The organism is Streptomyces sp. NPDC002619, assembly GCF_042889305.1.
Taxonomy (GTDB): domain Bacteria; phylum Actinomycetota; class Actinomycetes; order Streptomycetales; family Streptomycetaceae; genus Streptomyces.
In genome coordinates this window covers 220,740-275,923 of the sequence record NZ_JBIAQV010000004.1, presented here as the reverse complement: position 1 = coordinate 275,923, position 55,184 = coordinate 220,740, and the positions used below count along the sequence as shown (strand labels likewise).

Genomic DNA, 55,184 nt, shown 5'->3' with positions numbered 1-55,184 from the left:
CCCACAGCGCACCGAGGAGTCCCGCGATCAGGAAGATGAAGACGTGCAGGTTCGGCAGCAGCCAGTGGTGCACCGCGAGCATGAAGCCGAGTCCGCCGAGCCAGCCGTCGTACGCCGCCCGTCTGCCGGTCGCGGCGGAGCGGGCGAGCAGGATCCACGGGACCAGGGCGACGTACGCGAACCACCACAGCGAGGGTGCCGGGAAGGAGAACACCGGCAGGGCGCCCGCGAGGACGGCGACCAGGGAGCGCCGCCACGGTGAGGCGAGCCAGCGGTGGAACGTCTTCATGCATCGCCTCCCGGCTCAGCGGCTCCCTCCAGTGTGCGCGCCGGGCGGCCCTCCCCGACAGGGGGAATCGGGTCAGTCGATCACGGGTGCCGCGCGCCGTTCGGGCAGGCGGCGCCACTTCTCCTCGACGACCACCTCGCGCAGCCGCCAGCCGTCGGGCGTCCGCAGCAGCCCGAAGGCGTACCGGCCGCCGCACACGAAGTCGGGCGCCGTGGAGCCGCCGTCGCTTTCCGCCAGCCGCATCGGATTGACGTAGTCCGCCTGCACGCGCGCGGTGTCCCCGGCGTCCTGCTCCAGGATCCCGAACCGCACCCGGCGGTTGACGATCAGATGCTGTCGCATGGCGAACAGCGCCAGGCTCTCGGCGAGCCAGTCGGCGACCCGCCCCGCGTCGCCCTCGACGCCTCCGGCGCCGCGGTAGTCCGCCCGCCCGTCCGCCGTGAACAGCCTTCGGTACGTCCCCCAGTCCCCGTCGTCCACCGCCACCGCGTACTCGGTGACCAGTGCGTCCACGGCCAGTCGGTCCATCACGGTCGCGAGCTCCACACGCTGCGTCATCGCCACAGTGTTGGGCACGGGGCGCTTGGAGCCAAGAGGGAGTGCGGGACATTCAGTCCTGCGTGATGTTCGGCCCTGCGCCCACCCGCCGCTCGCCTCGCTGGCGATGAGGTACGCGTACTTGAGGGTGAACGGTCGCACTCGAAACCTCCACGGATGTACTTACTTTGCGTAGCGGGGTGAAGGGTCGTCACGATTTCCCCACTGGTCACACATCGGATCAGGCATCACAACTGTCACACGGGGTACACGACGTAGTTAGGCCCTCACTCCCGGACGGCGCTCCCGGCCTCTTCGGGCGCGGTACTAGGATCTTGCTGCAGCGAAGTCGGATGTGGAGGTCCCTCATGGCACGCCCGGTCACGGTGGTCACCGGCGGCAGCCGGGGTATCGGCGCCGCCACCTGTCTGCGGCTCGCTGCGGACGGGCACGACGTGGTCGTGGGGTACGTCCATGACGTGGGCGCGGCCGAGGCGGTCGCGCAAGGGGCGCGCGAGGCGGGGGCGCGGTGTGTGGCCGTGCGCGTGGACACGTCCCACGAGGCGGACGTGGAGCGGCTGTTCGACACGGCGGAGGAGCGGCTCGGGCCCGTCACAGGGCTTGTGAACAACGCCGGGGTGACAGGGCCGCTGGGACGGCTCGCCGATGCGGATACGGGCGATCTGCGCCGGGTCGTCGAGGTCAACCTGCTGGGCACGCTGCTGTGTTCGCGCCGCGCCGCGCGGCTGATGACGGCGCGGGGGAGCGGGGCGATCGTGAACGTCTCCTCTGCCGCCGCCACGCTCGGCAGCCCCGGTGAGTACGTCCACTACGCGGCGACCAAGGCCGCGATCGACGCCCTGACCCTGGGTCTCGCCAAGGAACTCGGGCCGGACGGAGTCCGGGTCAACGCGGTCGCGCCCGGCGTGATCGACACCGAGATGCACGCGACGATGGGCGCCCCGGACCGCGCCCGCCGTGCGGCGCCGACGATCCCCCTGCGCCGCCCGGGTCGCACGGAGGAGATCGCCGCGGCCGTTGCGTGGCTGCTGTCGCCGGACGCGTCCTACACGACGGGGGCGGTGCTGCGGGTTTCGGGCGGGCGGTGAGCGGGGCGCCACCGGTCAGCGGTGGGCACGCAGCCGCTCGAACGCCGTCGGTCTGGGCCGGCCGGGCAGAAAGTCCCTGATCAGCTGCGCGCACTCCACCGCATCGGCCCGGCTGGTGTCGCACTCGATGTCGTACACGCCGTGGGCATGGACCTGTTTCGACTGACGTGCGGCGAGCCCGCCGGGCCGGTCGCCGCGCTCCCGCTCCCGGCGCTCCAGCTCCGCCAACGGGCAGCGCACGCCCACCAGGACGACGTCCCGCGGGTCGAAGAGGGCGAGGCAGTCCGTCAACCGCCAGTCCGAGCTCAGCACATGGTCCACGATCACGTTGTTCCCGGCCGCGGCCATCCCGGCGACCGCGCGGTGGAAGCCCATCCAGGTGCGGTGGAGAATTTCGTCGAGCCGGTCCGCGGGGAACTCGCGGCGGCTGCGGATCGCGTGGAACATGTCGGCCGACATGTGGAAGTACGGCTCGTCCAGGACCCGCAGCAACTCGGCCGCGATGCTCGACTTGCCCGAACTCGACGTGCCGTTCAGGAAGATGATGAGGCCGCGACGCGGCGGCACACTGCTCAGGTGCTCCATGTCGCGGATCTCAGGCCGCCTGGATGATCTCGTCGCGGATCGCCTCGGCCCACTCGATCACCAACAGCTCGTACTCCGCGCGGTCCTGGGCCGACAGGTATCCGCCCGCACGCAGCCACAGTGCCCGGATCTGCTCGTTCACCTCGGCAGCAGACCGCACGGAACCAGGGAGCTCGGAATCGGGGGGCATGCGAACAAGCCTAGGGGCAAGTACTGACAGTCCGCTACCGCACCACTACGCGGACCGTATGGGGTTGGTCACCGCCGCCGACACGGTCGTATCGGGCCCCCGACGGACGGCGCTCTCAGTCGACCCAGGCCAGGACGCATATGCCCCGGCGAGTTGCGGAGTGGCGGTACGCACGCCTGGCCACGAAGTTCCGGGTTGGATGTCCGAAACCGCACCGACGTACGGCGGTGTTCCAGGTGCCCGGACCGTCAGTTCGCCGACTCCGCCGCATGGGGACTCAGTCCCCCCGCCGTGACCAGCGCGATGATGACGATGCCGAGGGCGATGCGGTACCAGACGAACGGCATGAAGCTCTTGTTGGAGATCCACTTCATGAACCAGGCGATGACCGCGTAGCCGGACACGAACGCGATCACCGTGGCGAAGAGCGTCGGTCCCCATGCGACGTGGTCGCTCTCCATCGCATCCTTCAACTCGAAGACCCCGGAGGCGAGTACGGCCGGAATGGCGAGCAGGAAGGAGTAGCGGGCGGCGGACTCGCGCCGGTAGCCCATGAACAGCCCGCCGCTGATGGTGGCTCCGGAACGGGAGACGCCCGGGATGAGGGCGCAGGCCTGGCAGAGGCCGAAGATCAGGCCGTCCTTCACGCCCAGATCCTCAAGGGCCTTGCGCTGCTTGGGCGCCCGGTGCCGGCCGCCCGTCTCGTCGCGCGCCGCCAGCCGGTCCGCGATGCCGATGACGATGCCGACGACGATCAGCATCGTCGCGGTGATCCGCAGATCCCGGAACGGCCCTTCGATCTGGTCCTTCAGCGTCACGCCGAGCACGCCGATCGGAATCGAGCCGACGATCACCAGCCAGCCCATCTGCGCGTCGTGGTTCTGACGCATCGCCTTGTCGAACAGCGACCGGAACCAGGCCGAGACGATCCGCCCGATGTCCTTGCGGAAGTAGATCAGCACCGCGGTCTCGGTGCCGATCTGCGTGATCGCGGTGAACGCGGCTCCCGGATCCTTCCAGCCCGAGAAGGCCGCGGTGAGCCGCAGATGGGCGCTGGAGGAGACGGGGAGGAATTCGGTCAGCCCCTGGACGAGTCCGAGGACGAGGGATTCAAACCAAGACATGAAGGTGAGAGGTCCAAGTGCTGATGGGGGGAACCGGGAAATGTGCTGATCATGTGTGTCGACGGGCAGCCTAGCGTCCCGATGTGACGGGCCGGACACAGGGGTTCGACGGGCGGAGGGCGGCAGAGGTGTTGACCGGTCATGAGCCGCCGCTTACGTTGCTGCAGAGGGGAAAGCGCTTGCCGCGTCGATGGATCTCCGGTTCACCGGACCCGCCCGCGCGCGCCCACCGACCGCGAGGAGTGCTGATCAAGCCCATGCCCCGCACCAGCCCCCCGCTCACCGGCCGGCGCATCCGGGCCGCCGTCATCGGCACCGGTGCCATCGCGCGTGGCTCCCATCTGCCGGCGTTCGCCCGGCTCGCCGAGGAGGGCGAGACGGAGGTCGTGGCCGCCGTCGACATCGATGCCGCCGCGGTCGAGTCCTTCTGTACGGAGGCCGGGATCCCGTACGCCTACACCGATCTGGACCGGATGCTGGCGGAGCAGCGGCCCGACCTCGTCTCTGTCTGCACGCCGCCGACGCTGCACCTCGCGCAGACCGTGGCCGCGCTGCGCGCCGGGGCCTGGGTGTGGTGCGAGAAGCCGCCCGTGCCGACGCTCGCCGACTTCGACGCCGTCGAGGCCGAGGAAAGCACCGACGGCGGGCCGTACGCCGCGATCGTCTTCCAGCACCGCTTCGGCTCCGGCGCCCGGCATGTACGCCGGCTGATCGCCGAACGCGCCCTGGGCCGCCCGCTGGTGGCGCACTGCCAGACCACCTGGTACCGGGACACCGCCTATTACGCCGTGCCCTGGCGAGGGCGTTGGCACACCGAGGGAGGGGGCCCGGCGATGGGCCACGGGATTCACCAGATGGACCTCCTCCTCGACCTGCTCGGGCCGTGGAGCGAGGTGCGCGCCATGGCCGGACGGCTGGTGCACGACGTGGAGACCGAGGATGTCTCGACCGCCCTGGTCCGCTTCGAGAACGGCGCCCTGGCGACCGTCGTCAACAGCGTCCTCAGCCCGGACGAGGTCAGCCGCATCCGCGTCGACTGCGAGCGTGCCACCGTCGAACTGACCCACCTCTACGGCCACAGCAACGCCGACTGGCGCATCACACCGGCCCCGGGCGTGCCCGGAGACCTAGCGGCGGCCTGGCAGGACTTCGGACCGGACGTGCCCAGTTCGCATCAGGCCCAGCTCAGGGAGCTGGTGGCCGGCATGCGGGCCGGGCGGCGGCCGCGCAGCAGCGGCGCGGACGGGCGGACGAGCCTGGAACTGGTCACCGCGCTCTACAAGTCCGCGTTCACGGACACCACGGTGAGACGGGGCGAGATCGGCCCCGGCGACCCCTTCCACACCGCCCTGCACGGAGGAGTGCCGGGCTGGGCGCCCGTCGCCGAGACCGCGGAGGTGCCCGCATGACCGGGCTGCGCCTCGTCCACGCCCACGGCGACCGGGTCACCGTGACCGCACCGGCCACCGGCGTCGAGCTGTTCGCCTACGTCCACCGGCCGGAGGCGGCCTGGGAGGCGCCGAAGCCGTACCTCCATCCGGTCCGAACGCTGGCGGGTGACGTCGTCACCGACTACCGGCCCAACGACCACCGCTGGCACAAGGGCCTGTCGCTCACGGCCTCGCATCTGTCCGGAGCGAACCTGTGGGGCGGCAACACCTACGTTCACGGCAAGGGGTATCTCGAACTCCCCGAGCGCGTGGGCTCGATGAGGCATGTCACGTTCGACGAGCTGACCGTGGACGGCGACCGTGCGGTCCTTGCCGAGCGGCTGACCTGGCACCCGTACGGCGGCGAGCTGTGGGCCGAGGAGCAGCGCCGGATCGAGGTGCACGACGTCGACCCGGAGTCCGGCTCCTGGGCACTGACCTGGACCACCGCCGTGACCAACCGCCGTGACGGGCCGCTGAGGTTCGGCAGCCCGACCACCTCCGGGCGTGAACTGGCCGGCTACACCGGCCTGTTCTGGCGCGGCCCGCGCGCCTTCCGGGGCGGGCGGATCATCGGCCCCGACGGCGAGGGGCCGGCGCTGATGGGCACCCAGGCGCCCTGGCTCGCCCTCTGCGGCGAACACGACGGCACCGACGGCCACGCGACCCTCGTCTTCGCCCACGCCCCCGAGAACGACCACTCCGGCGCCCAAGGGACGCACCCCGCACACTGGTTCGTCCGCAACGACCCCTTCGCCGCCGTCGCGCCTTCCTGGGCGTTCTACGACGAGCTCGAACTCGCCCCCGGCGACACGCTCCGCCGTCGCTACCGGGTCGTGGTCGCCGACGGGGCCTGGGAGCGGGAGGAGATCGGCAAATACCTGGAGGCGCACTCGTGGTGAGCGCCGCAGGGTTCGGCGGCCTGCCGGGCGGGGTCGCCGTCTCCGGACTGTGCGTCTACGACTGGCCCGCCGCCGACGGCAGCAGCGGCGGAACACCCCATCTGCACCTGGCCTGTTCGGAGGCGTACGTCGTCACCGGCGGGCGCGGCGCGGTGCAGACACTCACGACGTCCGGCTACGCCGTCACGCCCCTCACGCCCGGCACGGTGGCCTGGTTCACGCCGGGCACCATCCACCGGCTGGTCAACGAGGGCGACCTGCGCATCACCGTCCTCATGCAGAACAGCGGACTGCCCGAGGCGGGGGACGCGGTGCTCACACTGCCGCCCCGGTACCTGACCGATCCCCAGACGTACGCAGCCGCGACCAACGTTCCCGAACCGGCGCCGGAGGAGGAGCGGCAGCGGTTCGCCCGTGCCCGGCGCGACCTCGCGCTGGAGGGCTACCGGGCGCTGCGCAAGGCCCCCGGTCCCGAGGCGCTGGCCGCCTTCCACCGGGCCGCCGCCGCGCTGGTACGGCCTCGGCTCGCCGAGTGGCGTGAACGCTGGCGGCGCGGCGCCCGGGCGGCCGCCGAGGCGACGGGGGAACAGCTCGACCGGCTCGAACGGGGAGATGTATCCCACCTGGCCGAGGCCGTCGTACAGGCCGAACAGCCTTCGGCGTACGGCAGGTTCGGGATGTGCGGGCGGCTGGACGTGTACCGGCAGGGACGGTAGGGACCGGCTACGCCGCGGCCGGGCCCCGGAGCGTCCAGCCGGGGGCCTGCGGGTGGGAGGTCAGGTCCTCGTGGCGTACGGGGTCGCCGCAGGCCGCGCAGGTGAGCACCGGGAGCAGTTCGTTTCCGCAGGCGTGCTCGATCACCATGGGGCGCTCGTCGTCCCCGCGGAGATGGCGGTCGCCCCACGCCATCAGGGTGATCAGGACCGGCTCCAGCTCGAGACCTGCCGGTGTGGGCCGGTACTCGAAGCGCTGCGGGCGCTCGCTGTAGGCGCGCTTCGTCAGGATCCCGGCGTCGACGAGGCGGCGCAGCCGGGTGGCCAGGATGTCGCGCGGGGCGCCGATGTTGCGGACCAGTTGGTCGAAGCGGCCGTTGCCGAGGCACACCTCCCGCAGCACCAGCAGGGAGTACTTCTCGCCGACGAGCGCGAGGGCGTCGGCGATGGAGCAGGGGCGCGGATCTTTCGTGGCGGCCATGACGGCCAGTCTAGTGGAGGGTTTGATTTTCCAACTGAGCGAGTTATGGTGAGTTCGGATTTCCTACTCACCGGTAATCGCGTCGGCGGCCAGTGATCGCCCCGGCGGCCAAGGAGGCCCGCATCATGCGTGACGCAGTCATCGTCGAAGCCGTACGCACCCCCGTGGGCAAGGGCAAGCCGAACGGCTCCCTGGCGCACATCCACCCCGTGGAGCTCCTCGCCCACACCCTGCGCACCCTCGTGGAGCGCTCCGGCGTCGACCCGGCCCTGATCGACGACGTCATCGGCGGCACCGTCGACCAGGTCGGCGAGCAGGCCATGAACACCACCCGGTACGCCGTGCTCTCGGCAGGCTTCCCCGAGTCGGTCCCGGCGACCACGGTGGACCGCCAGTGCGGCTCGTCCCAGCAGGCCGTGCACTTCGCCGCCCAGGGCGTCATCTCGGGCGCGTACGACCTCGTCGTCGCCTGTGGCGTCGAGTCGATGAGCCGCGTGCCCATGGGGTCGAACGTGCCCGCCGGCAAGGACCCCTTCGGTCCGGGCGTCGCCGACCGCTACCCCGAGGGCCTCGTCCCGCAGGGCATCAGCGCCGAACTCATCGCCGCCAAGTGGTCCATCACCCGCGAGCAGATGGACGCCTTCGCCGTCTCCTCGCACCGGAAGGCGGCCGCCGCCTGGGACGCGGGCCTGTTCGACGCCGAGGTCGCGCCCCTGGACGGCGTCACCCGCGACGAGTGCGTACGGCCCGGCAGCACCCCGGAGATCCTCGGCGGCCTCAGGCCCGCCTACTTCGACCCCGGGTTCGCCGAGCGCTTCCCGCAGATCGAGTGGAACGTCACCGCGGGCAACGCCAGCCCGATCAACGACGGCGCCTCGGCCGTCCTGATCACCTCCAGCGAGACCGCGGCCCGCCTCGGCCTGCGCCCGCTCGCCCGCCTCCACAGCTTCGCCGTCACCGGCTCCGACCCGCTGCTGATGCTCACCGGCGTCATCCCCGCGACGGAGAAGGTGCTGCGCAGGGCGGACCTGCGCCTCGACGACATCGACCTGTTCGAGGTCAACGAGGCCTTCTCCAGCGTCGTCCTGGCCTGGCAGCAGGAGACCGGCGCCGACCTCGCCAGGGTCAACGTGCATGGCGGAGCGATCGCGATCGGCCACCCGCTCGGTGCCAGCGGCACCCGCCTGACCACCACCCTCGTGCACGCGATGCGCGAGCGCGGCGCCCGCTACGCCCTGCAGACGATGTGCGAGGCGGGCGGCCTGGCCAACGCGATGGTGCTCGAAGCCCTCTGACGCTTCGGCCTCAGCGCGCCCGCAGATGGTGGCGCTTGCGCCACGCGACCACCGCGCCCGCCACGGCCGGTACGGCGATGAAGGCCATCGCGATCAGGAAGGCGGGCGACGTCGGCGCCGAGGCACGGGCGCCCGCGACGACGTACGCGGCGGTGTTCGGTACCGAGCCGAGCGCCGTCGCCAGCAGGAACGGCAGCCAGCGCATGCGGGAGACTGCGGCGCAGTAGTTCGCCACCCAGAACGGCATGCCGGGGAACAGACGTGCCGCCATCATCGAGCGGAAGCCGTGCCGGCTGAGCAGTCCGTCGGCCGCCTTCAGCCAGCGGCCGCGCAGCAGCGGGCGCAGCGCGTCCTGGCCGAGGAACCGGCCCAGGCCGAAGGCGAGGGCGCCGCCGAGCACGGTGCCGGCCAGTGACGTACCGAGCCCCAGCGCGGAACCGAAGAGGGCGCCGGCGGCCAGGCTCAGCAGCGGCCGGGGCACGAACGCCACCGTGCACAGCGCGTACGCCACCGTGAACACCAGCGCCGCCGCGGCTCCGCCGAGCTGCGGTGGCCAGCCGTGGGTGAGCAGCCGTTGCGGTTCGAAGAGCAGCATGGCCGAGGCGGCCCCCGCGAGCAGGACCACCAGCAGCGAAAGACGCGACCAGGGCGACAGCAACACGCGCGTGCAGCGCGCCGCGAAGCCCGCGCGCGCGGGGGGCGGGACCGGTGCCGCCGTGGGCACGGCGGCGAGCTCCGTGGCGGCGGCCGGAGAAGAGGCCGTGGCGGTGCCAGAGCGGTTGGCATCGAGCATTCGGCGACCCTAACTGACAAACATGACCGAACGCCGTATGGAGCGTCTCACGCCCGTCACAGCCGGGAGTCCGGCACAAGTCCCGCGCGGGCCACCGAAAACCATTCGACGTGGGACAACGCGTCGGCGATGATCGGCGTCATGTTCCGGCACGCCTTCCTCCTCGCGGCATCCGCACTCGCGGATGCACCGAAGGCTGCCGTCCTGATCATCGTGGCCACCGTCGACGGCGCCCGAAGCTGACCCTTCCCGGAACGTCCGGCGGACCCCGCAGGGGGAGGGTCGGCGAGTCCCCGGGGTCCCCGTCACCACCCACGACGCTTCGAGGAACAGCCATGCCCAAGACGGCGTACGTGCGCACCAAGCCGCATCTCAACATCGGCACCATGGGCCACGTCGACCACGGCAAGACCACCCTGACCGCCGCCATCACCAAGGTGCTCGCCGAGCGCGGCACCGGCACGTTCGTGCCGTTCGACCGCATCGACCGCGCCCCGGAGGAGGCGGCGCGTGGCATCACCATCAACATCGCGCACGTCGAGTACGAGACCGACACCCGGCACTACGCGCACGTGGACATGCCGGGTCATGCCGACTACGTCAAGAACATGGTCACCGGCGCCGCGCAGCTCGACGGGGCGATCCTCGTCGTGTCCGCGCTCGACGGGATCATGCCCCAGACGGCCGAGCACGTCCTGCTCGCCCGGCAGGTGGGCGTCGACCACATCGTGGTCGCGCTCAACAAGGCCGACGCAGGCGACGAGGAGCTGACCGACCTCGTCGAACTGGAGGTCCGCGAACTGCTCACCGCGCAGGGGTACGGCGGCGACTCCGTACCCGTCGTACGGGTCTCCGGGCTCAAGGCCCTGGAGGGCGACCCGCGTTGGACGGCGTCCATCGAGGCGCTGCTCGACGCGGTGGACACGTACGTGCCCATGCCCGAGCGCTACCTGGACGCGCCGTTCCTGCTGCCCGTCGAGAACGTGCTCACCATCACCGGCCGGGGCACGGTCGTCACCGGTGCGGTCGAGCGCGGCACGATCCGGGTCGGCGACCGGGTCGAGGTGCTCGGGGCCGGCCTCGAGACCGTGGTCACCGGCCTGGAGACCTTCGGCAAGCCCATGACGGAGGCCCAGGCCGGGGACAACGTGGCGCTGCTGCTGCGCGGGGTGCCACGGGACGGCGTCCGGCGCGGGCACGTCGTGGCCGCGCCCGGCAGCGTCGCGCCGAGCCGTCGCTTCTCCGCGCGCGTGTACGTCCTGTCGACGCGGGAGGGCGGCCGGACGACCCCGGTCTCCACCGGCTACCGGCCGCAGTTCTACATCCGCACCGCGGACGTGGTCGGGGACGTCGACCTGGGCGAGACGGCTCTTGCGCGCCCCGGTGACACGGTCGCCATGACCGTGGAGCTGGGTCGCGAGGTGCCCTTGGAGCCCGGCCTCGGCTTCGCGATCCGCGAGGGCGGGCGAACGGTCGGCGCGGGCACGGTGACCTCGGTCGACTGAACGACACCGGTGTCCGCCCCACGGCGGGGCGGACACCGGCGTCGGCCGGTCGTCGGTGCCGTGCGCCGCCCACCTCGCCGACATGAGCGCTCGTCCTCGCAGCCCCCACGCCGCTCACCCCGGCACAATGGACCCGTGAACGAGCCCATACCCGTGACCCGGACCGTCGATCACGGGACCGCCAAGCTGATGCCCGACGTCGACCGTGAGCGGGCCTGGCTGCTGACCGTCGATGGGGCGCCGCAGTCGTACGTCGATCTGGACGCGCCCACGCATCTGGAGTTCGAGTACGCGCGACGGCTCGGGTACGTGCTGGACACCGTGGGCGAGCCGGGGCGGCCGCTGGACGTGCTGCACCTCGGCGGGGGCGCGCTCACGCTGCCGCGCTATGTGGCGGCGACCCGGCCGGGGTCGCGGCAGGACGTCGTGGAGGCCGACCGGGGGCTGCTGGCGCTGGTCACCGAGCACCTGCCGCTGCCGGACGGCGCCGGGATCGCGCTGCACACCGCCGACGCCCGCGCATGGCTGCAGGCCGCCCCGGACGCGAGCGCGGACGTGCTGATCGCCGACGTCTTCGGCGGCTCCCGTGTCCCGGCCCACCTCACCACGCTCGCCTACGCCCGTGAGGCCGAGCGCGTGCTGCGCGGTGACGGCGTCTATCTGGCGAACCTCGCGGACGCCGCGCCGTTCGCGTTCCTGCGCTCCCAACTCGCCACGTTCGCGGCCGTGTTCGCGGAGCTGGCGCTCATCGCCGAGCCGGGCGTGCTGCGCGGGCGTCGGTTCGGCAACGCGGTGCTCGTCGCCTCCCACCATCCGCTCCACGCCGCCGCCCTGGCCCGCCGCACCGCCTCGGACGCCTTCCCGGCCAGGGTCGAACACGGCGCCGCGCTACGGGACTTCACCGGCGCTGCCGTGCCGGTGCTGGACGAGGACGCCGTACCGTCGCCCGAACCCCCCGACGGGGCGTTCGGCATCGGCTGAGGCGCCCTCGGCCCGGAACACTCACTCCGTCGGCTCGCCGTGCAGCCGTACCGTGCTGAGGATCTTCATGATGGTCGCCGTGTCGACCTCTCCGTCCACGCCCTTGGCCGCGTATAGGTTCCAGGACACGATGTCGTCGGCGGAGTTCTTGAAGGCGAACGTGATGGCCTTGCCGTCGCTGGCGCACTTGCCCTTGCGGGGCGTGTTCGTCGAGCGCGCCCAGGCGTAGGCGCCCTTGACGCCCGACTTGGTCGTGAAGTCCGTGGCCTTCTTGTCGTAGGTGAGGCTCTTCTTGTCCGGCTGGGTGTAGCCGCCGTAGACCCACCACGGCACTTCCCGGGCCGCCGCGTCGGCGGGAGTCTTCGCGCCGCTCTCGCCCTTGGTGCCGGCTGCGGCCAGCGCCGTGTCCTCGGTCTTGCCGTCCTTGTTGTCGTCGGTCGTGCACCACTTCGACTTGTACTCGGCCGGCGCCGACATGATGATCAGCGGTTTGCTGTCCGGGGACTTGCGATCCTCGAAGCCGATGGAGAGGCCGGGCGACTCGACCTCCCAGTCCGCCGGCACGTCGAAGGCGGTGCCCCGCTTCGGGTTGACCACGACCTTCCAGCCCGCGATGAGCGGCTTCTCGGTCTCGTTGCCGCGCGGGTTGTCGTCCGAGCCCGACGATGACGCGGTGGGGTCGGCGGAGGGCGACTGGCTCGCCTTCTTCTCCTTGCCGCCGCCGTCCGCCGTGTCGTCCTTGGCGCCCCCCAGAACGAGGAATCCGGTCACACCGGCCGCGACGAGGACCGCCGCGGCGGCGATGATCGCGACCAGCTTCGTGCGGTTCCCGCCGCCACCGCCCTGCGGCGGCTGCGGCCCGCCGGCCTGCCCGGGCGCGCCCCACTGCGGCTGCTGCGCGTACGGGTTCGGCTGCTGATAGCCGGGCTGCTGGTACGGATTCGGCTGCTGGTAACCCGCTTGCTGATACGGGTTGTTGTGCGGGTTCTGCTCGCCCCCGGGCGGCTGCTGTCCTGGCCACATGAGCGATAACCCTAGTGGCGCCACGGACACGATTTGGTCACCGCGCCTTGTCAGGGACGTACCGAAAAGGCGATCACGGACACTGCTCTGGCCAGGCGTGGCTACCCATGAGTAACATGACGGCCATGAGCGCAGACCAGATGTCGATCGGCGAGTTGCTCGCCGCCACGGTGCCGATGGTGCGAACCCTGAACCTGGAGTATCTGGAGACCACTCCGGAGCGGGCCGTGCTGTCCCTGCCGGACCAGAGCGAGTACCGCAACCACGTAGGCGGGCCGCACGCGGGGGCGATGTTCACCCTCGGCGAGTCCGCGAGCGGCGCGATCGTCCTGGCCGCTTTCGGTGACCAGCTCTCCCGTGCCGTGCCGCTTCCGGTCACCGCAGAGATCGCGTTCAAGAAGATCGCGCTCGGCCCCGTCAAGGCGACCGCCACGCTCGGCCGCCCCATCGCCGACGTCGTCGCCGAACTCGACGAGGGCAAGCGCCCCGAGTTCCCGGTCGCCGTCGCCATCCAGCGCGCGGACGGCGCGGTCACGGGCGAGATGACGGTGGTGTGGACCCTGCGCCCCAACAACTGACGCACGCCTCGACGCGAGGGACCCGGCCGTCGGACGCGGCCGGGTCCCTCGCGTCGAGGCGGCGGGAGGCGCGACCGTGGCCGCCGCACACCTCGACCTGACCGAGGGCACGGACCGCTTCTTCGACCCCCGCCCGCAGTACCTGCCCCTGGTGCGGCTCGGACGCGCCGACGACTCGCCTGCGTACAACCGGCCTCCTCCAGCGCGAGCTGGCCCTCTCCGACGTCGACCGGTGCGCGGACACCTGCCCCTGGCCCTCTCCGACGGAGCCCACTTCGACCACGGTCGGGCCGCCCGCCTCCGGACAAGACCGCCGATCGCGACAAGTGGCTGACCCCCGAGGAGAAGGCCAAGCTCTTGCGTCTGGAGCAGCGCGCCGCGCACCGCAAGAGTTTCCGCAAGCCCAAAGAGCGCAGCTCGAACCGTTTGCGGCACACCTACGACCAGATCAAGCAGCTCCGCGCAACAGCCACGCGCCGAGCCGTTGACTGGCAGCACAAGACCACCACCCGCATCGCTGAGCAGTACGGCACCGTGGTGGTTGAACAGCTCACCATCCCGAACATGGTCAAGTCCGCCCGGGGCACCATGGCGGCCCCAGGGACAGCACCGACCCGGACCACGAACTGCGCGCCGCGCACGAGGCCGTACGCCCCGGCGGCCATCTGGTCATCGAGGTGCCGGACCCCGAGAGCCGCTACGCCCGCCTCCTGGGCCGCTGGTGGCTGCCGTGGCTCCAGCCGCAGCACCTGCACTTCGTCCCGGTCGCCAATCTGCGCCGCCGACTCACTGACCTCGGCTTCACCGTGCTCGCCGAGCAGCACGCCGAACCGCACGACCCGGTGGACCTGCTCGCCGCCGTCTGGCTGGCCCTGGACCACACCGCCCCGCGCGAGGACGCACCGTGGCAGCCCCGCCGGCCGGGCGCGCTTCTGCGCGCATTGCGCACCACCGTCGTCCTCGCGGGCGTGCCCGCCCTGGCGCTGGCCCCCCTGCTCGACCGTTTCGCCGTACGGCCCCTGTCACACCGGTTGCGCCTCTCCAACGCCTACCGCATAGTGGCCCGCCGGGACTGAGATCACCCGCTCTCACAACACCTTGCTGCGGATGAGCGCCGACAGCACCAGCGCGCCCGGCAGCAGTGGCAGCCAGTCGGTCAGCACCCGGAACCCGATGACGGTCGCCGTGGCCAGGGCCAGTGGGGAGCCGAACGCCACCAGCGTGAACACCAGTGCCGCGTCCACCGCGATGCCGCCCGGCGCGGGCACGGCGCCCACGGCGGTACCCGCGGCCAGAAACGCGATGACCACCTCGGCCCACGACACCGGCAGCCCCATGGCGGACCCGACCGACGCGACCACGCACGCCTGCAGCAACGGCATCGCCGCCGCCCCGCCCCACAGCGCGAGCACCCGGCAGGGCCGCGTGTGAAGCTGCCGCGCGTCGGCCAGGGCGGTGCGCAGCAGTGCGGTCACGGGGCGGCGCAGCGACTGTACGACGGTCAGGAGGACGGCCGCCACGGCGGCAACGGTGACCACGGCCGCGAGCACCGTCAGGAGGGTGCGCCGGCCGGGGACGAGTTCACCGAGCTGGCGCCCGGCCGGGGAGGCGGCCACGAACACCACGAGGACCAAGGTCTTCGCGACGGGCTTCACCAGGGAGTACAGGGCCAGCGAGGCGGTGGCCCGGTCGAGCGGAATGCCGCGTCCGCGTAGGAAGCGCAGGGTGACGGCGTGCGCGCCGATGCCCGCGGGCAGCGCATGGTTGGCGGCACCGGCGGCGAACTGCGACGCCAGCAGCAGCCCGGGAGGCAGCCGTTCCGGGAGGGCGCCCTGCCGTACGCAGGAGGCCGCGACCCAGCCCAGGCAGGTGAAGCCGAGCGCGGCCAGCAGCCACCCCGGGTCGGCCGAGGTCAGCCGGGCGGCACCCTCGTACATGAGCGGCCGGTTGGTCAGGCCCCAGACGACGACCAGCAGGAGTGGGGCCAGACACAGGGCGAGGCGGACGGGGCGGGCCGCCATGGTGGGCACGGTGGGCACGGGGGGAGCCGGGGCCACTGGTGCGTCGGAGCGGAGCGAGGACAGTGAGGACACGGGGCACGTCGTCCTTCCACATCGGGCCGCGCAGGGACGACCTGGGGAAGCGAGGCGGGGGAAACCGGGGGGAGCCTTCCCGTTCCGTGTGACCGGCGGATGTCCGAGAACCGGCCGTCGGCGGAACGGTGCCGGGCGGCAGGCTGGGGGACACCGTGCTCAACGTCGACCAGGTAGCCTTCCCATGGGAACACCCGCTTCATGCGGCGTCCCGCACCGAAACGCACGAAAAGCGACGCGACAGGGGAGGAAACGGCCTTGCACGTCCAGGAATGGCTCGACACCGTGCCCGCGGTCGCCGTCTACGCTCTGGTGGCTCTGGTCATCGGCCTGGAGAGCCTGGGCATCCCGCTGCCGGGTGAGATCGTCCTGGTCTCGGCGGCGCTGCTGTCCTCCCAGCACTCGGGTATCAACCCGGTCGTCCTGGGCGCGTGCGCGACCGCGGGCGCCGTCATCGGCGACTCCATCGGGTACGCCATCGGCCGCAAGGGCGGACGCCCCATGCTGGCCTGGCTGGGCAAGAAGTTCCCCAGACATTTCAGCGAGGGCCATGTCGCCACCGCCGAGCGGTCCTTCGAGAAGTGGGGCATGTGGGCGGTCTTCTTCGGCCGCTTCATCGCCCTGCTCCGCATCTTCGCGGGCCCGCTCGCGGGCGTGCTCCACATGCCGTACTGGAAGTTCCTGACCGCCAACCTGCTCGGTGGCATCTGCTGGGCGGGCGGCACGACGGCGGTCGTCTACTACGTGGGAATCGTGGCCGAGGACTGGCTGAAGAGGTTCTCCTACCTGGGCCTGGCGGCGGCGGTCCTGGTCGGCCTGACGTCGATGCTGATCATCAGGCGCAAGGCGAAGAAGGCGCAAACGGAACAGCGAGAACCGGAACCTGTAGGCACCGGGGACTGAAATCCCCGCCCGACAACCTACTCGTGCACCCCGCGATGCGCCTTCGCCAACTCGGCATACAAGGTGCCGTTGAGGGTGACCCCCTCCTTCTCCTCCGCACTCAACTCTCGTCGAACCTTCGCCGGCACCCCGGCCACCAGCGACCCCGGCGGCACCACCATCCCCTGCGGCACCAATGCCTGCGCGGCCACCAACGACCCCGCCCCGATCACGGCCCCGTTCAGCACGGTCGCCCCCATGCCTATGAGGCAGTCGTCCTCCACCGTCGCCCCGTGCACCACGGCGTTGTGCCCGATGGACACCCGCTCCCCGACCGTCACCGGAAACCCGGGGTCCGCATGCAGCGTGACGTTGTCCTGCACGTTCGCGTCAACCCCCACGGTGATCGTCTCGACATCACCCCGCACCACCGCCCCGTACCAGACGCTGGCCCCGGCCCGCAGCGTGACATCCCCGATGACAGAGGCCGTGGGCGCCACGAACGCCTCCGCATCCACCTGCGGTTTCTTGCCGCCTATCCCCACGATCAGCGCCTTCCGCGTCATCACCGTCTCCTCGTGTCCGTAGTACGACGCACCGTACGACACCGGGTGGGGCAAAGATCACAGCGGCCTGCCCTCTCGCCGCAGGCGACTGCTGAGTAACGTGAGCGCGTGCCGAAGCGCAAGAACGCGTTCTCATCCTGGCGGAGCCGACTGGCCCAGCGTGCCGTCCACAAGGCGTGGGCCTGGGCGCAGCGCACCGGCTCCGTCACGGCCGAGCACCCCGCGAGGTTCCGCTTCGGCGCGATGGGGACAGCGACGAGACTCGCCTTCCCGCTCGGCACGGTCTTCGGCGAACCGTGGATCCACCTCGGCTCGTACTGCATCATCGGCGAGCAGGTCACGCTCACCGCGGGCCTGATGCCCGACCTCGACCTCGGGCCCGACCCGATCCTGCGCATCGGCGACGGAGTCGTCCTCGGCCGCGGCAGCCACATCATCGCGGACACGACGGTCACCATCGGCCGCGACTGCTACTTCGGGCCGTACGTCTACGTCACGTCCACCAATCACTCGTACGACGACCCGCATGAGCCCATCGGCAGGCAGTGGCCGCGGATGGAGCCGGTGGAGATCGGCCCCGGGTGCTGGATCGGCACCGGCGCAGTGATCCTGCCGGGCGCACGGATCGGCCGGAACGTGGTCGTGGCCGCCGGCGCCGTGGTCCGCGGGACTGTGCCCGACCACGCCGTGGTCGCGGGAGCGCCCGCACGGGTCGTACGACGCTGGACCCCCGACGACGGCTGGCAGCCACCGCTGCGCACGCCCCAGCCGGTGCCGATTCCGGACGGGGTCAGCCCGGAGCAGTTGCTGGCACTGGCCGAGCTGGACGAGGAGGCCGTGGCGCGACTCGCCGAACTCGACGCGGAGAGCTGAGGCCCGGCACTCACCCCGTCGCCAGCAGCAGCGTGCCCACCAGGGCCAGTGCCGCGCCCGCCGCCTGGACGGCGCGCAGCCGCTCGCTGAGGAAACCGCGTGCCGCCAGGGCCGTCACCACCGGGTAGAGGGAGGCGAGCACGGCGGCGACGGTGACAGGACCGTGCTGGGCGGCCACCGCATAGGTGCCGTTGGCGGCGACGTCCGCGAGTCCGACGAAGGCGAGCGCCGGGAGCGATGTCCATGGGAAGCCGCTGTCCGGCAGGGCTGCCGAGGTCCGTCGTACCGTCACCAGCAGCACGGCCCCGCTCACGGCGACACTGGTCACGCGCTGCACGAACAGCGCGAGGAACAGGCCGGTGACCGTGGTCGACGCCTCGGTGATGAGCGCGAACACGGTGCCGAAGCCGAGCGCGGCGACGAGCGTGAGCAGGATCGTCCGCCGCTGCACGGGAGCTCCCCTGAGCTGCGGCCCGCCCGCGAGGACGACACCGGTCACCGCGACGGCGATGCCCACCACCTGGAGCAGCCCCGGCCGCTCGCCGAGGAACAGACCCACACCGATGGGGACGGCGACGCTCAGTGTGGCCAGCGGGGAGACCACCCCCATCGGGCCCAGGGCCAGCGCCTTGTAGAACGAGAGCAGGGCGACCGGTCCCGCCAGGCCCGCCGCGAACGCGAACCACAGCCGGGGCCCGGCCTCGCTCCAGCCGCCCGTCGCCACGACGACCGCGCCGAGGACGGCCGCCGCGATCGCCTGCGACACGATCACTACCGTCAGGGCCGGGGTACGCCGTGTCAGCAGCCCGCCGCCGAAGTCGGCCAGACCCCACAGGAGGCTGGTGGCCAGGGCGAAGAATGCTGTCACGGGCTGCCTCGCAGTACAGTTTGATGAACGGTCGGGTACACCCCACCGTAGTTCATTCGATTGAACTATATCATTCAAAATATTCGACGAGAATCGTGGACGGAACGTGTCGGACCTCGACCTGCTGACCCAGTCCCTGGCGCGCAACGTCAAGCACTGGCGCTCGGTGCGCGGCTTCACCCTGGACGTGCTCGCCGCCCGGGCCGGTGTCAGCCGGGGCATGCTGATCCAGATCGAGCAGGCCCGGACGAATCCGAGCATCGGCACGGTCGTCAAGATCGGCGACGCGCTCGGCATCAGCATCACCACCCTCCTCGACTACGAGCAGGGCCCGAAGGTTCGCATCATCCCCGCCGATCAGGCCGTACGTCTGTGGCACACGGACGCCGGCAGCTACAACGTCCTCCTCGCCGGCACCGAGGCCCCCGGTCCGCTGGAGATGTGGGAGTGGCGGCTGATGCCGGGCGAGAGCAGCGCCTCGGACCCGCACCCCGCCGAAACGGTCGAGCTGCTGCACGTCGTCGCGGGCGAGCTGACGCTCACCGTGGACACGGTGGAGTACCGGGTTCCGGCCGGAACGAGTGTCTCCTTCGAGGCCGACGCCCCGCACACGTACGGCAACACCGGCGACGTACCGATGGAGATGGTCATGGCCGTCTCGGTCCCGCCCGTCCGCTGAGCGCTGCTCCCGAGGCTGTTAGCGTGCGGTCATGCGTGCACCGATCGGAGACTTCGACACCGCCGTCCCCGCCCCCGACTGCCTCGACGAGCTGATCCGCCCGGTCGCCTACGCCGTACGCGCCTGGCGTGGCAGCGTCCCCGCCGACCAGATCGTCTACGTCGACACCGACCCCGAGTGGGCCGACACCGCCGTGTTCGTCGAACACTACGGCCGGGACCTGCTCGAACAGTCCGCGAACTGTGTGGTCGTGGCGGGCAGACGGGGCGGCGAGTCCACACTCGCGGCGTGCGTCGTACTGTCCACCACCCGCGTCGACGTCAACGGCGTTGTACGCCGCCAACTCGGCGCCCGCAAGGCATCGTTCGCCTCGATGGACACGGCGACCGGCGAGACCGGCATGGAGTACGGCGGCATCACCCCGGTCGGACTGCCCGACGGCTGGCCCCTGTTGGTGGACTCGGCCGTGGTCGACCTGCCCTACGTCCTGGTCGGCAGCGGCCGCCGCCGCGGCAAACTCCTGGTACCGGGCAAGGCGTTCGCGGAACTGCCGGGAGCGGTGGTGCTGGAGGGACTGGGGGTCGCCTGACGCGGCGCCGGCCTGCTCAGGCCGTCGAGTGGTGCGCCAGTGCCAGATGCGGGTCCGCCTCGCCCGGCACCGGCGCCGGGTCGGCGTGCACCAGGGCCGCGGTGAGTCGGGGTACGGCGTGCAGCAGTGCGTGCTCGGCCTCGACGGCGATCGCGTGTGCCTGCCGTACCGTCGCCTCGCCGTCCACCACCAGCGCCACTTCCGCCCGCAGCCGGTGCCCGATCCAGCGCAGCCGCAGCTCACCCACCCCGCGCACCCCCGGCACCGCCCCCACCGCCCGCTCGGCCCGGTCCACCAGCGCCGGGTCCACAGCGTCCATGACCCGCCGGAACACCTCGCGCGCCGCGTCCCGCAGGACCAGCATGATCGCGGCCGTGATCGCCAATCCCACGAGCGGGTCGGCGAGTTGCAGCCCCAGCGCGGAACCGCCCGCGCCGAGCAGCACGGCCAGCGACGTGAAACCGTCCGTGCGTGCATGCAGCCCGTCGGCGACGAGCGCGGCCGAACCGATCTCCCGGCCGACCCTGATCCGGTAGCGCGCCACCCACTCGTTGCCCACGAAGCCGACGAGAGCTGCGACCGCCACGGCCGCAACGTGCGACACCGGTCGGGGGTCGAGCAGCCGGTTCACGGCCGCCCACGCCGCGAAGGCCGCCGACGCGGCGATGGTCAGCACGATCGCGATGCCCGCGAGGTCCTCGGCACGGCCGTAGCCGTAGGTGAAGCGGCGGGTCGCCGCGCGTCGGCCGAGCAGGAAGGCGATGCCCAGCGGTACGGCGGTCAGCGCGTCCGCGGCGTTGTGCACCGTGTCACCGAGCAGCGCCACCGACCCGGACACGACCACCACGACCGCCTGCGCCAGCGCGGTCACGCCGAGCACGGCCAGTGAGACCCACAGCGCCCGCATACCGCGAGCCGAGGCCTCCAGGGCCGGGTCGAGCTTGTCGGCGCTCTCGTGGGAGTGCGGGGTGAGCAGGTGCCGTAGGCGGTGCCGGAGACCGGACGAGGAGGAATGGCCGTGGTCGTGCCCGTGGTCACGGTGGTGGTGATGCCGGTCGCTCACGAGGGTCCCCTTCCGGTGCGGTGGTGGACGCGCGACGCCCATGGAGCCATTATGTGCGTATGAGCGCACGCATGCACCTGTCACCTGCACATCATGCGCACCCGCGCACCCCCGGCGAGGAACAGTTCGCGCTGGCCGCCGAGCTCCTCGCCCTGCTCGGCGACCGCACCCGCCTCACCCTCCTGCACGCCCTCGCAGAGGGGGAGGCGGACGTCACGACGCTCACCGAGGTCTGCGGCGCGGCCCGGCCCGCCGTCAGCCAGCACCTGGCCCGGCTGCGCCTCGCCGGGCTCGTGAACACACGCAAGGAGGGCCGCCGGGTGGTCTACTCGCTGCGCCACGGCCATCTGCGCCGCCTCGTGGACGAGGCACTGAAGGTGGCCGACCACCGCCTGAGCGAGACGGAGAAGTGACCGTCCTGCGCGTCAGTACGCGTCCGCCGCGCCCAGGTACTGCTCCGCGAAGGACCGCGCCGCCGCCGGTGAGGTGAACAGACGGCGCAGCCGGGCCAGCGTGGTGCCCGTGACGAACGGATCGTCCGACGCGGGGCCGTGATAGATGTCCGACAGCCACTGCGAGAACTCCTGGTAGTCCCACACCCGCCGCAGACACGCCCGGGCATAGCCGTCCAGGCCGGCGCCGTCGCCCTTCGTGAGGTGGGCGACGAGAGCATCTCCGAGGAGGAAGGCGTCGTACAGGGCCAGGTTCATGCCCTTGGCAGCGATGGGCGCGACGAGGTGGGCCGCGTCGCCCGCGAGGAACAGGCGCCCGGAGACCAGGGGTTCGACCACGTAGTCGTGCATGTCGAGGACGCGCTTCTCGATCAGCCGTCCCTCGGTCAGCGGCGGGGCGCCGCTCGCTCCGAGCCGTGCGCGCAGTTCGGTCCAGACGCGGTCGTGCGTCCAGTTCTCCGGGTCGTCGCCCGGCGGGCACTGGAGGTAGTAGCGGGTGACCTCGGGACTGCGGGCCATGTGCCCGGCGAACCCGCGCGGATGGATGCCGAAGACCACGCAGTCGGCGGACGGCGGCGCCTCGGCGAGCAGCGCCAGCCAGCCGATGCCGTAGTCGTGCCGGGCGATCCGAGCCTGCTGCGCGGGAAGGGCGTCCCGCGTCATGCCGCGCGCGCCGTCGCACCCGGCGACGAAGTCGCAGTGGATCACCTGCCGTTGGCCCGTCTCCGGGCAGAGGTACGACGCCGAAGGCCGGTCCGAGTCGAGGTCGTGCAGCCGTACGTCCCGGACGCCGAAGCGGATGTCTCCGCCGCGGACGTCGGCGTACTCGCGGACCAGGTCGGTCACCAGCAACGGCTGCGGATAGACATAGTGATGATGGTCCGTCAGATCGCTGTAGGCGAACCGGTAGCGCTCGCCGCCGAAGCGGAACTCGCACTCGGTGTGCACCTGCGCCCGCGCAAGCAGGTTACCCGCCAGGCCGCGCTGTTGAAGGCCGCGTACGGCCCACTCCTCGATGACGCCGGCGCGCGGCCGTGTCTCGATGAACTGTCTGCTCTCGGTCTCCAGGACCACGCAGTCGACGTCGGCCGCCCGCAGGACGTTGCCGATGGTGAGCCCGGCGGGCCCGGCGCCCACGACGACGACCGGACTGCGGTGCGCGGAAGGGGAGTTGGGGTGGGGGGAGGGGAGCGTCACGCGAGCATTATGACGGTGTCCCGTCAGCCGCGGCGGGCAGCCGTGGCCGACGGGACACCGTCGCGGGCCGGGGTCAGTGCGCCGGGGCTTCGGTGACCACGACCTCCTCGATGCTGCGCTCGATCTCCTCGGGCCGGGACGCAGAAGCCTTGGCCCAGTAGTAGATCGCGAGGGAGAAGACGGTGACCACCGCGATGTCCCACCACAGCGCGATATGGCCCTGGCCGCCGAAGCCGCCCTGCCAGGAGATCACGCCCAGGCCCAGCAGATACCCGGGCAGCCACTGCGCGGCGCGGAAGTCCAGCCGCGGCGCGTCGGGCAGGCGCTTCGCCGTGGCGTACCAGGCGTAGCCGCCGAGCAGGAGATAGCCGAACACGATCGCGAGACCGAGCCGCCACAGGGTGTCCCAGCCGGCCCAGTAGATGATGAGGTTGGCCACTACGAACGACAGCGGGGAGATCACCTTGCCGCCGGGCAGCCGGTACGGACGCTCGTGGTGCGGCAGCCGGTCCGTGAAGACGCCGTACGCCAGCGGCGCGCCCGCATACATCAGGACGCTCGCCGAGGTGATGAACCCGACCAGCTCCTGCCAGCTCGGGAACGGCAGGAAGCAGATCACGCCGGTCACGAAGGACATGATGAGGCCGAACCAGGGCACGCCCCGCGCGTCGGTCTTCGCGAACAGCTTCGGCGCGTAGCCGTTCTTGGCCAGGCCGTAGGAGACGCGGGAGGTGGCGGTCGTGTAGATGAGGCCGGTGCCGCCGGGGGAGATTACCGCGTCGAGGTAGAGCACGACGCTCAGCCAGCCCAGGCCCACCACGGTCGCCAGACCCGCCCAGGGGCCGCTGATGCCGGGGAAGTCGAGCTTGGCCCAGCCGTGCGCGAAGGCGGTGTGCGGCAGGGCGGCGATGAACACGACCTGGAGGAGGACGTAGATCACGGCGCCGATCGCGACCGAACCGAGGGTGGCCCGCGGCAGGTCCCGCTTGGGGTCGCGGCTCTCGCCGGCCAGCTGGATCGCCTGCTCGAAGCCCAGCAGCGCGAAGATGATGCCACTGGAGCTGATGGCGCCGAGGACACCCTTGGCGCCGAACGGCGCGAAGCCCTCCGAAGTGAAGTTCCCCGGGTGGAAGTTGCCGACGGCGATGATGAAGATCGCGGCCAGCGGGACGGCGATCTTCCACCAGGTGGCCGCGCTGTTGGTGTGCGCCAGGGCGCGGACGCCGAAGAAGTTGACGCCGACGAACAGGGCCATCAACACCACGGCGGCGACGAAACCGCCGGTCGTGAGCGTGCCGTCCGCGTGCTGGAGGCCCTGGGCCCAGTGCCAGTGACCGGCGTAGCCGATCATCGCCTCGACCTCGATCGGGGCCACAGTCGCCGCCTGCAGCCAGGAGAACCAGCCGAAGGACATGCCGGCAAGGCCGCCGAAGGCGTAATGCGGATAACGAGCCGTACCGCCCGTGACCGGGAACATGCCGCCCAACTCGGCGTGCACCAGCGCAAGCAGCACGATCGCGACCGCGCCGATCATCCACGAGATGATCGCCGCGGGACCGGCCACCACGACCGCCTTCTCGGCGCCGTACAGCCAGCCGGAGCCGATGATGGAACCCACCGAGGCCCACGTCAGGCCGATCAGCCCGACGTCGCGCCGCAAGGCGCCCGGTGCGCTCGTGGCGTCCCGGACGGCATGGTCGAGTTTCGCCATGTCAAGTGGCCTCTCAGAAGATGAACACGGTTTTAACGGGGGAGGAGGCCACAGGCTAGGGACGCGCTCCGTGCTCACAAAAGACCGTTCCCCGAGATTTGACTGACAGCTAGGGGTGCTGTTTACGCGATCTTTGCCCAGGTCATCGGCGTGTAACGAATGTGTGTATTCACTTGTCGAATTTGAGAAGAAGCTCAGACAGCTAGCGCAGAGCGGGGATTTCGATCGCCGGGCAGCGGTCCATGACCATGTCGAGACCGGCTTCCCGGGTCCGTTCGTACGCGGCCTCGTCGATCACATCGAGCTGGAACCACACGGCCTTCGCGCCCTTGGCGACCGCCTCGTCGGCGACCTGTCCGGCGAGGTCGCTGTTCACGAACACGTCGACGACGTCCACCTCGAAGGGGATGTCCGCGAGGGACGCGTAGCCGCGCTCGCCGTGGACCGTCTCCGCCTTGGGGTGTACCGGCACGATCCGCTTCCCGAACCGCTGCAGCACTTCGGCCACCCGGTAGGCCGCGCGCCCCCGGTTCGAGGACAGGCCGACCACGGCCCAGGTGTCACCGGTCTCGGTCAGGATCTTCCGGATCGTCGCTTCGTCGCCGTACACGGTCGGCCTCCTCGGGCGTCGGGGATCGTCCTCCCCCCAACAGCGCCCGACGGAGGCTGATTCCCCGGCCGACGGCGCTCAGCCCCGGGGCGGCGGTGGGGGCTCCAGCGCGCCGGAGAGCGCCACGGCGTGCGCATTCGCTGCCAAGTGCCTGCGTACGGCCCTTCGCCCGCCTACGCTCACGCTGTGCTGCGTATCGTCGACACCCGAACCGGTGACTCCGTCCAGGCCGCTCCCGCCCGCCGGGGCCTGACCCGAGTGGAGGCGCACGCGCCGTCCTTCACCGCTGCCTCCGTACGCGTGCTCCTGACGGCCGACCTCCTCGTCCGCGCCCTGGAACTCGGCGGCACCCCCGTCTGGTCCATGCTCGCGGGCGGACGCGGGGAGGCCGAGCTGCGTGCGGCCGCCGCGACCCTGGGCATCCGCCCCTTCGAGGACGGCCATGATCTCGCCGCCGGGCTCGGCGAGGCGCAGATCGTGCACGTGCTGGAGGAGGGCGGTCAGCTGCCCTGGAGCGGGGTCGTCCTCCAGGTCGCGGGCGTGTGGGACGAGACCGGGGTGGCCGGGGACGACATCGGCGGCGTACGGGACGAGGCCGGGGACGACGACGGTCCGCGCAGTGACCCCGCCGTGCTGCGCCTGGCCCTGCTCTCCACCGACCGTGGCTCGCCGGTGCGGCTGGACGAAGCCACCCTCGACGAGGCCCGCCGGACGCTCGCGCGGTGGCGGCGGGCCGTCGCCGGCTGGGCGCGGCAGCCGTCGCGGGCGGTCCCCGACGAGGTGCGCGGGCGGTTGCGTGCCGCGTGGGAGGACAATCTGGACGTGCCCGAGGTACTGCGTGTCCTGACGTGGGTGGAGACCGCCGCCGACCTGCCCGACGGCGCCCGTTTCGAGACGTACGCCTACGCCGACCGGCTGCTCGGCCTCGACCTGGTCCGTGACCTGGGGAGCCCCGAGTGATCGCCCGCGCGGGAACGGGCCCGCTGCGCCGCCTGATCGTCCTGCGGCACGCCAAGTCGGCCTGGCCGGACGGCGTCGCCGACCACCAGCGCCCGCTCGCACCGCGTGGCCTGCGTGACGCCCCCGCCGCGGGCCGCGTCCTCGCCGAGTCCGATTGCCTGCCCGACCTCGCCCTGTGCTCCACTGCCGTACGCGCCCGCCAGACCTGGGACCTGGCCTCCGCCCAGTGGGGCACACCGCCTCCGGTACGGCACGACCGGCGGCTGTACGGGGCCGACGCCGACGAACTCCTCGACGTCGTGCACGAGGTGCCGCCCCAGGTGGAGACGCTGCTCCTGATCGGGCACAACCCCGGCCTGGAGGAACTGGTGCTGGACCTCGCCGGGGACGCGCTGGACGACGCGCTCGACGAGGTGCGCACCAAGTTCCCCACGTCCGCGATCGCCGTCCTCGCCTGGCACGGCACAGGCTGGGCGGCCCTGGCCCCGGGCACCGCGCTGCTCACCTCGGTCACCGTGCCACGCGGCAAGAAGTACTAGCCCCTGGTCGCACGCTCACCCCACGTGCACCCACGGCCGCCGCTCCCGGTCCGGCTCCGCCCGCCGCAGTACCTCCTGAGTGACCGGCGCCACCTCGCCCACGCCGAACACCAGGAACTTGACCAGGTGGCTGACGGGGTTGCCCTCCGTCCAGTTGAAGTACGCGTGCGGCACCTCGCCGGTGCGGTCGCGCAGCGCCAGCAGCACCGCCGCGATGGTGTTGGGCACGGTCGGCCCCGCCGCCCGCAGCCGCCGCACCCCGTGCGCCTTGTCGCCGTGCACGGTGACGTCGGCCGTGAAGTCCGAGGAGTCCCGCACGAACACCTCCAGGAACAGCACCGGCCCGCCGTGCCCCGGGATATAGGTGTGGCGTCGCTGCTCGCTCTCCCTCGCCCGGTACGCGCGCGTGCTGCGCTCCTGCGGCGGGTTGGCGATCAGCCGCAGCGGACCCGCACGGGCGGCCTCGTCGACGACCCGCTGCGCGCTGTCGTCCAGGACGACCTCGGCGACGCGCAGCTCGAAGGCCCGGTGCACCCGCGAGCTCAGGGACGTGACAAGGATGGACACGATGAAGATCGACGCGATCTTGATGCCGTCGGGCCGCTCCACGACATTCGTGACCAGCGTGTACGCGAACACGGCGGTGATCGCCCCGAACCCGGCCGTGGCCCGCCGTCGGCGCCGCCGGTGCACGGCGACCGTGGAGGCGAACGACCCCGACAGCATCAGCACCAGCACACCGGTCGCGTACGCCCCGCTCTGCGCGTCCACGCTCGCGTGGAACCACAGGGTGATCAGCACGGCGGTCACCAGGAAGACGAGGACCAGTGGCCGCACCGCCCGGGTCCACTCGGGGGCCATGCCGTAGCGGGGGAGGTAGCGCGGCACGAGGTTCAGCAGACCGGCGAGCGCGGAGGCGCCGGCGAACCACAGGATCGCGATCGTCGACAGGTCGTACAGCGTGCCGAAGACCTGCCCCAGGTATTCGTGCGCCAGATAGGCCAGCGCCCGCCCGTTCGCCGGGCCGCCGCTCTTGAAGTCCTCCTGCGGGATGAGGATCGTCGTCGCCAGGCTGGACAGCAGCAGGAAGCAGCTCATGATCAGCGCGGCCGTGGTGAGCAGCTTGCGAGTGTCCCGGATACGGCCCGCCGGCTTCTCGTAGGTGTCCGTCGGATCGCCTTTGACCTGGGGCATCACGGCCACGCCCGTCTCGAATCCGGACATGCCGAGCGCCAGCTTCGGGAACACCAGCAGTGCCACGCCGACCATCGCCAGGGGCGAGGCATGCTCCGCGCTCAGCGCGTTCGTCCAGTCCTCGACACGCACCGGACGGGAGAACACCTCCCAGGCGCAGGCGCCCAGCACCACGAGGTTGAGCGTGAGATAGGTCGCCACCAGCACCACGGCGATGCCGATGGCCTCACGGAAGCCCTTCAGGAAGACCCCGCCCAGCAGCCCCACGAGCAGCAGCGTGATCCATGTGTTCTCGCCCTGGGTCCAGTGCGGGGCGAACGGGTTCTCCACGACGTGCGCGGCGGCGTCCGCGGCCGACAGCGTGATGGTGATCATGAAGTCGGTCGCCGCGAAACCCAGCAGCACCAGGACGAGGATCTTCCCCGACCACCAGGACAGCAGCCGCTCCAGCATGGCGATCGAGCCCTCGCCGTGCGGACTCTCGTGCGCCACCCGGCGGTACACCGGCAGCGCCCCCAGCAGGGTGAGAGCGATCAGCACGAGCGTGGCCAGCGGCGAGAGCAGACCGGCCGCGAGAGCCGCGATGCCCGGCTGGTACCCCAGCGTGGAGAAGTAGTCCACACCGGTCAGGCACATCACCCGCCACCACCGTTGGCCCTTCTGCTCGGGTGGGGGCACGCCGTGCGGGCCCGGATGGCGGGCCGTCTGCTCGCTCAGGCCCTCGAGCAGCCACGCGCGCCAGCGGGACGGCGAGGTCTTGCGCCCCGCCGCGATGCCGGTCATGCGGTCCTGCCTTCTCGAGTCACGACGGTCCTTCGGACGACGGCCGGTGCGCGTTCCCCACATCGTGACCCGCACCTCGGCGCCGGGCGACCCCAGTAGTCCGCATAGGCTGGCCGGATGCAGGACGAGTACCGCACCGTCGCCCACGCGGGCGTGCACGAGACCGAGGTCAACCGCTCCCGCTTCCTGTGCACGCTCGCCCCGGCGGCCACCGAGCAGGAGGCCCAGGACTTCATCGCCGCGATCCGCAAGGAGCACGCCGACGCCACGCACAACTGCTGGGCGTACGTCATCGGCGCCGACGCGGCCGTACAGAAGGCGAGCGACGACGGCGAACCGGGCGGCACGGCAGGTGTTCCGATGCTCCAGATGCTGCTGCGTCGCGACATGCGGTACGTCGTCGCGGTCGTCACCCGCTACTTCGGCGGGGTCAAGCTCGGCGCGGGCGGACTCATCAGGGCATACGGCGGGGCGGTCGGCGAGGCCCTGGACGCGCTCGGCACGCTCACCCGCCGCCGCTTCCGGCTGGCCACGGTGACCGTCGACCACCTGCGCGCGGGCAAGGTGCAGAACGACCTGCGCGCGACCGGCCGCGAGGTCAGGGACGTCCGGTACGGCGAGGCGGTCACGATCGAGATCGGCCTGCCGGACGCCGACGTGGACGCCTTCCGCGCCTGGCTGGCCGACGTCACCGCCGGGACGGCCTCCTTCGAACTGGGCGGGGAGGCCTACGGAGACGCCTGACGATCGGGGCGATACGGGCATAACGGTCAACTGCCGTACGGTCCATGCCGGGCCGATACGGGAGTAACCGCCCGTGATGTCAGACCCGGGCGTTAGTCTCGGGGATCATGAGACTCCTGCACACTTCCGACTGGCATCTCGGCCGGGCGTTCCACCGGGTGAACATGCTCGGTGCCCAGGCCGAGTTCATCGGTCACCTCGTCACGACCGCGCGTGAGCGCGAAGTGGACGCGGTGGTCGTGTCGGGAGACGTGTACGACCGCGCGGTGCCTCCGCTGGCCGCGGTCGAGCTGTTCGACGACGCCCTGCACCGGCTCGCGGAGCTGGGCGTGCCCACGGTGATGATCTCCGGCAACCACGACTCCGCCCGCCGTCTCGGCGTCGGCGCGGGCCTCATCGACCGCGCCGGTATCCACCTGCGCACGGAGCCGTCCGCGTCCGGCACCCCGGTCGTGCTGGCCGACGCCCACGGGGATGTCGCCTTCTACGGCCTGCCGTATCTCGAACCCGCCCTGGTGAAGGACGAGTTCGAGGTCGAGAAGGCCGGCCACGAGAGCGTGCTCGCCGCCGCCATGGACCGCGTCCGCGCCGACCTCGCCGCCCGCGCGCCCGGCACCCGCTCCGTCGTCCTCGCCCACGCCTTCGTCACCGGCGGCGAGGCCAGCGACAGCGAGCGCGACATCACCGTCGGCGGGGTGGCCGCGGTCCCGGCCGGCGTCTTCGACGGCGTCGACTACGTGGCGCTGGGGCATCTGCACGGCAGCCAGACCATCACCGCGCGCGTGCGCTACTCCGGCTCCCCGCTGCCGTACTCCTTCTCCGAGGCCGACCACCGCAAGAGCATGTGGCTCGTCGACCTGGCCGCCGACGGCTCCGTCACCGCCGAGCGCGTCGACTGCCCGGTGCCCCACCCACTGGCCCGGATCCGGGGCACGCTGGAGGACCTCCTCGCCGACCCGGAGCTGGCCCGCCACGAGGACGCCTGGGTCGAGGCGACCCTCACCGACCAGATCCGCCCCGCCGACCCCATGGCCCGCCTCACCGAGCGCTTCCCGCACGCGCTCAGCCTCGTCTTCGCCCCCGAACGGGCCCCGGACGACCCCGACGAGACGTACGCCCGGCGGCTCGCCGGCCGCAGCGACCAGCAGATCGCACAGGACTTCGTGGCCCACGTGCGCGGCGCCGGACCCGACGAGCGTGAACTGGCCGTGCTGCGAGAGGCGTTCGACACCGCGCGCGCCGGCGACGCGGTGCGGGAGGTGGCCCGTTGAGGCTGCACCGCCTTGACCTCACCGCCTTCGGGCCCTTCGGCGGCTCGCAGAGCGTCGACTTCGACGAGCTGTCCGCCGCCGGGCTGTTCCTGCTGCACGGACCCACGGGCGCCGGCAAGACCTCGGTCCTCGACGCCGTGTGCTACGCGCTGTACGGCGCGGTGCCGGGCGCCCGGCAGAGCGGCCAGGGTCTCTCCCTGCGCAGCGACCACGCCGACGCGGACACCCGCACCGAGGTTCGCCTCGAACTGACCGTCGCCGGACGCCGGTTGGAGCTGACCCGGCAGCCCCCGTGGGAGCGGCCCAAGAAGCGCGGCTCCGGTACGACGCTGGACAAGGCCCAGACCTGGCTGCGGGAGTACGACACGGCGGCCGGCGCCTGGAAGGACCTCAGCCGCTCGCACCAGGAGATCGGCGAGGAGATCACCCAGCTGCTCGGCATGAGCCGGGAGCAGTTCTGCCAGGTCGTGCTGCTGCCCCAGGGCGACTTCGCGCGCTTCCTGCGGGCCGACGCGGAGGCCCGCGGCAGACTCCTGGGCCGCCTCTTCGACACCCAGCGCTTCGCCGACGTCGAGAAGCGCCTCGCCGAACGCCGGCGCACGACCGAAGCCCGGGTGCGCGAGGGGGATGCCGCCCTGCTGGCCGACGCCCACCGCATGCAGCAGGAGGCGGGCGACGTGATGGAGCTGCCGGAACTGGCCCCGGGTGAGCCGGGCCTGGCCGAGGCCGTCCTCGCAGCCGCCGCCGTCGCCCGCAGCACCGCCCGCGAACGCCTCACCCTCGCCCACTGCCGCCTCACCGCCGCCGAGTCCGCCCAGGCCGCCGCCTACGGCACCCTGGCCGACGTACGTGAACTGGCGCGGCTGCAACAGCGGTTCACCCAGGCCCGGGAGCGGGCCGTACGGCTACAGGAGCGGGCCGGCGCCCATCAGGAGGCGCAGACGCGGATGGAGCGGGCCCGCAAGGCGGAAGCGGTCGCGCCGGCGCTGGAGCTCCGCGAGGCCGCCGAGGGCGAGCACCGCGCGGCGGGTGCCGCCGAGGCACGCGCGCGGGGGCTGCTGCCGGACAGCTTCGCGGATGCCGGTCCCGCCGGGCTCGCGGCCGCCGCCCGCCGGGCCGCGGAGGAGCTGGGCGGCCTGGAGTCCGCCCGCCGCGCCGAGCGACGGCTCACCGAACTTGTCGATGAACACGCCGGCCTGGACCGGCAGGAGCGCGCCGACGAGGACGCCCTGCGCGAGGCCGAGGGCTGGCTCGCCGACTGGGACGCCACGCGCGCGGGGCTGCAATCCCGCATCGAGTCGGCGCAGGAGGCAGCCACCCGGGCCGAGCAGCTCGCCGTACAGCGGGACCCCGCGCGCCGACGGCTCGAAGCGGCCCGGCTGCGCGACCAGTTGGCCTCGGACACGGAGGCGGCCAAGAAGCGGGCACTCGACTTGGAGGAGCGCGCCCTTACGGCCCGTACCCACTGGCTCGACCTCAAGGAACAGCGCCTTAACGGCATCGCGGCCGAACTCGCCGCGAACCTCACCGACGGCGCACCCTGCGCCGTCTGCGGCGCCACAGAACACCCCGCCCCCGCCCGCAGGATCGCCGGGCACGTCGACCGCGAGGCCGAGGAGCGGGCCCTCGCCGCCCACCAGCGCGCCGACGAACAGCGCGCCGAGGGCGAGCGGCGGCTCGGCGTCGTCCGGGAGGCCCTGGCCGCCGCCACCGCCGAGGCGGGCGACACCCCGACGGACCGACTCGCCGCCGAGGCCGACGAGTTGGAGCAGCGGTACACGCAGGCCCGCCGTGACGCCTCCGGGCTGCACGCCGCCCATGAGGAGCTGCGCCGCGCCGAGCACGAGCGCGAGCGGCGCCTCGCCGACCGGCAGCAGGCCGCCGTGCGCGCCGCCGCACGCCTGACCCGGCGCGAGAGCCTGGAACACGAACGGACCGCGCTGGAGGAGGAGTTGGCGCAGGCCCGGGGCAGCGCCACCAGCGTGGCCGTACGGGCCGCGCAGCTGGAAGGACAGGTCGCCCTCCTCACCGACGCCGCCGACACCGCGCGCATCGCCGAGGACACCGCCCAGCGGCTCAAGGACGCCGACGCGCGCCTCGCCGACGCCGCCTACCGCGCAGGGTTCGACACCCCGCAGGCCGCGGCCGCCGCCCTCCTCGACGGCAGTGCCCACCGCGAACTCCAACGGCGCCTGGACGCCTGGCAGTCGGAGGAGGCCGCCGTACGCGGGGTCCTCGCCGAGGCCGACACCGCCGCGGCCGCGCAGCAGCCGCCCGCCGACCTCGACGCGGCGGAACGCGACGCCGCCGAGGCCGCCCAGCGGCTGCGCGACGCCGCCTCCACGCGCGACTGGGCCGCCCGCTGCTGCGGCGAACTGGACCGGCTCTCCGCGCGCGCGGCCGATGGCGTACGACGGCTGGCGCCCCTGCGCGAGGAGTACGACCGCGTGGCCCGCCTGGCCGGCCTCACCGCGGGCACCTCGGCGGACAACGAGCGCAAGATGCGCCTGGAGTCGTACGTCCTCGCGGCCCGTCTGGAACAGGTCGCCGCCGCCGCGACCGTACGCCTGCGGCGCATGTCCGCCGGGCGCTACACCCTCGTCCACTCCGACGACCGCACCGGACGCGGGCGCAGCGGACTCGGACTGCACGTCGTCGACGCCTGGACCGGCCGCGAACGGGACACGGCGACGCTGTCGGGCGGCGAGACGTTCTTCGCCTCTCTCGCCCTCGCCCTGGGCCTCGCGGACGTCGTCACGGACGAGGCCGGCGGGGTCCGCCTCGACACCCTCTTCATCGACGAGGGCTTCGGCAGCCTCGACGACCAGACCCTCGACGAGGTCCTCGACGTCCTCGACTCCCTGCGCGAACGCGACCGCAGCGTCGGCATCGTCAGCCACGTCGCCGACCTGCGCCGCCGGATCCACGCCCAACTCGAGGTGGTGAAGGGCAGATCGGGGTCGGCCGTTCGTCAGCGGGGTGTCGGCTGAGGCGGGGCGAGGCGGACGAAAACCGCGCGGACGCAGGTACGTTGCGGCCGATGAGGACGGATTTGCTACCCGGTCGCGTCTGCGGGCGTGTCCGCCGTTGCAGGTAGCGAGCAGCGAAGGTTCGGTTGACCACCGCCCCGGGTGCGCCGTGCACGGGCCTGCGTGGCCGCTTCCGTATGCCCGGGTGCGTCCACGCCGAGCAGCCGGTCCCCGGCCGCACGCGGGGCCGGGGAGACGACATCCTTACTCCCCGAGAACCAGCCGCTCCAGTGCAACCCGTGCCCGCGCGTCGGACTGTGCACGGGCCGCGACCGCGCTCGCGAGTTCCCGCACCCACTCGTCGAGGGCCACCGGGCGCCGCGAGAGCACCACGCCGCGGACCTCCGTGCACACCTCGGCCTTGGGATGCCCACCCGCGAGGTTGAGCACGAGACGCTGCTCGCCGAGGAAGACCTCGACCCGCTCGACACGACCGTCGCGCCCCGCGAGCCGATCGGCGATGCCCCGCTTGCGCTCGACCCCGGCCGCCCGGGCCATCGCGCGGACCATGGGAGTGAGAGTGGGCAAGCGGCGCGTATAGGGCCGAGGTGAGGACAAGAGCAACAACGGGGCAGCCGTGGTGCTCTGAGCCTGCGGAGGCCGCAGCGACCGGTCCTCACCGGCCCGCGGGTTCGTCAACGCGCTTCCAGCGGAGCGCCTAGTGGCCCAGCGGGCGCCTGGGCAGCGGGGAGGAGTACACCACGCTCGTCGTCACCGATCCGAGTGTGCTGATCCGGCCCGAGATCTCCTCCAGGTGCCGCATCGACCGCGCGGCGACCTTGATGACGAAGCAGTCGTCGCCCGTCACATGGTGGGCCTCCAGGATCTCCGGCATCGCGGCCACCAGGTCGTGGAACGGCTTGTAGTTGGCGTTCGGATAGCGCAGCCGCACGAACGCCAGGATCGGCAGCCCCAGCCGCTCCGGGTCCACGACCGCCGCGTACCCCTGGATCACGCCGGCCTCCTCCAGACGGCGTACCCGCTCGGTGACCGCGCTCGCCGACATCGAGACGGCGCGCGCGAGTTCGGCGAAACTGGCGCGGCCCTCGCGCTGGAGGACGTCGAGGATGCGCCAGTCGGTGGCGTCCGGGGAATACGCGGTCATGAGCGAGGGATAACAGGGAATCCACGGCCGTTCAAGGGCCGCGCCGTGGAAGGTCCCTTCAGGAAGGCGACCACCGGCCGTAGTTTTCTGGTCATGACCAACACCACGACCGTCCCCGTCAACCCCGTCCTGCGGATCGCCCCGACCGCCCCCGCCGAGGCCGCCGCCCACTTCCGGGCGAGCCTGGCCTTCCACACCGACGTCTCAGACGTGGCCGCCGCGCACGCGGCCGGCGGCGACCCGGGCTTCGTCGTCCTCGACTGCCGTTCCACCGAGTCCTGGGACCAGGGACATGTCCCCGGCGCGGTCCATCTGCCGACCGACCTCATCCCCGAGCAGGCCGAGCGGCTCCTCGACAGGTCCGTGCCCGTGGTGGCGTACTGCTGGGGCCCCGGCTGCAACGGCGCCACCCGCGCCGCACTGGCCCTGGCCGAACTCGGCTACCAGGTCAAGGAGATGCTCGGCGGCTTCGAGTACTGGGTGCGCGAGGGCTTCGCCTACGAGACCTGGCAGGGCCGCGAGAGCCGGCCGGCCGACCCCCTGACCGTGCCGGTGGGGGGAGACTGCGGCTGTTGATCCGGGCACTCGGGGGCGTACCGGACGGGTCGGGGAACCGTGAATCCGGCACGGTCGCCGCCCGTGTAGGTTCTGCCCCATGGCGCGATACGCGGATCCAGGCGCGGTGGACTGGGTGGAGTCGGGCGGTGGCCCGCTGGTGGTGGTCCCCGAGACGGTGCTCTCCTTCTGGGCGGGGGCGGACGGCGAGGACATGGCCACGGACTACGACCGGGCGTGCGAGGTCGACGGGTACGTCGGACTGCTCCCTGTCGGCGACAGCGTGGCCCTGGTCCTCGGCGACGAACCGGCCTCCACCGCCTACCTTCCCGACCACGGCACCTTCGTGCGGTGGAGTGCCGCGAACTCCGAGGACGAACTCCTGGCCGAAGTGCCCGCCGCCCTCGACGCGGCCGTGTGGGAGAACGAGGTGCGCTGGAACGTGCCCGGCCCGGTCGTCCTGTTCGACTCCGCCTGGCCCGGCGACGAGGCCGACCGCGCCGAGCATCTGCGCGTCCCGCTGGAACCGGGCCGGTACGCGGTGCGCGCCGCCTACGCCAGGCCGAGGCCGGAGACCTGGCTCGGCCTCGTCCAGCTGCGACGCCTCACGGACTGAACCGGCCGGTGCCGCGCACCTCGTCCCGCGCGCGGCACCGGTCCCGTCTCAGAGCGCCGACAGTTCGTCGACCAGGTCGTCCAATCCCAGCGAACCCTGGGACAGCGCCGCCATGTGCCAGGCCTTGAGGTCGAACGCGTCGCCGTGCCGCTCGCGGGCGTTGGCACGGCCCATCAGCCAGGCGCGCTCGCCGAGCTTGTAGCCGATCGCCTGGCCCGGAATGGTCAGATACCGGGTCAGCTCGCTCTCCACGAAGTCCGCCGGCCGGCTGCTGTGCGCGGCGAAGAACTCCTGGGCCAGGTCCGGCGTCCAGCGTTCACCCGGGTGGAACAGCGAGTCCGCCGGGATCTCCAGTTCCAGGTGCATACCGATGTCGACGATCACCCGGGCCGCCCGCATCATCTGCGCGTCGAGATATCCCAGCCGGTGTTCCGGGTCCGTGAGGTAGCCGAGTTCGTCCATCAGCCGCTCGGCGTACAGCGCCCAGCCCTCCGCGTTCGCGCTGACCCCGCCGATGGTGGCCTGGTAGCGCGAGAGGTTCTCGGCGACGTGCGCCCACTGCGCGAGCTGGAGGTGGTGGCCCGGCACGCCCTCGTGGTACCAGGTCGACACCAGGTCGTACACCGGGAACCGGGTCTGGCCCATCGTCGGCAGCCAGGTGCGGCCGGGGCGGGAGAAGTCCTCCGACGGGGCCGTGTAGTAGGGGGCCGCCGCACTGCCAGGCGGGGCGATCATGGCCTCCACCTTCCGCACCCGCTCGGCGAGTTCGAAGTGCGTGCCGTCCAGCTCCTGGATCACCCGGTCCATCAGGTCCTGCAGCCACTCCCGGACCTCTTCGACGCCCTCGATGTGCGTGCCGTGCTCGTCGAGATGGGCGAGCGCCACCCATGGCGTCGCGGCGCCGGGCAGGATCTTCTCGGCCTCCCGCCGCATCTCGCCGAGGAGGCGGTGGTACTCGGACCAGCCGTACGCGTACGCCTCGTCCAGGTCCAGGTCGGTGCCGTTGAAGTAGCGGGCCCAGCGCACGTACCGCTCCCGGCCCACCGCGTTGGGAGCGCCCTCGACGGCCGGGGCGTACACGTCCCGCATCCAGTCCCGCAGCTCCACGACGGCCGCGGTCGCCGACCGGGCGGCGCCGTCCAGTTCGGCGCGCAGCGCCTCGGGCCCGGCCGAGACGAAGTCCTCGAACCACCCGCGGCCCTCGCCGTCGGTGTCCGACCACTCCGTGAGCTGTTCGACGAGGGTGGCGGTCGGGCGCGGACCGGCGTACAGCTTCCGGTCCAGGCCGAGCGCCAGGGACTCGCGGTAGCCCTCCAGCGCGGCCGGGACGGCGCGCAGCCGCTCGGCAATGGCCGCCCAGTCCTCGTCGGTCCGCGTCGGCGTCACGGTGAAGACGTCGCGCACCGCGTGCGCGGGCGTGTGCATGTTGCCGACCGCGCGCAGGTCCTCGTCGGCGTCGTGCACGGCGAGCTGGGCGGTCAGCCGCTCCCGCAGCAGACGGGCGCAGCGGCGCTCGACCTCGCTGTTCGCACCGGGCTGCCGCTCGGCCGCGTCGAGCCTGGCGAGCGTGGCCCGGGCCAGTTCCGCCGTGGCCTCCTGGCCCGCGGGCGAGAAATCGGGCAGTCTGCTCGCGCTCTCCTTCACACCGAGGTACGTGCCGATGACCGGATCGAGGGCGATGAGCTCGTCGACGTAGGCGTCGGCGACCTCGCGGGGCAGCAGGCTCTTGGTCTCAGACATGCGGTCCATCCTCGTACGTCGACCGGGTCGACGTCACTTGGGTGTCCCCGACTCCGTGGTGGGCGCGGCCGGGGGCAGCAGGGGGCCGCAGTCCCACTGCTGGAAGATCAACCGGGTCTCCACGCGGGCCACTTCGCGCCGAGCCGTGAACTCGTCGAGGACCAGGCGTTGCAGATCCGCCATGTCGGCCACGGCCACATGCACGAGGTAGTCGTCGGGACCGGTGAGATGGAACACCGTCCGTGACTCGGGCAGCGCACGGATCCGCTCGACGAACGGGCCGACCAACTCCCGGCGGTGCGGCCTGACCTGGACGGACAACAGTGCCTCCAGACCACGGCCGAGGCGGGCCGGATCGAGCCGCAGCTGGTGGCCGAGGATCATGCCGGAGCGGCGCAGCCTGGTCACCCGGTCCAGACAGGTGGACGGCGCGACACCCACCTGGGCGGCGAGGTCGCGATAGGTGGTCCGGGCGTCGTTCTGCAGCAGGCGCAGCAGATGGAGGTCCACCGGATCCAGTACGACAGATTCGGCCATTGGCCGAACGTAGCACGGTGTTTGATTCCTGTGACCCGTTCGGTGTTCACCCTTCGGCCATGGACTCAGCCAGCACCCGAGTACACGACACCCGCGCGGGAGACCTCCGCGCACCCGGCGAGGCGCGCACCGCGTCGAGAGCACTCGCCACCGAAGCCGTCCACGCCGGCCGCGACGACCTCGCCCGGCAGGGACTGCACGCCGCACCGATCGATCTGTCCACCACCTACCCCTCCTACGACAGCCGGGGCGAGGCCGCCCGCATCGACGCGTTCGCCGCCACCGGCGCCGCGCCGGACGGGCCGCCGGTGTACGGCCGGCTGGGCAACCCGACGGTGGCCCGCTTCGAGACCGCCCTCGCCCGCCTCGAAGGCACCGAGGCCGCGGTCGCGTTCGCCAGCGGCATGGCAGCGCTGAGCGCGGTCCTCCTGGCCCGCTCCACGACGGGCCTGCGCCATGTCGTCGCCGTACGCCCCCTGTACGGCTGCAGCGACCACCTGCTGACCGCGGGGCTGCTCGGCACCGAGGTCACCTGGACCGATCCGGCCGGGATCACGGACGCGCTGCGCCCGGACACCGGGCTGGTGCTGGTCGAGTCCCCGGCCAACCCGACCCTCGCCGAACTCGACCTGCGCGCCATCGCCCACGCCTGTGGCTCGGTGCCGCTGCTCGCCGACAACACGTTCGCGACCCCGGTACTGCAACGTCCGGCCGAGCACGGCGCCCGGCTGGTGCTGCACAGCGCCACCAAGTACCTCGGCGGACACGGGGACGTGCTGGCGGGCGTGGTGGCCTGCGACGAGGAGTTCGCACGGCAGCTGCGGCAGATACGGTTCGCCACCGGCGGTGTGCTCCATCCGCTCGCGGGCTATCTGCTGCTCAGGGGCCTGTCCACGCTGCCGGTGCGGGTGCGCGCCGCCTCCGCGAACGCCGCCGAACTGGCCCGCCGGCTCGCCGAGGACCCGCGCATCGCCCGCGTCCGCTATCCCCGGCTCGGCGGCGCGATGATCGCCTTCGAGACGCACGGTGACCCGCACGAGGTCATCTCGCGGGTCCGGCTGATCACCCCGGCCGTGAGCCTGGGCAGCGTCGACACCCTGATCCAGCATCCGGCCTCCATCAGCCACCGCATCGTGGACGTGGCGGATCGCCGGGACGCCGGGGTGAGCGACCGGCTGCTACGGCTGTCGGTCGGGCTGGAGGACGTCGACGATCTGTGGGCGGACCTGGACAGCGCGCTGGGTGGGGGAGCGGAGGGGGCGGCGCCGATGGACCACCGGTTGACCGTGGGCTGAGCGGCCGAGCCCGGGGCACGGATGGCGAACGGCCCGGCGGAATCCGCCGGGCCGTTGCCGAGTCGATCGACGGTCGGTGCGTGGTCGTGGTGTCAGGCCCGGCCCGTCGGCCCGCCGAGCTGCGTCTGCATGCTGTCGTACGGCAGTCTGGACGCCACCGGTGTGGCGTCCAGACGGGCCGTGATGACCAGGGTGCCCTCCTCGATCTGGTAGTCGAGCGGCAGGCCGAGGCCGCGCATCGCGGCGACCATTCCGGTGTTGGACGCCTGCGTCACCGCGTACACGCTCTCGCAGCCCGCCTCGACCGCCATCGCCACCAGCCGGCACAGCAGTTCGGCGCCGATGCCGCGCCGCTGCCACTCGTCCTCGACCAGCAGGGCGACCTCCGTCTCGTCGCCGTCCCACAGCAGGTGACCGAGGCCGACGATCCGCCCCGACGCGGTCTGCACGGCCAGCGTCCGCCCGAAACGGGGGCTGAGGAGGTGGTTCAGATAGCGGTCCGCGTCACCGACCGGCCCGTGGTAGCGCATACCGAGCGTGCGCGCCGAGCACCGCTCGTGCATCGCCTTGGCCGCCTCCACATCGTTCGTGTCGGCCCGGCGCACGGCGATCGCGTTGCCCTCGGGCAGCGTCAGCACGTCCTGGCTGCGCGGGATGCGCGGACCGAGCCGCGTGTCCAGTTCCACCAGGGCCCGCGCCCGGGCGAACTCGGTGGGGGTGAACGGCAGATACGGCCGCTCCACGGTGATCACTCCGCCTTCCGGAGCCCGCAGCCGCAGCACGGTGTCCTCCAGTGCGCCCTCGACCGGCACCGCCTCCGGCCCCCGGCCCCCGCCGACCGATGCGGCGGGCAGCGACCGGATCGTGCACCGGCCCAGCAACTGCCTTAGCGCCAGCGGGAGTTCGGCCGTATCCAGCGCGGTGCGCGCGGCGAGACCGAGGATCCGGGTCGGGGCGTCCACCAAGTCGTGTGCGTCGGCCCGCTCGATCCAGGTGCTCGAACCCCCGGCCAGCGAGATCTCCCGGTTGATCTCCGCCGCGGGCAGGTCGGCCGGGGCACGCAGCAGGAACTCGTCCACCGTGCCCTCGGCCAGGGGATGCGCCTGCAGGCTCAGGATGTCCACCCGTCGGTCGGCCAGCGCCGTGCACAGCGCAGCCAGCGTCCCCGGCTCGTCCTTCACCGTCGTCCGCATCCGCCACAGCACGCTCGCCGCCTCCACGGCAGCGGGCGTCGCCGCCTGTTCGTCGGACGGCCCGGCCTTTCGCAGCACGGCGAGCGGCCGGGCACCGGTATCGCCGACGGGCGGCGCGTGGCCGTGGCGCCGTGCCCACCACGTGTGGAATCCCGCCGTCGCGATCAGCGCGGCCGCCGAGATCACCAGCAGCGCCGGGCCGTCGGGCCCGTGCCCGATCAGGTTCGCCAAAGCGTCCGCTACCGCGACGGCCGTGAAGAGTGCGGCGAGTTCGACGACATCCCGCCGCCAGTGGTGCACGGGCCGCCCGTGCTTCGCCCGCGTCACATCAGACATGTCTCGAGTCATGCAGCCACTGTGAAGGAAGGGTGTTGCGTGATCACGAACGCTCTGTGACCGATGGGTAAAGCATGGTTCTGCACCATTTGTTGTTCTTTTGACTACTGGCTTCCTCCCAGGTGACGGCCCTGGGACGGGCTTTTAGGATCACGCGGCCGATCGTGCGGCCGTCTGCTCGGCCAGCGCGTCGTGCAGCCGCCGGGCCTGGCTCACCAGCCGAGAGGAACCCCGTCGGCCGGCTGTCTGCGACAGGTGGGGCAGCTCACCGCGCGCCCCGGACCGCTCGGCGCACTCGGCGGCCACGGCCAGCAGATCGCCGAGCCCGCGGGCCGGTACCGACCGACCCGCCGAGCCCGCCGGACCCGCGGTCGCGAGGTCGGCGAGCAGTACCGGCAGGGCGTTGCGGAGCATTTCCCAGATCGTCGCGTTCGCCCCCGTGGCCGCCGCCGTCCGCGCCGACTCGGCCAGTCGCAACGGCTTGACCGCGCCGCGCCGGACCAGCTGCCCGAGGTCGGCGCCCAGGCGCGCCGTGTCGAGCTGTCCGCGTGCAGCGAGCACCAACAGCGCGTCCACGGCGGCGAGCCGGTCCTCCGGATGCCGCGCCCCCAGCCCGTACGCCAGGCACAGGTGCACGCACTCGCCCGCCTCGCCGCCGGACTCGGCGAGCAGTGGCAGCGCGCCGGCCGCGCCCCGCGTGTCGTACTCGGCGGCCTGCGACAGGTCGTGCACCAACCGCGCCGCCACCAGCTCGCGCCGCTCCGGAAGCACGGCGAGCCAGTGCCCACGTATCTCGGGACTCCAGTGGGAGCAGTACCGGCTCTGGCCGAAGGCGCTCGTCGGGCGGCCCAGTATCCGGAAGTCGGCCGGGAAGTCCTCCTGGAGCTCCGGCAGTTCACCGAGTTCGACGACGATCCGCGTCCCCGAGGTCCGCCGCCGGGCCAGGGGCAGGGCGGGATCCCCGGCCGCCAGCCAGCGGGCCAGCCGTTCGCCCTCGCGTGTGCCGAGCGCCGCCGCCCGTTCCACCGCCGCGAGGCACGCGGTGCGGTCGGACCGGCGCACTCGCAGCAGCGCCTGCGCGAAGTCGGCCTCCGACACCCGGGCGTCCAGGCGCCGGTAGGTGTCGAGCCGCTCCACCAGCTCGTCAGGTTCCAGCAGGCCCGTGCCCCACGTGGGCGTCGACAGCAGCAGCGGCAGCGGCTCGGTACGCAGCCGGTACACCACCTCCCTGATCCGGGCGTCGAACGCGCTTGCGAGGCCCCGGTGCACACAGCCGTTCCCGGTCGGCTCGTGCCGTCCCACGGCCGAGTGGAGCGTCGACGTCCGCACGCGTCCGCTCAGCGTGGCGAGGAGCAGGTCGAGGGCGTCCTGGGCGCCCTGGAGGTGGTGGTGCATGGGGCTGAAGTACGTCTCCGCGTGCCGCCAGTGGCCCGGCTCCGTGGTGGCCCACCAGCGGCGCTCGATCACCGGACCGAGCGCATCCAGCAAGGCGTCCGAGTCGCCGTACGCATGCCGCACCAGACCGTCCAGCGCCCGCTCGAAGGTGGCCACGTCGCCACCGGACGCCAGCAACGCCCCCACCTCCTCGGCGAGTTCCACCGCCGTTTCCGGCGCTTCGGCGAGCCGTACGGGCTCCGGGGCGGGCGGGAGCACCTCCTCGTACACCGCTGGCGCCGGGTCCGCCACCGCGATGCCCAGGGTGCGTTCCGCCCGAGTGCGCAGCGCGGGCGTCAACTGCTCGGCCGCGCGGGACAGTTCCGTACGGAGGTCTTCGGACGTGAGCTTCTTCGCGTGGCGCTCCACCAGCCTCAGCGCCCGCTCCTGCACTTGCGTGTCCTCGTGCCCGAACGCCTGTGCCGCCACGGGCAGCAGCGCCGCTGCCGCGGCCGGGTCACGGGTGAGGACCTTGCCGAGCAGGACGAGCTGGGCCCGCACCAGCTTCTTCTCGCTGCGGAACAGCAGCCCTTCCGATGCCTCCGCCAACTGCCTGGACGTCAGCTCCCCGTCCAACGCGAGGGCGGCGAGCACCGACTGCGCGTGCGCGGCGACGGGAGAGGCGGCATCGCGCGCCAGGGCGGTCCAGTCGGCGGCGCGCTCATGCTCCTCCGCGCGCGTGAGCTCGAGACGCACAAGCAGCGGGAGAAACACCCGGTGGTCGGTCGGGCCGCCGCCGCGCAGCAGCCGGGCCACACAGGCGTCCAGCACCACCTTGCGGTCCAGGCTGCCGACCCGGGTGAGCTCCGCGAGCGCGTTCTGCCAGGAACCGGGCCCCTCGCCGAACATCCAGCGGACCTCCCGCAGGTCCGTGAGCTCGAAGAGACCGATCACCAGCGGGACCAGGTCCGGCTCCCGGCGCAGCCGTTCGACCACGGAGCCGCGGCCCCATGGGCCGCCGATGTACCGGACCCAGCCGGCCACATACGCGTCCGTCACCGGAACCTCGCACCCGGCCCGGTGTACCAGCCCGGACATCAGCTCGTACGGCACTTCGGCGGACACGGGCCGCTGCGCCAGCCGCTGTGCCACATCGCGCAGCCACCCGCTGTCGCGGCCCTCCAGAGCCTTGAGCAGCAGTTCGGGGGAGGCCTGCCGCCAGCGCAGATCGGCCGCCGAGAGCCAGCTCGCCGCGGCCGCGGCACCCGTGTGGCACGCCGCCCCAGCCGCGTGCAGCGCCGCACCGACGCTGCGCCGGCGGTCCCACTCCGCGGTCCGCATCTCCTTGCGCAGCGCCTTCAACTCCGGCAATCGTGCCCGCCGTTCGGCATCCGTCAGCTCTCCCAGCAGCCGCAGCGTCTCGTCCGTACGCCCCGCCCGTACCGCCTCGATCAGCGCACTCATCGCACACCCCCGTCGATTCCCGTCAGTTCCCGCGCCACGGCCGAGCCGCGTCGCACCATCCGCACGGCCAGCGAGTGCTTGCACGGTCCGCGCCCGCCCCGGTACTTCGCCCACCACGGGCAGCTGCAGCTCAGCACCCCGGCGTCGTCACGCACCCGGTGCACATGACCGTCCTCGGCGGTCACCGTCCCCACCGCGCCGTCCAGGGCGACGGCGCCCGTGGCCACCAGCGCCCGGGCCGAACGCAGCCGGGGATTGTGGCGGTCGACGCGCTCGGCGTCGTACGGCAGCTCCCGGTGGAAGTAGGCCGCCTCCGCCGTGTCGTACCCCACGCGGCCCGAGGTGCCCAGGCGGACCAGCGCGGCCCGCACCCGCTCCGGTGTGAGACCGGAGGCGGCGGCGAGGTCGGCGACGTCCACGCGGGGCTCCCACGCCAGCAGGACCGCGATCAGCTCCGCGTCCTCGGCGGCCTCGTCGGTGGCGAGCGCGTCCAGGACGCCGCCCTCGCCGGAGAAACCGCGCGACGCGTCGGGCGACAGGGTGAGCGTGAGGCGCATGCCGGGCAGGACGACCTCCCAGGCGGCCGCCGTCCCGCCGGCCCGCGCGCCGGCACCGGTGACCGCGGGGCCGTACACCCGCAGAGCCGTCGCATACCGCAGGACCCGCTGGAGCGCGGCCAGTCGCTCGGGGCCGGGCAGGCACACCGCTCCCGGCACCGCCCGGGTCGTCGGCCGCAGACCCCGGCCGACCGGCACCACCCAGCGCGGCCCGCCCGCGGTTTGGCGACCGCCGCCCGGCTTGGGCAGCGCGCGCAGGAACCGCACCGCCTCGTCCGCCCGCAGTTCCGCCCGCAGGTCGAACCCGGCCGCTATGACCTGTGCCTCCGCGAAGCCGCGCAGCCACCGGTCGGGCAGCGGCACCTTCTTCTCCAGGACCGGGCCGTCCAGCGTGGTGACCGCCAACTCCTCAGGGCCGACCCGGAGATGGAGCGGATCCTCGCCGCCGATCCGGGACAGGGCCTCGCGCAGCGGGTTGTTGACGTCCACGTTCGTCGTGCCGTGCCCCACCTCGGCGCCGTCCAGACCGGGGGCGAGGACGTCCAGGCGCGCGTACACCCCGCCGCAGCCGGAGAAGGACTCGAAGCGCAGCCGGTCGCCATTGCCCGTCACCACCGGGTCGAGCGAGGCGCGCAACTGCGGCTGGTAGTACCGCGCGGCCGCCACGTCGGCCACCGCGAGCAGCCCGGCCGCGGCGATCCGAGGCGACGTCAGAAAGCCTGCGAAGAAGCGCGGATGGTCCTCGACACCCGTGGGCGTCGCACCCCGGGAGGTCTCGAGTCCGAGCTGGTGTCCGCCCGCCGCGGACCGCAGCACGGAGGGTTGCCGATAGGCCACGGCCTGGAGAGATCGCGTCATGGGAAAAACCGTAAAGGCGACCACTGACAATCGGCCTGACCTGCGAAGACGTCCCGCGAGGCCGGGAGTTGGCGGGGGATACGGAAGTGCCGCGCACCGGGGGATGACGCCGGCGCGCGGCACACCTGAGAGGGTACGGGAGTGAGCGGGCCGTCAGCTCCCGCCGCGCCTACTGGCCGACCCGGCCCGGCTGCAGCGTCTGGGTGAACAGTACGGTGCCGTCCTGCTCGCGCAGACGCACCGTCAGTTCCCCGCTGTCGCCGTCGATGTCGACCTCGCCGAAGAACTGGTAACCCTCGGCGGGCGAGACGTTCGACGCGGTCGGCGCCTTCACGAACACCCGTTCCGGACCGAACGTGCCGTCGAGCGCGCTGGCCGGGAAGGCACCGGCGTTCAGCGGGCCGGAGACGAACTCCCAGAACGGCTCGAAGTCGGTGAACTTCGCCCGCGACGGCTGGTAGTGCTGGGCCGACGTGTGGTGCACGTCGGCCGTCAGCCACAGCGTGCCGGTGATCCGCCGGTGCTTGATGAACCGCAGCAGCTCCGCGATCTGCAGCTCACGGCCCAACGGCGCACCCGGGTCGCCCTGCGCCACGGCCTCGATGTTCGGCTTGCCCTCCGTGGTGTCCGGCACGACCAGGCCGAGCGGCATGTCCGCGGCGATCACCTTCCACACCGCACGCGACCGGGACAGCTCCCGCTTGAGCCACTCCAGCTGCTCGGCGCCGAGGATGCCCTGCGGGTCCACCGTCTGGTCGTCGGGGGAGTTGGCGTTGCGGTAGGTCCGCATGTCCAGGAGGAACACGTCGAGCAGCGGGCCCTGGTGCATGACACGCTGGACGCGACCATCCTTGGCACCCGGCCGCAGCGTCGAGATCGGGAAGTACTCGCTGAACGCCCGCCGGGCGCGCGCCGCGAGGACGTCCACGCTCTTCTCGGTGTAACGCGTGTCGGAGGCGGCGATCACCTCGCCCGGGTACCAGTTGTTGCGCACCTCGTGGTCGTCCCACTGGATGATCGAGGGGACCTGGGCGTTGAACCGCTTGAGGTTCTCGTCGAGCAGGTTGTAGCGGAAGGCGCCGCGGAACTCGGCGAGGGTCTCGGCGACCTTCGACTTCTCCGCGGTGGTGACGTTCCGGTACAGGCTGCCGTCGGGCAGCGCCTGCGTCGACGCGATCGGGCCGTCGGCGTAGATGTTGTCGCCGCTGCACAGGAAGAAGTCGGGGTCGAGCTTCGCCATCGCGTCGTAGATCCGGAAGCCGCCGATGTCGGGGTTGATGCCCCAGCCCTGGCCCGCCAGGTCGCCGGACCACAGGAACTTCACGCCCTTGCGCCGACTCGGCGAGACGGTGCGGAAGGTGCCGGCCACCGGCTCGCCGGTACGGCGCGGGTCGTCCGGGTCGGTGAGCAGCACGCGGTAGTGGATCTGCTCGCCGGACGGCAGCCCGTGCAGCCGGGTGGTGCCGGTGAAGTCGGTGTCGGCGTCCAGCAGCGGCCCCTGCCATCTGTGCGGGTGCCGGAACGACTCGGTGGCCGACGTCTCCGTCTCCACGATCATCCGGGCAGGACGGTCCGAGCGCACCCAGATCAGGCCCGAGTCGGTGGTCACGTCGCCCGCCTGCACGCCCCAGCCCGCCTCGGGACGCCCGGACAGGGCGAACGCCGGAGCCGAGCCGAGAGCGGTGGGCAGGGAGAGGGCCGCCGATGCGGCGAGGGAGCCGCGCAGGACGCTGCGGCGGCCGGGAAACGGACGGTGTGACATAAATGCGCCTCCGGGGTCAGGAACCGGCCAGTGTGCACTGCCACAACTACTGGGGCGCCGCAGCGCACATGGAAATCGCAAGTGAACAACTGGCCGAGGACACAAGGGAACCGGCGGACGAACCAGGCGCCACCCGCCGGGCCCGTCACCCCGCAACTGCCCTGGCGGTCACCGCGCGAGTGTCCCGGCCGTCACCCCGCGACCGCCTCGGCCATGAGCCGTACCCCGGCCCGGATCCGCGCCGACGTCAGATGCGCGTACCCCAGGACCGGACGCACCCCGAAACCGTCGGAACACGCGTGCGTGCAGGCGCGGCAGGCGGCGGGCGTCGCCGTCGTCGGGTTCGTGTGCTGGTACATGGGCATGCAGCCGATCGGTGCGGAGCGGGCCACGCTCTTGTCCGGGCTCATTCCCGTGGCCGCCGCCTGCACCGCCCCGTTCGCCGGAACCGGCTCCTACGGCCTTCCGCAGGCTGTGGGCAGTGCGCTGGTCGGCGCCGGAGTCGCCCTCGGAGCAGGCGCGTTGAGCGGGATCGCGCGCCCGTCAGTGGCTGCCGTCCAGGATGACGCGCGCGACCAGCGCCGGGTCGTCGTTCATCGGGCAGTGCCCGCAGCCGGGCAGTCGCACCAGCCTGGCCTTGGGGATGATCTGCTTGGCGCGGACGCCCTGACGGCGCACGAGCAGCATGTCCCGGGTGCCCCAGCCCACGGTGACCGGGATCCCCGGCAGGTCGTCGGTGAAGCGCACGGAGGCGCCAGACCGCAGGGTCGCGTCGAACCCGGTGGCCCGCGCCAGGGCGAGGGTCTCGGCGACCACGGCCTCGGGTGAACGCCGCGCGGGCCGGGCGTAGATCGTGCTCGTCAGGGCGGTGCGGCCGGCCGCGGTCCGCGCGAGTCGCTCGACCAGCGGCACCGGCAGCCGCTGGGAGATCTGCCGCATCGCGATCAGGACACCGAACGCGTAGCGCCGCTCCGCCTCGGACCAGAAACCGGCGGGGGAGAGGGCGGTGACGGACCGTGCGCGCCGCTCACGGCCCAGTTCCAGGGCCAGCAGTCCGCCCAGTGAGTTGCCCGCTACATGCGGGCGGTCCAGCTCCAGCGCCTCGAACAGGGCGCCGAGCACGGTGTTCGTCGTGGGCAGGTCGTAGGCCATGCCGTCCGGCAGCGCCGGGGACGCGCCGAAACCGGGCAGATCCACGGCGATCACCTCACGTTCGGCCGCGAGGATGTCCACCACCGGGTCCCACGCCTGCCGGTGGTGCCCTATGCCGTGCAGCAGGACCAGCGGCTCGCCCTCGCCCACGCGCGCGTAGGCGACGCTCACGCCCTGCGGGCCGCGTTGGGTGGGGACCTTGAAGGAGATGGAGGCGGACATGGGGTACTCCTCGTGCGGGGTCTGACGGACGGACGCCATAGACACCTTGTCAGCAATTACTACCGACGGGTAGCCCCTGGCTGTAGGTCGTCCCGCCGCTCGGCCCGTCGCGCACCCGTCGCCGTAGGCTCGTCAACGCGCCCTGCGCAGCACAAGGTTGAGACCGATCGCCGACCGTTCCCCCCGGCGGGGCCGGCACGGTTCGAATTCGTCTGGACAGCGCCGGACGCGTCGGCTGGGATGGAGTCGTGATCTCCGACACCGCCACCGACGTCTTCGAAGAGCACCGTCCCGTCCTCATGGGCGTCGCGTACCGCATGCTCGGACGCGTCGCCGACGCCGAGGACGTGGTCCAGGACGCATGGCTGCGCTGGTCCGGCGCCGACCGGACAGAGGTGCGCGAACCGCGCGCCTACCTGGTGCGCGTCACCACCAGGCTGGCCATCGACCGGCTGCGCCAGATCCGGGCGCGGGCCGAGGCGTACGTCGGCCCGTGGCTTCCCGAGCCGTACGTCACCGACTTCGCCGACACCGTCCCCGACACCGCCGAGCGCGCGGTGCTCGCCGATTCCGTCTCCTTCGCCGTCCTCGTGGTCCTGGAGTCGCTGTCGCCGCTGGAGCGCGCCGTGTTCGTCCTCAGGGAGGCCTTCGGCCACCCCTACGCGGAGATCGCGGCCGTACTCGACCGCGAGGAGGCGGCGGTGCGCCAACTCGCCGCACGGGCCAGGCGGCACGTCGACGAGCGTCGGCCGCGCTACGAGGTCGACCCGGCCCAGCGCCGGGACCTGACCGAACGGTTCCTCGCCGCGGCGGCCGGGGGCAACCTCGAAGGGCTGATGGCGCTCCTCGCCCCGGACGTCCGGCTGGTGGGCGACAGCGGCGGCAAGGCCAAGGCGCCGCTGCGGATCCTGGAGAGCGCGGACAAGGTGGGCCGCTTCGTCATCGGCGCCGCGGGCAAGGGCGCGTCCGAGGCGTTGTCCTTCCGCTTCCTCGAGGTCAACGGCGGCCTCGCGGTGCTGGTGCTGTTCGGGGACAAAACCGACAGCGTCTTCCAGCTGGACGTCGTCGACGGTCTTGTCCACGCGGTGTACATCGTGCGCAATCCCGACAAGCTGCACTCCCTGTCGACCGGATGACTCCGGCCTGTCACCAAAGCCCCCGTCCTGCGACGGGGGCTTTGCCGTGATGTCACGAAGATGGCCCCGCGAGAACGCCTCATGAACGCTCCGCGGCCGGGGGTCCCCGCGTTGCGCAGGAGATCGAGGATTGGTCTTGACCAAGGGTGGGGGGCGTCCTATGGTCGCAGATAAGTGCAACAACCTTTAATAAACAAGGGCGCTAAAACGCCGCCGGATCACGGCGATTGCGGAGGACAGGGTGGGGACCACGCAGCTGGAATCGGTGCCGGAACCGAAGTACTGGCATCTCAGGACCGTGCTCAGTGAGGCACTGGACTCCGAGTTCTCGGTCGGCGAGATCCTGCCCAACGAGCGCGACCTCGCCGCCCGCTTCGGCGTGGCCCGCGCCACGCTCCGCCAGGCCCTCGAACAGCTCGAACTGGAAGGCCGGCTGCAGCGTCGGCGCGGGGTCGGTACGACCGTCGCCCCGCCGCGCGTGGGCGTCGCCGTAGGCACCGAACAGCACGCCTGGCCGGGCGCCCCCGGTGACGCCTGGCAGCCGCTCGACTGCACGGAGGCCGCGCCGCCCTCGGCCGTCGTCGCCGCCCTGGAGACAAGCGCCGACGACGCCGTGCACATCGTGCGCCGCTCCCGGGTCTCCCACGGCCAGCCGGTCGCCGCCGAACTGCTCTACATCCCGGCGTCCTCGGTGCCCGAGCTGTCGGGCATAGACGCGCCGTCCGGCCCCGCACGCGCGCGTGCCGTGCTGCGCGAGCTGCAGCGCCTGGACCTCGAGGGTCAGGACCGTGCGGTGGAGCTGGGCTCGGCCCGCGCGGACGACGCCAAGGAACTCGACCGGCTCCCCGGGTCACCCGTCCTCGTCGTCACCACCCGCTTCTTCGCCGGCGGGCGGACCGCGGCCCTCTCCGTCGGCACGTACCGCGCCGACACCTGTCGGCTCACCTTCGCCGACTCGGGCGGCGTGGAGATCCACCACGGCCCCGAACGCCAGGCCTCGTAACGCGATCAAGACAGGTCGGTCCCGCACCGGCCTGCGGGGAACCACACCCGCTCGCCGGACACCTCACCCGCCGCGCCCCGGAACTCCACCGGGGCGCGACACGTTCCCCGGACAGTCGGGCGGACCACATGCCGCCGAGTTCAGCGGCGTGCCGTCACCGTCCCGTCCACCGCGAAGAGCTGCTCCTCCACGTGGTCGAGGGCCAGGCGCAGGGCGCCGGTGGCGACAGCGGCCTCGCCGAGGAGGGACAGCGTTACCCTGGGCGGACGCAGACAGTAACGTGCGAGTTCGCGGCGCAGCGGCTCCAGGACGCCGTCCAGACCGGCTGCCCAGCCCCCGATGACGACCAGCTCCGGATCCAGCGCCAGAGCGAGCGCGGCGACGTCGTGGACCAGCCGCTGGATGAACCGCTCGACCGCGGCACGGGCCCGCTGGTCGCCCTTGCGTGCCAGCGCGAACACCTGGGCGACCGCCTGCTCGTCCAGCGGGTGCAGCGGCTCGTCCGTGGTGGACAGCAGCGTCTCCGGGGTGACATCCCGGCCCAGCAGATGCAGCGCGCCGATTTCCCCGGCCGCCCCGCCGTACCCGCGGTGAAGCCGCCCGCCGATCAGCGAACCGGCGCCGGGGCTCAGCCCGGCCAGCACGAACACCACGTCGTCCGAGTCGATCGCGGCGCCCTTCCAGTGCTCGGCGACGGCTGCCGCGTTGGCGTCGTTCTCCACCAGCACCGGGCACTTGAAGGAACGGCTCAGTCGCTCGCCGAGCCGCAGGCCCGTCCACTGGGGCAGTGCGGTGCCCAGCCGCACGGTGCCGTCGGCCTCGACGATCCCAGGCGTGCCGACCCCCACCGCCCGCAGCGAGCCGCGCGCCACCCCGGCCCGCCGCAGCAGCTCGGCGACCGCCCCGCGCAACCGCTCCAGGCGCTCGTCGGCGTCGGCCGTCTCGTCGACCTCTTTGGCCTGGGCGCCCAGCACCCGGCCGTCCAGGTCGGACAGGAGCGCGGCGACCCGATGTGCCCCGATCTCCAGGCCCAGCAGATGCCCGGCCTCGGCCCGGAACCGGAACCGCCGTGCGGGCCGCCCCTGACGCCGTGTGGCTCCTTCGTCGGCGGCCTTCTCCACGACGAGGCCGCCTTCGATGAGCCCTTCGACGACACCTTCGACGGTCGGCCGGGACAACCCGGTCACCCGAGTGATCTCCGTGAGCGTCGCGCAGTCCGTGGCACGCAGCGCGTGCAGCACCACCGCGGAATTGATCCTTCGCAGCAGCGAGGGATCGCCGCCGGTCAGCCCCGCCAACGTCCGTCCTCCCAGCTCGTGCGCGTGTGGGGCGGATCGTACTCGGCGCAGCGGACCCCGGCGAGTGTCGGGCACCCCCGCACCCGTACGACAGCACCGGATCAGCCCGGAGCCACGAACCCCGACTCGTACGCCGCGATCACCGCCTGCGTACGGTCCCGCGCCCCGAGCTTCGCCAGTACGGCGCTCACATGGGACTTGACCGTCTCCGTCCCCACCACCAGCCGCCCGGCGATCTCCGCGTTCGACAGCCCCCGCGCCATCAGGCGCAGCACCTCGGCCTCCCGTTCGGTCAGCCGGGCCCGCTCCAGCGCGGCGCGTGCGGCCCGGTTGCCGCCGCCCTCCGTGCCGTACTGGGCGGCCAGTTGCCGCACCGAGGCCGGGAACAGCAGCGACTCGCCCTCGGCGACCAGCCGCACGGCGTGCACGATCTCGGCGGGCCGGGCGCGTTTCAGCAGGAACCCGTCGGCACCCGCCCGCAGGGCCTCGTACACGTACTCGTCGTTCTCGAACGTGGTCACCACCAGAATCTTCGGCGGATCGTCCACGGTACGCAGCACCGCGCGCGTGGCCTCGATGCCGTCCAGCAACGGCATGCGTACGTCCATCGCGACCACGTCGGGCCGCAGTTGCCGCACCAGCGGGATCACCGCGGCCCCGTCCGCCGCCTCGCCGACGACCTCGATGTCGGGCTGCGCTTCGAGCACGGCCCGCAGACCCGCGCGGACCAGAGGTTCGTCGTCGACGAGGAGAACGGTGACCGGCATCCGGCCAGCGTAGATCAGCGGAGCGGCAGTTCGACGTGCACCTGCCAGTCGCCCTCGTCGGGCCCGGTGTGCGCGCGGCCCCCAAGTAGGGCCGCGCGCTCGCGTATCCCGCGCAGACCACTGCCCCGGCCAAGTCCGGGCGGCGCCGTGAACGGATTGCGCACCTCAAGGCCGAGCGTGCCGTTCGCGACCGTGACCCGCACCCGCACCGGCACGGATCCCGCGTGGCGCAGCACATTGGTGAGCGCTTCCTGAAGGATGCGATAACCCTCCCGGGAGACCGGCCCCGGCACCGTCTCCACCGGCCCGGAGACCTCCGCGTCGACCTTGGCGCCGGAGGCACGCGCCGACTCCAGGAGCCGGTCGGCGTCGGTCAGCGTGGGTCTGCCGCTCACCGGACGCTCCGACTCGCGCAGCACGCCCAGCACCCGCTCCAGGTCCTCCAGGGCGGCCCGGCCGGTCTCCTCGATCGCACCCAAAGCCCGGTCGGTGAATTCCGGGTCGCCGGCAGCCCGTGCCGCGCCCGCCTGCACCACCGCCACCGTCAGCGCGTGACCTATGGAGTCGTGCAGCTCCCGGGCGATACGCGTGCGCTCCAGGAGTTGTTCGGTGCGCTCCTCCAGGGCGGACAGGCGCTCGGCGGAGGACGGCCCCAGCAGCCGCCGCGCCAGGGCCGTCACCAGCTCACCGAGGCCGACGACCACGCCGCAGAGCAGGAGGAGGGGGAGCGGCACCAGGAACACCTGGGTCCAGTGCGGCTCCAGGGCGTGCAGCACCGGGTCGTCAAGGGTCCGGTGCCCGGCGGCGGATCTGGCGAGGTCGTACGTCAGGAGTGGCATCCACACTGTCGCGAACGTCACCGGCACCGCCAGGACCATCCGCGTCTCCAGCCACAGCACCGTGCGCAGCCGGTCCCGCCAAGTCGCAGATGGCGTCACCGAGATGCCCGATTCCTCCTCCTTGCCGGGGGTGAGCAGAAGCCGGGCCTGCACGCCCTCGCTCATCCGCACGGCCGGGACGAGGCCCAGCGGAACGAGTACGAGCGCGGGCACCCACGGGGTCGACATGTCGACGAACAACCACACGCTGACGATCAGCATGGGCACCCACAGGTGCAGCACACGCGTGTATGTCGTCCCCCGCAGCAGCGGGCGCATGAACCGGGCCATTCCGACATGGTGACAGCCACCACTGACAACGGGCCTCCCCCGGGCGGGGGAGACGATCGCCCCCGGCGGGGGAGGCGCCAACACCCCACGAGCGGCAAGGGTGTTGCCATGACCAGCATCGACGTCCGAGACCTCACCAAGGCCTACGGCTCCCGGCGGGCCGTGGACCGACTCACCTTCAGCGTCCTGCCCGGCCGGGTGACCGGCTTCCTCGGTCCCAACGGCGCCGGGAAGTCCACCACCATGCGGCTCGTCCTGGGCCTCGACCGGCCGACGTCCGGAACCGCCACGATCGGTGGCCGCCCCTACGCCGCACTCCGTGAACCCCTGCACCAGGTGGGCGCCCTGCTCGACGTGCAGGCCGCGCACGGCGCCCGTACCGGGCGCGACCATCTGCGGGCCCTCGCGGTGAGCAACCGCGTCGCGCCGGCTCGCGTCGACGCGGTCCTGGAGGAGACCGGGCTCGCGCCCGCGGCACGGCGGCGCGTGAAGACGTACTCCCTGGGCATGCGCCAGCGCCTCGGCATCGCCGCCGCCCTGCTCGGCGATCCCGAGGTGGTCCTCCTCGACGAGCCTGCCAACGGCCTCGACCCCGAAGGCATCGTCTGGATCCGCGAGTTGCTTCGCCGGCTGGCCGCCGAGGGCCGTACGATCCTGGTCTCCAGCCACCTCATGAACGAGACCGCGGTCTTCGCCGACCACCTCGTGGTCCTCGGCCGCGGCCGGCTGCTCGCCGACACCCCGGTCCAGGACTTCATCCACGCACGCGTGCAGCCCAGCGTCCGAGTCCGCACGACCGACGGCACCGCACTCGGCGCGCTGCTCTCCCGCCACGGCTACGACGCCGCTGCGCAGGGAGACGACGCGTGGACGGTGCGCCACGCACGCGTGGACGACATCGGCCGGCTCATGTGCGAGGCGGACCTGCCGGTACTGGAACTCACCACGGAGGAAGGCACCTTGGAGCAGGCCTACCTCGATCTGACAGCGGGCGAGACCGAGTTCACCGCACAGCCCCAGGAGGCCTGACCATGTCCTTCCAGCCCGTCCTCCACGCCGAGTGGATCAAGATCCGTACGCTGCGCTCGCTCGTCGGCAGCCTGTGCGCGGTGCTGCTCGCGACGGCCGCATTCTCGGCGCTGGCCTCGGCCGACTCCGACGACTTCGACCCCCTGTTCTCGGCGTTCTTCGGCGTCAACTTCGGGCAGATCGCCGCGATCGCGTTCGGCGCGACGGCCGTCTCGTCCGAGTTCCAGGGCGGCGCGCTGCGGCTGACACTGGCCGCGGTGCCCGACCGCGGCCGGTGGTTCGCGGCCAAGGTCGCCGCGATCGGCCTGCCCGCGCTGGCTGTCGGACTGCTGACCGGGTGCGTGACGGCGCTGGTGGGCACGACCGCGCTCGGGTCGG

Annotated in this window: 54 protein-coding genes and 1 pseudogene (2 of these 55 cut by a window edge); 26 read left to right on the top strand and 29 right to left on the bottom strand. The window is 72.3% G+C overall.

Features of this window, described 5'->3' with window-relative positions; genetic code table 11:
- Together lnt and ACFYXB_RS10625 are read right to left on the bottom strand one after the other, a co-directional pair.
- Positions 1-289 carry the 5' portion of an apolipoprotein N-acyltransferase gene (gene lnt / locus ACFYXB_RS10630; protein WP_389580070.1) on the bottom strand. The gene continues 1,286 nt to the left of window position 1, outside the view, so 289 of the gene's 1,575 nt are visible here — the first part of the coding sequence; the start codon lies at positions 287-289; the stop codon falls past the left edge of the window.
- 72 nt (positions 290-361) lie between these two features.
- The gene (locus tag ACFYXB_RS10625; protein ID WP_351347432.1) at positions 362-847 is read right to left on the bottom strand and encodes a nuclear transport factor 2 family protein; all 486 of its coding nucleotides are present in this window, start codon (positions 845-847) and stop codon (positions 362-364) included.
- A gap of 347 nt (positions 848-1,194) precedes the next feature.
- On the opposite strand from ACFYXB_RS10625, the gene ACFYXB_RS10620 reads away from it, so the two are divergent.
- Positions 1,195-1,935: an SDR family NAD(P)-dependent oxidoreductase gene (locus tag ACFYXB_RS10620; protein WP_389580067.1), complete on the top strand. Its 741-nt coding sequence runs from the start codon at positions 1,195-1,197 to the stop codon at positions 1,933-1,935.
- 15 nt (positions 1,936-1,950) lie between these two features.
- Here the strand turns inward: ACFYXB_RS10620 and ACFYXB_RS10615 are convergent, their stop codons facing one another.
- From ACFYXB_RS10615 to ACFYXB_RS10605, 3 genes are all read right to left on the bottom strand, one after another.
- Entirely contained in the window at positions 1,951-2,520 is a 570-nt protein-coding gene (locus ACFYXB_RS10615; protein ID WP_389580064.1) for a chloramphenicol phosphotransferase CPT family protein, read from the bottom strand.
- A gap of 10 nt (positions 2,521-2,530) precedes the next feature.
- Positions 2,531-2,710, bottom strand: a complete 180-nt coding sequence (locus ACFYXB_RS10610) for a hypothetical protein (RefSeq protein ID WP_389580061.1) — start codon at positions 2,708-2,710, stop codon at positions 2,531-2,533.
- A gap of 248 nt (positions 2,711-2,958) precedes the next feature.
- Positions 2,959-3,834 carry an undecaprenyl-diphosphate phosphatase gene (locus ACFYXB_RS10605; RefSeq protein ID WP_389580059.1) on the bottom strand — a complete coding sequence of 292 codons (876 nt, stop codon included), beginning with the start codon at positions 3,832-3,834 and terminating at the stop codon, positions 2,959-2,961.
- Positions 3,835-4,091: 257 nt separating this feature from the next.
- On the opposite strand from ACFYXB_RS10605, the gene ACFYXB_RS10600 reads away from it, so the two are divergent.
- The 3 genes from ACFYXB_RS10600 to ACFYXB_RS10590 are packed head-to-tail and all read left to right on the top strand — an operon-like array spanning position 4,092 to position 6,882.
- Positions 4,092-5,243, top strand: coding sequence for a Gfo/Idh/MocA family protein (locus tag ACFYXB_RS10600; protein ID WP_389580056.1), 1,152 nt, complete (start codon positions 4,092-4,094; stop codon positions 5,241-5,243).
- The gene (locus ACFYXB_RS10595) at positions 5,240-6,166 is read left to right on the top strand and encodes a PmoA family protein (protein WP_389580053.1); all 927 of its coding nucleotides are present in this window, start codon (positions 5,240-5,242) and stop codon (positions 6,164-6,166) included. Before ACFYXB_RS10600 ends, ACFYXB_RS10595 begins: the two co-directional genes overlap by 4 nt.
- A complete protein-coding gene (locus ACFYXB_RS10590) occupies positions 6,160-6,882 on the top strand; it encodes a cupin domain-containing protein (RefSeq protein WP_389580050.1) in 723 nt (240 codons plus the stop codon). Before ACFYXB_RS10595 ends, ACFYXB_RS10590 begins: the two co-directional genes overlap by 7 nt.
- Positions 6,883-6,889: 7 nt before the next feature.
- Here the strand turns inward: ACFYXB_RS10590 and ACFYXB_RS10585 are convergent, their stop codons facing one another.
- A complete protein-coding gene (locus tag ACFYXB_RS10585) occupies positions 6,890-7,360 on the bottom strand; it encodes a helix-turn-helix domain-containing protein (protein WP_351347454.1) in 471 nt (156 codons plus the stop codon).
- A 125-nt stretch (positions 7,361-7,485) separates the two neighbouring features.
- Between ACFYXB_RS10585 and ACFYXB_RS10580 the strand changes: the two genes are divergently transcribed.
- A complete protein-coding gene (locus ACFYXB_RS10580) occupies positions 7,486-8,655 on the top strand; it encodes a thiolase family protein (RefSeq protein ID WP_388504351.1) in 1,170 nt (389 codons plus the stop codon).
- A 10-nt stretch (positions 8,656-8,665) separates the two neighbouring features.
- Here the strand turns inward: ACFYXB_RS10580 and ACFYXB_RS10575 are convergent, their stop codons facing one another.
- Entirely contained in the window at positions 8,666-9,448 is a 783-nt protein-coding gene (locus ACFYXB_RS10575) for a TVP38/TMEM64 family protein (RefSeq protein WP_351347458.1), read from the bottom strand.
- A gap of 335 nt (positions 9,449-9,783) precedes the next feature.
- Between ACFYXB_RS10575 and tuf the strand changes: the two genes are divergently transcribed.
- Positions 9,784-10,953 (top strand): elongation factor Tu, encoded by a 1,170-nt coding sequence (tuf, locus tag ACFYXB_RS10570; RefSeq protein ID WP_351347460.1) that lies wholly within the window; start codon positions 9,784-9,786, stop codon positions 10,951-10,953.
- Positions 10,954-11,088: 135 nt separating this feature from the next.
- A complete protein-coding gene (locus ACFYXB_RS10565; RefSeq protein WP_389580046.1) occupies positions 11,089-11,934 on the top strand; it encodes a spermidine synthase in 846 nt (281 codons plus the stop codon).
- A 21-nt stretch (positions 11,935-11,955) separates the two neighbouring features.
- Here ACFYXB_RS10565 and ACFYXB_RS10560 read toward each other — a convergent pair whose 3' ends face one another.
- Positions 11,956-12,957 (bottom strand): hypothetical protein, encoded by a 1,002-nt coding sequence (locus ACFYXB_RS10560; protein ID WP_389580044.1) that lies wholly within the window; start codon positions 12,955-12,957, stop codon positions 11,956-11,958.
- A gap of 140 nt (positions 12,958-13,097) precedes the next feature.
- Between ACFYXB_RS10560 and ACFYXB_RS10555 the strand changes: the two genes are divergently transcribed.
- Positions 13,098-13,535, top strand: a complete 438-nt coding sequence (locus ACFYXB_RS10555) for a DUF4442 domain-containing protein (protein WP_351347490.1) — start codon at positions 13,098-13,100, stop codon at positions 13,533-13,535.
- A gap of 623 nt (positions 13,536-14,158) precedes the next feature.
- Positions 14,159-14,611, top strand: a pseudogene (locus ACFYXB_RS10550) (methyltransferase domain-containing protein); the annotation flags it as partial.
- Between the two features lie 12 nt (positions 14,612-14,623).
- Here the strand turns inward: ACFYXB_RS10550 and ACFYXB_RS10545 are convergent.
- The gene (locus ACFYXB_RS10545; protein WP_389580041.1) at positions 14,624-15,556 is read right to left on the bottom strand and encodes a YbhN family protein; all 933 of its coding nucleotides are present in this window, start codon (positions 15,554-15,556) and stop codon (positions 14,624-14,626) included.
- A 330-nt stretch (positions 15,557-15,886) separates the two neighbouring features.
- Between ACFYXB_RS10545 and ACFYXB_RS10540 the strand changes: the two genes are divergently transcribed.
- Positions 15,887-16,531, top strand: a complete 645-nt coding sequence (locus ACFYXB_RS10540) for a DedA family protein (protein ID WP_389580037.1) — start codon at positions 15,887-15,889, stop codon at positions 16,529-16,531.
- Between the two features lie 17 nt (positions 16,532-16,548).
- On the opposite strand, the gene ACFYXB_RS10535 is transcribed toward ACFYXB_RS10540, so the two are convergent.
- Positions 16,549-17,076 (bottom strand): gamma carbonic anhydrase family protein, encoded by a 528-nt coding sequence (locus ACFYXB_RS10535; RefSeq protein WP_389580035.1) that lies wholly within the window; start codon positions 17,074-17,076, stop codon positions 16,549-16,551.
- A gap of 108 nt (positions 17,077-17,184) precedes the next feature.
- On the opposite strand from ACFYXB_RS10535, the gene ACFYXB_RS10530 reads away from it, so the two are divergent.
- Positions 17,185-17,949, top strand: coding sequence for an acyltransferase (locus ACFYXB_RS10530; protein WP_351347470.1), 765 nt, complete (start codon positions 17,185-17,187; stop codon positions 17,947-17,949).
- 10 nt (positions 17,950-17,959) lie between these two features.
- On the opposite strand, the gene ACFYXB_RS10525 is transcribed toward ACFYXB_RS10530, so the two are convergent.
- A complete protein-coding gene (locus ACFYXB_RS10525; protein ID WP_389580031.1) occupies positions 17,960-18,817 on the bottom strand; it encodes an EamA family transporter in 858 nt (285 codons plus the stop codon).
- 106 nt (positions 18,818-18,923) lie between these two features.
- Between ACFYXB_RS10525 and ACFYXB_RS10520 the strand changes: the two genes are divergently transcribed.
- Positions 18,924-19,496: an XRE family transcriptional regulator gene (locus ACFYXB_RS10520; protein WP_351347474.1), complete on the top strand. Its 573-nt coding sequence runs from the start codon at positions 18,924-18,926 to the stop codon at positions 19,494-19,496.
- 31 nt (positions 19,497-19,527) lie between these two features.
- Positions 19,528-20,085 carry a YbaK/EbsC family protein gene (locus ACFYXB_RS10515; protein WP_389580028.1) on the top strand — a complete coding sequence of 186 codons (558 nt, stop codon included), beginning with the start codon at positions 19,528-19,530 and terminating at the stop codon, positions 20,083-20,085.
- A 16-nt stretch (positions 20,086-20,101) separates the two neighbouring features.
- Here the strand turns inward: ACFYXB_RS10515 and ACFYXB_RS10510 are convergent, their stop codons facing one another.
- Positions 20,102-21,148 (bottom strand): cation diffusion facilitator family transporter, encoded by a 1,047-nt coding sequence (locus ACFYXB_RS10510; protein ID WP_389580025.1) that lies wholly within the window; start codon positions 21,146-21,148, stop codon positions 20,102-20,104.
- A gap of 59 nt (positions 21,149-21,207) precedes the next feature.
- Between ACFYXB_RS10510 and ACFYXB_RS10505 the strand changes: the two genes are divergently transcribed.
- Positions 21,208-21,561, top strand: a complete 354-nt coding sequence (locus ACFYXB_RS10505) for an ArsR/SmtB family transcription factor (RefSeq protein ID WP_389580022.1) — start codon at positions 21,208-21,210, stop codon at positions 21,559-21,561.
- 12 nt (positions 21,562-21,573) lie between these two features.
- Here ACFYXB_RS10505 and ACFYXB_RS10500 read toward each other — a convergent pair whose 3' ends face one another.
- The 3 genes from ACFYXB_RS10500 to ACFYXB_RS10490 form a co-directional block, all read right to left on the bottom strand.
- On the bottom strand, positions 21,574-22,797 hold the full coding sequence (locus ACFYXB_RS10500; protein ID WP_389580019.1) for a 4-hydroxybenzoate 3-monooxygenase: 1,224 nt from the start codon (positions 22,795-22,797) through the stop codon (positions 21,574-21,576).
- A 73-nt stretch (positions 22,798-22,870) separates the two neighbouring features.
- Positions 22,871-24,508 carry an APC family permease gene (locus ACFYXB_RS10495; protein WP_389580016.1) on the bottom strand — a complete coding sequence of 546 codons (1,638 nt, stop codon included), beginning with the start codon at positions 24,506-24,508 and terminating at the stop codon, positions 22,871-22,873.
- 202 nt (positions 24,509-24,710) lie between these two features.
- A complete protein-coding gene (locus tag ACFYXB_RS10490; RefSeq protein WP_389580013.1) occupies positions 24,711-25,118 on the bottom strand; it encodes a CoA-binding protein in 408 nt (135 codons plus the stop codon).
- 186 nt (positions 25,119-25,304) lie between these two features.
- On the opposite strand from ACFYXB_RS10490, the gene ACFYXB_RS10485 reads away from it, so the two are divergent.
- Together ACFYXB_RS10485 and ACFYXB_RS10480 are read left to right on the top strand one after the other, a co-directional pair.
- Entirely contained in the window at positions 25,305-26,078 is a 774-nt protein-coding gene (locus ACFYXB_RS10485; RefSeq protein ID WP_389580011.1) for a hypothetical protein, read from the top strand.
- A complete protein-coding gene (locus ACFYXB_RS10480; protein WP_351357656.1) occupies positions 26,075-26,617 on the top strand; it encodes a histidine phosphatase family protein in 543 nt (180 codons plus the stop codon). Before ACFYXB_RS10485 ends, ACFYXB_RS10480 begins: the two co-directional genes overlap by 4 nt.
- A gap of 15 nt (positions 26,618-26,632) precedes the next feature.
- On the opposite strand, the gene ACFYXB_RS10475 is transcribed toward ACFYXB_RS10480, so the two are convergent.
- Positions 26,633-28,594 (bottom strand): amino acid transporter, encoded by a 1,962-nt coding sequence (locus ACFYXB_RS10475; protein WP_389580009.1) that lies wholly within the window; start codon positions 28,592-28,594, stop codon positions 26,633-26,635.
- 117 nt (positions 28,595-28,711) lie between these two features.
- On the opposite strand from ACFYXB_RS10475, the gene ACFYXB_RS10470 reads away from it, so the two are divergent.
- From ACFYXB_RS10470 to ACFYXB_RS10460, 3 genes are all read left to right on the top strand, one after another.
- Complete coding sequence (locus ACFYXB_RS10470) at positions 28,712-29,338, top strand: YigZ family protein (RefSeq protein WP_351357660.1); 627 nt, start codon at positions 28,712-28,714, stop codon at positions 29,336-29,338.
- A gap of 107 nt (positions 29,339-29,445) precedes the next feature.
- A complete protein-coding gene (locus ACFYXB_RS10465; protein ID WP_389580005.1) occupies positions 29,446-30,609 on the top strand; it encodes an exonuclease SbcCD subunit D in 1,164 nt (387 codons plus the stop codon).
- Positions 30,606-33,599, top strand: a complete 2,994-nt coding sequence (locus ACFYXB_RS10460) for an AAA family ATPase (protein WP_389580003.1) — start codon at positions 30,606-30,608, stop codon at positions 33,597-33,599. The genes ACFYXB_RS10465 and ACFYXB_RS10460 overlap by 4 nt, the downstream gene beginning before the upstream one ends.
- Positions 33,600-33,842: 243 nt before the next feature.
- Here ACFYXB_RS10460 and ACFYXB_RS10455 read toward each other — a convergent pair whose 3' ends face one another.
- Entirely contained in the window at positions 33,843-34,148 is a 306-nt protein-coding gene (locus ACFYXB_RS10455; RefSeq protein WP_389580000.1) for a hypothetical protein, read from the bottom strand.
- 148 nt (positions 34,149-34,296) lie between these two features.
- Entirely contained in the window at positions 34,297-34,743 is a 447-nt protein-coding gene (locus ACFYXB_RS10450) for an Lrp/AsnC family transcriptional regulator (protein WP_351357671.1), read from the bottom strand.
- 93 nt (positions 34,744-34,836) lie between these two features.
- On the opposite strand from ACFYXB_RS10450, the gene ACFYXB_RS10445 reads away from it, so the two are divergent.
- Together ACFYXB_RS10445 and ACFYXB_RS10440 are read left to right on the top strand one after the other, a co-directional pair.
- Positions 34,837-35,319, top strand: coding sequence for a rhodanese-like domain-containing protein (locus ACFYXB_RS10445; RefSeq protein WP_389579998.1), 483 nt, complete (start codon positions 34,837-34,839; stop codon positions 35,317-35,319).
- Positions 35,320-35,398: 79 nt separating this feature from the next.
- The gene (locus tag ACFYXB_RS10440) at positions 35,399-35,914 is read left to right on the top strand and encodes an immunity 21 family protein (RefSeq protein ID WP_389579995.1); all 516 of its coding nucleotides are present in this window, start codon (positions 35,399-35,401) and stop codon (positions 35,912-35,914) included.
- 48 nt (positions 35,915-35,962) lie between these two features.
- Here the strand turns inward: ACFYXB_RS10440 and ACFYXB_RS10435 are convergent, their stop codons facing one another.
- Together ACFYXB_RS10435 and ACFYXB_RS10430 are read right to left on the bottom strand one after the other, a co-directional pair.
- The gene (locus ACFYXB_RS10435; protein ID WP_389579993.1) at positions 35,963-37,654 is read right to left on the bottom strand and encodes a DUF885 domain-containing protein; all 1,692 of its coding nucleotides are present in this window, start codon (positions 37,652-37,654) and stop codon (positions 35,963-35,965) included.
- Positions 37,655-37,687: 33 nt separating this feature from the next.
- Positions 37,688-38,191 (bottom strand): Lrp/AsnC family transcriptional regulator, encoded by a 504-nt coding sequence (locus ACFYXB_RS10430; RefSeq protein ID WP_389579990.1) that lies wholly within the window; start codon positions 38,189-38,191, stop codon positions 37,688-37,690.
- Between the two features lie 59 nt (positions 38,192-38,250).
- Here ACFYXB_RS10430 and ACFYXB_RS10425 point away from each other — a divergent pair, with 59 nt between their 5' ends.
- Positions 38,251-39,486 carry a PLP-dependent transferase gene (locus ACFYXB_RS10425; protein ID WP_351357684.1) on the top strand — a complete coding sequence of 412 codons (1,236 nt, stop codon included), beginning with the start codon at positions 38,251-38,253 and terminating at the stop codon, positions 39,484-39,486.
- Positions 39,487-39,578: 92 nt separating this feature from the next.
- Here ACFYXB_RS10425 and ACFYXB_RS10420 read toward each other — a convergent pair whose 3' ends face one another.
- The 6 genes from ACFYXB_RS10420 to ACFYXB_RS10395 all read right to left on the bottom strand — a co-directional run bounded on the left by ACFYXB_RS10420 (position 39,579) and on the right by ACFYXB_RS10395 (position 48,404).
- Complete coding sequence (locus tag ACFYXB_RS10420) at positions 39,579-41,015, bottom strand: GNAT family N-acetyltransferase (RefSeq protein ID WP_389579986.1); 1,437 nt, start codon at positions 41,013-41,015, stop codon at positions 39,579-39,581.
- 150 nt (positions 41,016-41,165) lie between these two features.
- A complete protein-coding gene (locus ACFYXB_RS10415; RefSeq protein ID WP_389579983.1) occupies positions 41,166-43,853 on the bottom strand; it encodes a DUF6493 family protein in 2,688 nt (895 codons plus the stop codon).
- Positions 43,850-45,268 (bottom strand): SWIM zinc finger family protein, encoded by a 1,419-nt coding sequence (locus ACFYXB_RS10410; protein ID WP_389579980.1) that lies wholly within the window; start codon positions 45,266-45,268, stop codon positions 43,850-43,852. The genes ACFYXB_RS10415 and ACFYXB_RS10410 overlap by 4 nt, the downstream gene beginning before the upstream one ends.
- A gap of 169 nt (positions 45,269-45,437) precedes the next feature.
- Positions 45,438-47,030 carry an alkaline phosphatase D family protein gene (locus tag ACFYXB_RS10405; protein WP_389579977.1) on the bottom strand — a complete coding sequence of 531 codons (1,593 nt, stop codon included), beginning with the start codon at positions 47,028-47,030 and terminating at the stop codon, positions 45,438-45,440.
- A gap of 191 nt (positions 47,031-47,221) precedes the next feature.
- Positions 47,222-47,440, bottom strand: a complete 219-nt coding sequence (locus tag ACFYXB_RS10400) for a hypothetical protein (protein WP_389579975.1) — start codon at positions 47,438-47,440, stop codon at positions 47,222-47,224.
- A gap of 133 nt (positions 47,441-47,573) precedes the next feature.
- Entirely contained in the window at positions 47,574-48,404 is an 831-nt protein-coding gene (locus ACFYXB_RS10395) for an alpha/beta fold hydrolase (RefSeq protein WP_389579973.1), read from the bottom strand.
- Positions 48,405-48,652: 248 nt separating this feature from the next.
- On the opposite strand from ACFYXB_RS10395, the gene sigJ reads away from it, so the two are divergent.
- A complete protein-coding gene (sigJ, locus tag ACFYXB_RS10390; RefSeq protein ID WP_389579971.1) occupies positions 48,653-49,540 on the top strand; it encodes an RNA polymerase sigma factor SigJ in 888 nt (295 codons plus the stop codon).
- Positions 49,541-49,781: 241 nt separating this feature from the next.
- Positions 49,782-50,543 carry a GntR family transcriptional regulator gene (locus tag ACFYXB_RS10385; RefSeq protein WP_389579968.1) on the top strand — a complete coding sequence of 254 codons (762 nt, stop codon included), beginning with the start codon at positions 49,782-49,784 and terminating at the stop codon, positions 50,541-50,543.
- A 140-nt stretch (positions 50,544-50,683) separates the two neighbouring features.
- On the opposite strand, the gene ACFYXB_RS10380 is transcribed toward ACFYXB_RS10385, so the two are convergent.
- The 3 genes from ACFYXB_RS10380 to ACFYXB_RS10370 all read right to left on the bottom strand — a co-directional run bounded on the left by ACFYXB_RS10380 (position 50,684) and on the right by ACFYXB_RS10370 (position 53,777).
- Complete coding sequence (locus tag ACFYXB_RS10380) at positions 50,684-51,841, bottom strand: ROK family transcriptional regulator (RefSeq protein WP_351357705.1); 1,158 nt, start codon at positions 51,839-51,841, stop codon at positions 50,684-50,686.
- 101 nt (positions 51,842-51,942) lie between these two features.
- On the bottom strand, positions 51,943-52,608 hold the full coding sequence (locus ACFYXB_RS10375; RefSeq protein WP_351357708.1) for a response regulator transcription factor: 666 nt from the start codon (positions 52,606-52,608) through the stop codon (positions 51,943-51,945).
- Between the two features lie 14 nt (positions 52,609-52,622).
- Positions 52,623-53,777, bottom strand: a complete 1,155-nt coding sequence (locus ACFYXB_RS10370; RefSeq protein ID WP_389579964.1) for a sensor histidine kinase — start codon at positions 53,775-53,777, stop codon at positions 52,623-52,625.
- Positions 53,778-53,885: 108 nt separating this feature from the next.
- Here ACFYXB_RS10370 and ACFYXB_RS10365 point away from each other — a divergent pair, with 108 nt between their 5' ends.
- Positions 53,886-54,806, top strand: a complete 921-nt coding sequence (locus ACFYXB_RS10365; RefSeq protein WP_389579961.1) for an ABC transporter ATP-binding protein — start codon at positions 53,886-53,888, stop codon at positions 54,804-54,806.
- 2 nt (positions 54,807-54,808) lie between these two features.
- Positions 54,809-55,184, top strand: partial view of an ABC transporter permease gene (locus tag ACFYXB_RS10360; RefSeq protein ID WP_351357717.1) — the 5' portion only. Its footprint extends 335 nt past the window's final position; 376 of the gene's 711 nt are visible here — the first part of the coding sequence; its start codon is at positions 54,809-54,811; its stop codon lies beyond the right edge, outside the window.

What these genes read in the sequence shown, in the direction of transcription:
- ACFYXB_RS10420 (WP_389579986.1), bottom strand. Translation starts at nt 41,015, where the DNA reads ATGTCTGATGTGACGCGGGCGAAGCACGGGCGGCCCGTGCACCACTGG.
- ACFYXB_RS10595 (WP_389580053.1), top strand. Translation starts at nt 5,240, where the DNA reads ATGACCGGGCTGCGCCTCGTCCACGCCCACGGCGACCGGGTCACCGTG.
- ACFYXB_RS10575 (WP_351347458.1), bottom strand. Translation starts at nt 9,448, where the DNA reads ATGCTCGATGCCAACCGCTCTGGCACCGCCACGGCCTCTTCTCCGGCC.
- ACFYXB_RS10435 (WP_389579993.1), bottom strand. Translation starts at nt 37,654, where the DNA reads ATGTCTGAGACCAAGAGCCTGCTGCCCCGCGAGGTCGCCGACGCCTAC.
- ACFYXB_RS10400 (WP_389579975.1), bottom strand. Translation starts at nt 47,440, where the DNA reads ATGAGCCCGGACAAGAGCGTGGCCCGCTCCGCACCGATCGGCTGCATG.
- ACFYXB_RS10445 (WP_389579998.1), top strand. Translation starts at nt 34,837, where the DNA reads ATGACCAACACCACGACCGTCCCCGTCAACCCCGTCCTGCGGATCGCC.
- ACFYXB_RS10515 (WP_389580028.1), top strand. Translation starts at nt 19,528, where the DNA reads ATGCGTGCACCGATCGGAGACTTCGACACCGCCGTCCCCGCCCCCGAC.
- ACFYXB_RS10585 (WP_351347454.1), bottom strand. Translation starts at nt 7,360, where the DNA reads ATGGCCGCCACGAAAGATCCGCGCCCCTGCTCCATCGCCGACGCCCTC.
- ACFYXB_RS10410 (WP_389579980.1), bottom strand. Translation starts at nt 45,268, where the DNA reads ATGACGCGATCTCTCCAGGCCGTGGCCTATCGGCAACCCTCCGTGCTG.
- ACFYXB_RS10495 (WP_389580016.1), bottom strand. Translation starts at nt 24,508, where the DNA reads ATGGCGAAACTCGACCATGCCGTCCGGGACGCCACGAGCGCACCGGGC.
- ACFYXB_RS10505 (WP_389580022.1), top strand. Translation starts at nt 21,208, where the DNA reads ATGAGCGCACGCATGCACCTGTCACCTGCACATCATGCGCACCCGCGC.
- ACFYXB_RS10545 (WP_389580041.1), bottom strand. Translation starts at nt 15,556, where the DNA reads ATGGCGGCCCGCCCCGTCCGCCTCGCCCTGTGTCTGGCCCCACTCCTG.
- ACFYXB_RS10450 (WP_351357671.1), bottom strand. Translation starts at nt 34,743, where the DNA reads ATGACCGCGTATTCCCCGGACGCCACCGACTGGCGCATCCTCGACGTC.
- ACFYXB_RS10475 (WP_389580009.1), bottom strand. Translation starts at nt 28,594, where the DNA reads ATGACCGGCATCGCGGCGGGGCGCAAGACCTCGCCGTCCCGCTGGCGC.
- ACFYXB_RS10455 (WP_389580000.1), bottom strand. Translation starts at nt 34,148, where the DNA reads ATGGTCCGCGCGATGGCCCGGGCGGCCGGGGTCGAGCGCAAGCGGGGC.
- ACFYXB_RS10365 (WP_389579961.1), top strand. Translation starts at nt 53,886, where the DNA reads ATGACCAGCATCGACGTCCGAGACCTCACCAAGGCCTACGGCTCCCGG.
- ACFYXB_RS10370 (WP_389579964.1), bottom strand. Translation starts at nt 53,777, where the DNA reads ATGGCCCGGTTCATGCGCCCGCTGCTGCGGGGGACGACATACACGCGT.
- ACFYXB_RS10610 (WP_389580061.1), bottom strand. Translation starts at nt 2,710, where the DNA reads ATGCCCCCCGATTCCGAGCTCCCTGGTTCCGTGCGGTCTGCTGCCGAG.
- ACFYXB_RS10440 (WP_389579995.1), top strand. Translation starts at nt 35,399, where the DNA reads ATGGCGCGATACGCGGATCCAGGCGCGGTGGACTGGGTGGAGTCGGGC.
- ACFYXB_RS10430 (WP_389579990.1), bottom strand. Translation starts at nt 38,191, where the DNA reads ATGGCCGAATCTGTCGTACTGGATCCGGTGGACCTCCATCTGCTGCGC.
- ACFYXB_RS10625 (WP_351347432.1), bottom strand. Translation starts at nt 847, where the DNA reads ATGACGCAGCGTGTGGAGCTCGCGACCGTGATGGACCGACTGGCCGTG.
- ACFYXB_RS10465 (WP_389580005.1), top strand. Translation starts at nt 29,446, where the DNA reads ATGAGACTCCTGCACACTTCCGACTGGCATCTCGGCCGGGCGTTCCAC.
- ACFYXB_RS10535 (WP_389580035.1), bottom strand. Translation starts at nt 17,076, where the DNA reads ATGACGCGGAAGGCGCTGATCGTGGGGATAGGCGGCAAGAAACCGCAG.
- ACFYXB_RS10470 (WP_351357660.1), top strand. Translation starts at nt 28,712, where the DNA reads ATGCAGGACGAGTACCGCACCGTCGCCCACGCGGGCGTGCACGAGACC.
- ACFYXB_RS10375 (WP_351357708.1), bottom strand. Translation starts at nt 52,608, where the DNA reads ATGCCGGTCACCGTTCTCCTCGTCGACGACGAACCTCTGGTCCGCGCG.
- ACFYXB_RS10395 (WP_389579973.1), bottom strand. Translation starts at nt 48,404, where the DNA reads ATGTCCGCCTCCATCTCCTTCAAGGTCCCCACCCAACGCGGCCCGCAG.
- ACFYXB_RS10605 (WP_389580059.1), bottom strand. Translation starts at nt 3,834, where the DNA reads ATGTCTTGGTTTGAATCCCTCGTCCTCGGACTCGTCCAGGGGCTGACC.
- ACFYXB_RS10560 (WP_389580044.1), bottom strand. Translation starts at nt 12,957, where the DNA reads ATGTGGCCAGGACAGCAGCCGCCCGGGGGCGAGCAGAACCCGCACAAC.
- ACFYXB_RS10405 (WP_389579977.1), bottom strand. Translation starts at nt 47,030, where the DNA reads ATGTCACACCGTCCGTTTCCCGGCCGCCGCAGCGTCCTGCGCGGCTCC.
- ACFYXB_RS10580 (WP_388504351.1), top strand. Translation starts at nt 7,486, where the DNA reads ATGCGTGACGCAGTCATCGTCGAAGCCGTACGCACCCCCGTGGGCAAG.
- ACFYXB_RS10615 (WP_389580064.1), bottom strand. Translation starts at nt 2,520, where the DNA reads ATGGAGCACCTGAGCAGTGTGCCGCCGCGTCGCGGCCTCATCATCTTC.
- ACFYXB_RS10600 (WP_389580056.1), top strand. Translation starts at nt 4,092, where the DNA reads ATGCCCCGCACCAGCCCCCCGCTCACCGGCCGGCGCATCCGGGCCGCC.
- ACFYXB_RS10620 (WP_389580067.1), top strand. Translation starts at nt 1,195, where the DNA reads ATGGCACGCCCGGTCACGGTGGTCACCGGCGGCAGCCGGGGTATCGGC.
- ACFYXB_RS10415 (WP_389579983.1), bottom strand. Translation starts at nt 43,853, where the DNA reads ATGAGTGCGCTGATCGAGGCGGTACGGGCGGGGCGTACGGACGAGACG.
- tuf (WP_351347460.1), top strand. Translation starts at nt 9,784, where the DNA reads ATGCCCAAGACGGCGTACGTGCGCACCAAGCCGCATCTCAACATCGGC.
- ACFYXB_RS10425 (WP_351357684.1), top strand. Translation starts at nt 38,251, where the DNA reads ATGGACTCAGCCAGCACCCGAGTACACGACACCCGCGCGGGAGACCTC.
- ACFYXB_RS10555 (WP_351347490.1), top strand. Translation starts at nt 13,098, where the DNA reads ATGTCGATCGGCGAGTTGCTCGCCGCCACGGTGCCGATGGTGCGAACC.